General features: G+C 65.3%; 53 protein-coding genes, 1 tRNA gene and 2 riboswitches (2 of these 56 running past the window's edge). Of the genes, 39 read left to right on the top strand and 15 right to left on the bottom strand.

The features are described 5' to 3' along the window. Positions 1-80, bottom strand: the 5' end (the start) of a protein-coding gene (locus N7607_RS00575; protein ID WP_279864909.1) for an agmatine deiminase family protein. It extends 973 nt beyond the left edge of the window; the window shows 80 of its 1,053 coding nt (coding positions 1-80); it begins with the start codon at positions 78-80; its stop codon lies beyond the left edge, outside the window. A 134-nt stretch (positions 81-214) separates the two neighbouring features. Here N7607_RS00575 and N7607_RS00580 point away from each other — a divergent pair, with 134 nt between their 5' ends. Both N7607_RS00580 and N7607_RS00585 read left to right on the top strand, forming a co-directional pair. After that, a complete protein-coding gene (locus N7607_RS00580) occupies positions 215-1,084 on the top strand; it encodes a LysR substrate-binding domain-containing protein (protein WP_279864907.1) in 870 nt (289 codons plus the stop codon). Between the two features lie 63 nt (positions 1,085-1,147). After that, positions 1,148-1,552 carry a thioesterase family protein gene (locus N7607_RS00585; RefSeq protein ID WP_279864906.1) on the top strand — a complete coding sequence of 135 codons (405 nt, stop codon included), beginning with the start codon at positions 1,148-1,150 and terminating at the stop codon, positions 1,550-1,552. A 58-nt stretch (positions 1,553-1,610) separates the two neighbouring features. Here N7607_RS00585 and fadD1 read toward each other — a convergent pair whose 3' ends face one another. Continuing rightward, positions 1,611-3,302, bottom strand: a complete 1,692-nt coding sequence (gene fadD1, locus N7607_RS00590) for a long-chain-fatty-acid--CoA ligase FadD1 (protein ID WP_279864905.1) — start codon at positions 3,300-3,302, stop codon at positions 1,611-1,613. A gap of 231 nt (positions 3,303-3,533) precedes the next feature. Further along, a complete protein-coding gene (gene fadD2 / locus N7607_RS00595; RefSeq protein ID WP_279864904.1) occupies positions 3,534-5,222 on the bottom strand; it encodes a long-chain-fatty-acid--CoA ligase FadD2 in 1,689 nt (562 codons plus the stop codon). Between the two features lie 197 nt (positions 5,223-5,419). On the opposite strand from fadD2, the gene N7607_RS00600 reads away from it, so the two are divergent. The 3 genes from N7607_RS00600 to N7607_RS00610 all read left to right on the top strand — a co-directional run bounded on the left by N7607_RS00600 (position 5,420) and on the right by N7607_RS00610 (position 7,637). Beyond that, positions 5,420-6,145 (top strand): transporter substrate-binding domain-containing protein, encoded by a 726-nt coding sequence (locus tag N7607_RS00600; protein WP_279864903.1) that lies wholly within the window; start codon positions 5,420-5,422, stop codon positions 6,143-6,145. Positions 6,146-6,210: 65 nt separating this feature from the next. Further along, positions 6,211-7,170, top strand: coding sequence for an alpha/beta hydrolase (locus N7607_RS00605; protein ID WP_279864901.1), 960 nt, complete (start codon positions 6,211-6,213; stop codon positions 7,168-7,170). After that, positions 7,167-7,637, top strand: a complete 471-nt coding sequence (locus tag N7607_RS00610; protein WP_279864900.1) for a MaoC family dehydratase — start codon at positions 7,167-7,169, stop codon at positions 7,635-7,637. The genes N7607_RS00605 and N7607_RS00610 overlap by 4 nt, the downstream gene beginning before the upstream one ends. A gap of 312 nt (positions 7,638-7,949) precedes the next feature. On the opposite strand, the gene N7607_RS00615 is transcribed toward N7607_RS00610, so the two are convergent. The 3 genes from N7607_RS00615 to N7607_RS00625 are packed head-to-tail and all read right to left on the bottom strand — an operon-like array spanning position 7,950 to position 11,005. Next, a complete protein-coding gene (locus N7607_RS00615) occupies positions 7,950-8,813 on the bottom strand; it encodes an efflux RND transporter periplasmic adaptor subunit (protein WP_279864898.1) in 864 nt (287 codons plus the stop codon). Positions 8,814-8,823: 10 nt separating this feature from the next. Further along, complete coding sequence (locus N7607_RS00620; protein ID WP_279864897.1) at positions 8,824-9,030, bottom strand: DUF1656 domain-containing protein; 207 nt, start codon at positions 9,028-9,030, stop codon at positions 8,824-8,826. Next, complete coding sequence (locus N7607_RS00625) at positions 9,017-11,005, bottom strand: FUSC family protein (protein WP_279864895.1); 1,989 nt, start codon at positions 11,003-11,005, stop codon at positions 9,017-9,019. Before N7607_RS00625 ends, N7607_RS00620 begins: the two co-directional genes overlap by 14 nt. Before the next feature lie 161 nt (positions 11,006-11,166). Between N7607_RS00625 and N7607_RS00630 the strand changes: the two genes are divergently transcribed. The 5 genes from N7607_RS00630 to N7607_RS00650 all read left to right on the top strand — a co-directional run bounded on the left by N7607_RS00630 (position 11,167) and on the right by N7607_RS00650 (position 15,785). Next, positions 11,167-11,811 (top strand): TetR/AcrR family transcriptional regulator, encoded by a 645-nt coding sequence (locus N7607_RS00630; RefSeq protein WP_279864893.1) that lies wholly within the window; start codon positions 11,167-11,169, stop codon positions 11,809-11,811. Between the two features lies 1 nt (position 11,812). Continuing rightward, the gene (locus N7607_RS00635; protein ID WP_279864892.1) at positions 11,813-12,796 is read left to right on the top strand and encodes an HlyD family efflux transporter periplasmic adaptor subunit; all 984 of its coding nucleotides are present in this window, start codon (positions 11,813-11,815) and stop codon (positions 12,794-12,796) included. Next, positions 12,783-13,721 (top strand): ABC transporter ATP-binding protein, encoded by a 939-nt coding sequence (locus tag N7607_RS00640; protein ID WP_279864891.1) that lies wholly within the window; start codon positions 12,783-12,785, stop codon positions 13,719-13,721. The genes N7607_RS00635 and N7607_RS00640 overlap by 14 nt, the downstream gene beginning before the upstream one ends. Beyond that, the gene (locus tag N7607_RS00645; RefSeq protein ID WP_279864890.1) at positions 13,718-14,803 is read left to right on the top strand and encodes an ABC transporter permease; all 1,086 of its coding nucleotides are present in this window, start codon (positions 13,718-13,720) and stop codon (positions 14,801-14,803) included. The genes N7607_RS00640 and N7607_RS00645 overlap by 4 nt, the downstream gene beginning before the upstream one ends. An 88-nt stretch (positions 14,804-14,891) precedes the next feature. Further along, positions 14,892-15,785: a DUF6279 family lipoprotein gene (locus tag N7607_RS00650; RefSeq protein WP_279864889.1), complete on the top strand. Its 894-nt coding sequence runs from the start codon at positions 14,892-14,894 to the stop codon at positions 15,783-15,785. Here the strand turns inward: N7607_RS00650 and ung are convergent. Beyond that, entirely contained in the window at positions 15,745-16,443 is a 699-nt protein-coding gene (gene ung, locus N7607_RS00655) for a uracil-DNA glycosylase (RefSeq protein WP_279864888.1), read from the bottom strand. The genes N7607_RS00650 and ung overlap by 41 nt on opposite strands. A 206-nt stretch (positions 16,444-16,649) precedes the next feature. Here ung and N7607_RS00660 point away from each other — a divergent pair, with 206 nt between their 5' ends. After that, complete coding sequence (locus N7607_RS00660) at positions 16,650-17,072, top strand: PaaI family thioesterase (protein WP_279864887.1); 423 nt, start codon at positions 16,650-16,652, stop codon at positions 17,070-17,072. 71 nt (positions 17,073-17,143) lie between these two features. Here the strand turns inward: N7607_RS00660 and N7607_RS00665 are convergent, their stop codons facing one another. Then, entirely contained in the window at positions 17,144-17,710 is a 567-nt protein-coding gene (locus N7607_RS00665; RefSeq protein ID WP_279864886.1) for a MarR family winged helix-turn-helix transcriptional regulator, read from the bottom strand. 117 nt (positions 17,711-17,827) lie between these two features. Here N7607_RS00665 and N7607_RS00670 point away from each other — a divergent pair, with 117 nt between their 5' ends. The 4 genes from N7607_RS00670 to N7607_RS00685 all read left to right on the top strand — a co-directional run bounded on the left by N7607_RS00670 (position 17,828) and on the right by N7607_RS00685 (position 19,494). Continuing rightward, complete coding sequence (locus tag N7607_RS00670; RefSeq protein WP_279864884.1) at positions 17,828-18,058, top strand: glutaredoxin domain-containing protein; 231 nt, start codon at positions 17,828-17,830, stop codon at positions 18,056-18,058. Between the two features lie 10 nt (positions 18,059-18,068). Then, positions 18,069-18,806, top strand: a complete 738-nt coding sequence (locus N7607_RS00675; RefSeq protein ID WP_279864883.1) for a hypothetical protein — start codon at positions 18,069-18,071, stop codon at positions 18,804-18,806. A gap of 1 nt (position 18,807) precedes the next feature. Continuing rightward, positions 18,808-19,062 carry a DUF2024 family protein gene (locus N7607_RS00680; protein WP_279864882.1) on the top strand — a complete coding sequence of 85 codons (255 nt, stop codon included), beginning with the start codon at positions 18,808-18,810 and terminating at the stop codon, positions 19,060-19,062. A 153-nt stretch (positions 19,063-19,215) separates the two neighbouring features. Further along, the gene (locus N7607_RS00685) at positions 19,216-19,494 is read left to right on the top strand and encodes a Rho-binding antiterminator (protein WP_279864881.1); all 279 of its coding nucleotides are present in this window, start codon (positions 19,216-19,218) and stop codon (positions 19,492-19,494) included. A gap of 59 nt (positions 19,495-19,553) precedes the next feature. On the opposite strand, the gene N7607_RS00690 is transcribed toward N7607_RS00685, so the two are convergent. Next, complete coding sequence (locus tag N7607_RS00690; protein ID WP_279864880.1) at positions 19,554-19,763, bottom strand: hypothetical protein; 210 nt, start codon at positions 19,761-19,763, stop codon at positions 19,554-19,556. A 79-nt stretch (positions 19,764-19,842) separates the two neighbouring features. Beyond that, entirely contained in the window at positions 19,843-20,730 is an 888-nt protein-coding gene (locus N7607_RS00695; RefSeq protein ID WP_279864879.1) for a LysR family transcriptional regulator, read from the bottom strand. A gap of 130 nt (positions 20,731-20,860) precedes the next feature. Here N7607_RS00695 and N7607_RS00700 point away from each other — a divergent pair, with 130 nt between their 5' ends. The 5 genes from N7607_RS00700 (at position 20,861) to mmsB (ending at position 26,807) form a co-directional block, all read left to right on the top strand. Further along, positions 20,861-22,372 carry a CoA-acylating methylmalonate-semialdehyde dehydrogenase gene (locus tag N7607_RS00700; protein ID WP_279864878.1) on the top strand — a complete coding sequence of 504 codons (1,512 nt, stop codon included), beginning with the start codon at positions 20,861-20,863 and terminating at the stop codon, positions 22,370-22,372. Positions 22,373-22,432: 60 nt separating this feature from the next. Beyond that, on the top strand, positions 22,433-23,596 hold the full coding sequence (locus tag N7607_RS00705; RefSeq protein WP_279864877.1) for an acyl-CoA dehydrogenase family protein: 1,164 nt from the start codon (positions 22,433-22,435) through the stop codon (positions 23,594-23,596). Between the two features lie 132 nt (positions 23,597-23,728). Further along, entirely contained in the window at positions 23,729-24,547 is an 819-nt protein-coding gene (locus tag N7607_RS00710; RefSeq protein WP_279864876.1) for an enoyl-CoA hydratase, read from the top strand. A 92-nt stretch (positions 24,548-24,639) separates the two neighbouring features. Continuing rightward, a complete protein-coding gene (locus N7607_RS00715) occupies positions 24,640-25,743 on the top strand; it encodes an enoyl-CoA hydratase/isomerase family protein (protein WP_279864875.1) in 1,104 nt (367 codons plus the stop codon). Positions 25,744-25,922: 179 nt separating this feature from the next. Beyond that, positions 25,923-26,807 (top strand): 3-hydroxyisobutyrate dehydrogenase, encoded by an 885-nt coding sequence (mmsB, locus tag N7607_RS00720; RefSeq protein ID WP_279864874.1) that lies wholly within the window; start codon positions 25,923-25,925, stop codon positions 26,805-26,807. Positions 26,808-26,859: 52 nt separating this feature from the next. On the opposite strand, the gene N7607_RS00725 is transcribed toward mmsB, so the two are convergent. Next, positions 26,860-27,396: a hypothetical protein gene (locus N7607_RS00725; RefSeq protein ID WP_279864873.1), complete on the bottom strand. Its 537-nt coding sequence runs from the start codon at positions 27,394-27,396 to the stop codon at positions 26,860-26,862. Positions 27,397-27,697: 301 nt separating this feature from the next. After that, positions 27,698-27,798: riboswitch (guanidine-I (ykkC/yxkD leader) on the top strand. Positions 27,799-27,851: 53 nt separating this feature from the next. On the opposite strand from N7607_RS00725, the gene N7607_RS00730 reads away from it, so the two are divergent. The 14 genes from N7607_RS00730 to N7607_RS00795 all read left to right on the top strand — a co-directional run bounded on the left by N7607_RS00730 (position 27,852) and on the right by N7607_RS00795 (position 43,091). Next, positions 27,852-28,910 (top strand): putative urea ABC transporter substrate-binding protein, encoded by a 1,059-nt coding sequence (locus N7607_RS00730; protein WP_279864872.1) that lies wholly within the window; start codon positions 27,852-27,854, stop codon positions 28,908-28,910. Positions 28,911-29,079: 169 nt separating this feature from the next. After that, positions 29,080-29,183: riboswitch (guanidine-I (ykkC/yxkD leader) on the top strand. A gap of 70 nt (positions 29,184-29,253) precedes the next feature. After that, positions 29,254-30,321: a putative urea ABC transporter substrate-binding protein gene (locus N7607_RS00735; protein ID WP_279864871.1), complete on the top strand. Its 1,068-nt coding sequence runs from the start codon at positions 29,254-29,256 to the stop codon at positions 30,319-30,321. 123 nt (positions 30,322-30,444) lie between these two features. Then, entirely contained in the window at positions 30,445-31,260 is an 816-nt protein-coding gene (locus N7607_RS00740; RefSeq protein ID WP_279864870.1) for an ABC transporter permease, read from the top strand. Next, positions 31,257-32,042, top strand: coding sequence for an ABC transporter ATP-binding protein (locus tag N7607_RS00745; RefSeq protein ID WP_279864869.1), 786 nt, complete (start codon positions 31,257-31,259; stop codon positions 32,040-32,042). Before N7607_RS00740 ends, N7607_RS00745 begins: the two co-directional genes overlap by 4 nt. Positions 32,043-32,044: 2 nt before the next feature. Then, positions 32,045-32,773, top strand: coding sequence for an urea amidolyase associated protein UAAP1 (locus N7607_RS00750; protein WP_279864868.1), 729 nt, complete (start codon positions 32,045-32,047; stop codon positions 32,771-32,773). A gap of 10 nt (positions 32,774-32,783) precedes the next feature. After that, the gene (locus tag N7607_RS00755; RefSeq protein ID WP_192315737.1) at positions 32,784-33,419 is read left to right on the top strand and encodes an urea amidolyase associated protein UAAP2; all 636 of its coding nucleotides are present in this window, start codon (positions 32,784-32,786) and stop codon (positions 33,417-33,419) included. 262 nt (positions 33,420-33,681) lie between these two features. Continuing rightward, a complete protein-coding gene (uca, locus tag N7607_RS00760; RefSeq protein WP_279866644.1) occupies positions 33,682-37,371 on the top strand; it encodes an urea carboxylase in 3,690 nt (1,229 codons plus the stop codon). A 39-nt stretch (positions 37,372-37,410) separates the two neighbouring features. After that, entirely contained in the window at positions 37,411-38,475 is a 1,065-nt protein-coding gene (locus N7607_RS00765) for a DUF2157 domain-containing protein (RefSeq protein ID WP_279866645.1), read from the top strand. Then, complete coding sequence (locus tag N7607_RS00770; protein WP_279866646.1) at positions 38,472-39,293, top strand: DUF4824 family protein; 822 nt, start codon at positions 38,472-38,474, stop codon at positions 39,291-39,293. The genes N7607_RS00765 and N7607_RS00770 overlap by 4 nt, the downstream gene beginning before the upstream one ends. 31 nt (positions 39,294-39,324) lie before the next feature. After that, entirely contained in the window at positions 39,325-40,809 is a 1,485-nt protein-coding gene (locus N7607_RS00775) for a sensor domain-containing diguanylate cyclase (RefSeq protein WP_279866647.1), read from the top strand. Then, entirely contained in the window at positions 40,806-41,012 is a 207-nt protein-coding gene (locus N7607_RS00780) for a cysteine-rich CWC family protein (RefSeq protein WP_279866648.1), read from the top strand. The genes N7607_RS00775 and N7607_RS00780 overlap by 4 nt, the downstream gene beginning before the upstream one ends. A 2-nt stretch (positions 41,013-41,014) precedes the next feature. Beyond that, the gene (locus tag N7607_RS00785; protein WP_279866650.1) at positions 41,015-41,707 is read left to right on the top strand and encodes a pseudouridine synthase; all 693 of its coding nucleotides are present in this window, start codon (positions 41,015-41,017) and stop codon (positions 41,705-41,707) included. Positions 41,708-42,051: 344 nt separating this feature from the next. Further along, complete coding sequence (locus N7607_RS00790; protein WP_279866651.1) at positions 42,052-42,933, top strand: alpha/beta hydrolase; 882 nt, start codon at positions 42,052-42,054, stop codon at positions 42,931-42,933. Between the two features lie 84 nt (positions 42,934-43,017). Beyond that, positions 43,018-43,091 (top strand) — tRNA-Gly (locus N7607_RS00795). 2,304 nt (positions 43,092-45,395) lie between these two features. Here the strand turns inward: N7607_RS00795 and N7607_RS00800 are convergent. Then, positions 45,396-47,600 carry an OsmC domain/YcaO domain-containing protein gene (locus N7607_RS00800; protein ID WP_279866652.1) on the bottom strand — a complete coding sequence of 735 codons (2,205 nt, stop codon included), beginning with the start codon at positions 47,598-47,600 and terminating at the stop codon, positions 45,396-45,398. 188 nt (positions 47,601-47,788) lie between these two features. Here N7607_RS00800 and N7607_RS00805 point away from each other — a divergent pair, with 188 nt between their 5' ends. Further along, a complete protein-coding gene (locus N7607_RS00805; protein ID WP_171016370.1) occupies positions 47,789-47,950 on the top strand; it encodes a hypothetical protein in 162 nt (53 codons plus the stop codon). A 6-nt stretch (positions 47,951-47,956) separates the two neighbouring features. Here N7607_RS00805 and N7607_RS00810 read toward each other — a convergent pair whose 3' ends face one another. The 3 genes from N7607_RS00810 to N7607_RS00820 all read right to left on the bottom strand — a co-directional run bounded on the left by N7607_RS00810 (position 47,957) and on the right by N7607_RS00820 (position 49,145). Next, complete coding sequence (locus tag N7607_RS00810) at positions 47,957-48,508, bottom strand: ATP-dependent Clp protease proteolytic subunit (protein WP_279866653.1); 552 nt, start codon at positions 48,506-48,508, stop codon at positions 47,957-47,959. Positions 48,509-48,562: 54 nt separating this feature from the next. Further along, a complete protein-coding gene (locus N7607_RS00815) occupies positions 48,563-48,742 on the bottom strand; it encodes a KGG domain-containing protein (RefSeq protein WP_279866778.1) in 180 nt (59 codons plus the stop codon). A gap of 172 nt (positions 48,743-48,914) precedes the next feature. Next, positions 48,915-49,145, bottom strand: coding sequence for a hypothetical protein (locus N7607_RS00820; RefSeq protein ID WP_279866654.1), 231 nt, complete (start codon positions 49,143-49,145; stop codon positions 48,915-48,917). 181 nt (positions 49,146-49,326) lie between these two features. Between N7607_RS00820 and N7607_RS00825 the strand changes: the two genes are divergently transcribed. From N7607_RS00825 to N7607_RS00840, 4 genes are all read left to right on the top strand, one after another. Next, positions 49,327-50,967: a VRR-NUC domain-containing protein gene (locus N7607_RS00825; RefSeq protein WP_279866655.1), complete on the top strand. Its 1,641-nt coding sequence runs from the start codon at positions 49,327-49,329 to the stop codon at positions 50,965-50,967. After that, complete coding sequence (locus tag N7607_RS00830) at positions 50,964-53,258, top strand: ATP-dependent DNA helicase (RefSeq protein WP_279866656.1); 2,295 nt, start codon at positions 50,964-50,966, stop codon at positions 53,256-53,258. Before N7607_RS00825 ends, N7607_RS00830 begins: the two co-directional genes overlap by 4 nt. Positions 53,259-53,405: 147 nt before the next feature. Then, entirely contained in the window at positions 53,406-54,398 is a 993-nt protein-coding gene (locus N7607_RS00835; protein WP_279866657.1) for a TerC family protein, read from the top strand. 18 nt (positions 54,399-54,416) lie between these two features. After that, on the top strand, positions 54,417-54,678 hold the 5' portion of the coding sequence (locus N7607_RS00840; protein WP_279866658.1) for a hypothetical protein. 41 nt of this gene lie beyond the right edge of the window; 262 of the gene's 303 nt are visible here — the first part of the coding sequence; it begins with the start codon at positions 54,417-54,419; its stop codon lies beyond the right edge, outside the window.

Genomic DNA, 54,678 nt, shown 5'->3' on the forward strand with positions numbered 1-54,678 from the left:
CAGACCATCCAGGTGGCGGCGTGCGGGGCCCATTCGGCGGGCATGAACCAAGCGTTCGAAGCGACTGCGTTCTGTTGCATACAAGTGCCTTTCAGTTAAGTCTTTGTTATCACTGAAAACCGCGAATGCGGTGATGGCTTGCATGCTAGGCCTGTAAAAAAGCCGCAACAAACGATAGATTTTGCGCAATCCTGATTAGCCGGACTTATCAATAATGCTCAAGCACTGGCCTCCCCTGAACGCCCTGCGCGGCTTCGAAGCCGCCGCCCGCCTGGGCAGCTTCCACAAGGCGGCCGAGGAGCTGCATCTCACCCAGTCGGCGATCAGCCAGCAGATCCGCAGCCTGGAAAGCTTCCTCGAACAGCCGCTGTTCTTCCGCAATGGGCGCAGCGTGGCGCTGACCGATGCCGGCTTCGACCTGCTCAGCACCACCCAGGCGCTGCTGCAGCAACTGGCCGTGGGCATCCGCCGCCTGGAGCAGTACCGCAAGCCCAACCAGTTGGTGGTCAACACCACCCCGGCCTTCGCCCGTCATTGGCTGGTGCCGCAGCTGGGCGACTTCCACCGCCGCCATCCGGACGTCGACCTGTGGCTGTTCACCAGCGACGAGGTGCCGGACATGGCCACCCAGACCATCGACATCGCCGTGCGCGACGACCTCACCGCCCAGGCCGAATGCAGCTTCCGCGTGCTGCTGGAGGACCGCCTCTACCCAGCCTGCCACCCCAGTCTGCTGACCACCCCGGCGGGCGAACGCACCACCCTGCATGGCGAGCGAGAGATGGACTGGGCCCACTGGCAGGTACAGGGCGGCGCCGATATCGGCCAGCACAGCCAGGGGCTGAACTTCTCCGACCCCGGCCTGCTGCTGGACGCCGCCAGCGGCGGCCTGGGCATCGCCCTGGTCAGCGAGCTGCTAGCCGCCACCGCCTGTTCCCAGCAACTGCTGCAGCCGCTCAGCGAACAACGGGTGCGCGGCCCGCGCTGGACCTGGCTGGTGCACCGCGACAGCGAGAACGACCCGCTCACCCGCCAGTTCTGCGCCTGGCTGGAGCAGCGTCTGAACCCCGGCGCCGCCACCTGAAACCACGCGTCAGCCGTTATGATCGCGGCAGCCCTAAACGACTCAACCCGACACGGAGCCGTCATGCCCTTCATCACCACCCGCACCGTTGTGTTTGGCGACTGCGACCCGGCAGGGATCGTCTACACGCCGCGCATCGCCTACTTCGTCATCGAGGCGATCCACGAATTTCTCTCCCACCGCCTCGGCGGCGAAGGCCTGCGCAAGCTGTTCGCCATGGGCATCCTGCCGCCGGCCCGGGCACTATCGGTGGAGTTCCTCTCGCCCATGACCTGGGACGAGGTGATCAGCATCGAGGTGCGCAGCGAAGCGCCCGGCTCCACCTCGTTCAGCTTCGCCGTGGAGGGCCGCCAGGCCTCGGGCGAGCCGACCTTCCGCGCGTCTATGACCCAGGTGTGCATCGACCCCGAAAGCAAACAGCCAACCGCCCTGCCCGACGCCCTGCGCCAGGCGCTACAGCCCGAATAAGAGAGGCGCAGAAACGAAAAAGCCCCGCCGAAGCGGGGCTTTTTCATGCTGAAGAGGATCAGGCCGTGGCGGCGATCTTCTTCAGCTCCTCGTCACGCAGCTCGCGGCGCAGGATCTTGCCGACGTTGGTGGTCGGCAGGCTGTCGCGGAACTCGACGAAGCGCGGCACCTTGTAGCCGGTGAGGTTGGCACGCATGTGCTCCATCACCTGCTCCTTGGTCAGGCTCTCGCCCGGCTTGACCACCAGGAACACCTTGATCGCCTCGCCCGACTTCTCGTCCGGCACGCCGATGGCGGCGCACTGCAGCACGCCCGGCAGGGTGGCGAGCACGTCTTCCAGCTCGTTCGGGTAGACGTTGAAGCCGGACACCAGGATCATGTCCTTCTTGCGGTCGACGATGCGCAGGTAGCCGTCGTCCTGAATCACGGCGATGTCGCCGGTCTTCAGCCAGCCATCGGCCGAGAGCATCTCGTCGGTGGCTTCCTGGCGCTGCCAGTAGCCCTTCATTACCTGCGGGCCCTTGACGCACAGCTCGCCACGCTCACCCAGCGGCAGGTCGTTGCCGGCGTCGTCGATGACCTTGCACAGGGTCGACGGCACCGGGATGCCGATGGTGCCGATCTGGATGTTCTGGTACGGGTTGACGGTGGCGACCGGGCTGGTCTCGGTCATGCCGTAGCCTTCGCAGATCGGGCAGCCGGTGACTTCCTTCCAACGCTCGGCTGTAGCCAGTTGCAGTGCCATGCCGCCGGACAGGGTCAGCTTCAGGGCGGACAGATCCAGGCGACGGAAGTCTTCGTTGTTGCACAGGGCCACGAACAGGGTGTTGAGGCCGACGAAGGTGGTGAACTTCCACTTGCCCAGCTCTTTCACGGTGCCCGGCAGGTCGCGCGGATTGGTGATGAGGATGTTGTGGTTGCCGGTCAGCATCATCGCCATGCAATGGAAGGTGAAGGCGTAGATGTGGTACAGCGGCAGCGGGCAGATGACGATCTCGCAGCCTTCGCCGAGGTTGGAGCCCATCAGCGCCTTGGATTGCAGCATGTTGGCCACCAGGTTGCGGTGGGTCAGCATGGCGCCCTTGGCGACGCCGGTGGTGCCGCCGGTGTACTGCAGCACGGCGACTTCGCCGTTGTGCGGGCTGGCCTCGTTGACCGGCTTGCCGCGGCCCATGGCCAGGGCCTTGTTCAGCTTGACGGCCTGCGGCAAGTTGAACGTCGGGACCATCTTCTTCACGTGCTTGACCACGGTGTTGACCAGCAGGCGCTTGAGCGGCGGCAGCAGGTCACCCACTTCGGTAACGATGACGTGTTTGACGCCGGTCTTCGGCAGCACTTCCTCGGCCAGGTGGGCCATGTTGGCCAGGCAGACCAGGGCCTTGGCGCCGGAGTCGTTGAACTGGTGTTCCATCTCCCGCGCGGTGTACAGCGGGTTGGTGTTGACCACGATCATGCCGGCACGCATTGCGCCGAATACCACGACGGGGTATTGCAGGACGTTGGGCAACTGCACGGCGATGCGATCGCCGGCCTTGAGGTCGGTGTGGTTCTGCAGATAGGCGGCGAAGACGCCGGAGAGTTGGTACAGCTCGCCGTAGGTCAGGGTCTTGCCCATGTTGCTGAAAGCAGGCTTATCGGCAAAGCGTTGGCAGGACTCTTTCAGTACGGCCTGGATGTTGGGGTACTGGTCGGCGTCGATCTCGGCAGCGACTCCGACAGGGTATTTGTCCTTCCAGAAGTTATCGATCATGGAAGCCTACTCCTGAGCAACAGCTTGTCTACACCGCGCGCAATGGCGGTCATTTGTTGTGATGTGTTGACCTTGACGCGAGGTGGGGACTGGCGCAAAGCGTGCCGAGAGTAGCAGCTTTGCCAGGGAGCGCCTAGCACCAAAGGCAGCCCCAGCGGTCAAAAAAATGACCGATCATCACTGATCGGTCATTTCCTGATGGGGCGGGTGAAAAGCCCCAGGCACAAGGCTTCAGGCGATGTCGCGCAGCTCGCGGCGGAGGATTTTGCCGACCGGTGTCATCGGCAGGGAGTCCTTCAGCACGATGTGCTTGGGCACCTTGTAGCCGGTGAAGTTTTCCTTGCAGAAAGTCTTGATCTCGTCGATGGAGACGCCACCCTCGCGCGGCACCACGAACAGCTTGACCGCCTCGCCGGACTTCTCGTCCGGCACGCCGATCACGGCGCAGCTGGCCACCTTCGGGTGGGCCATGACCACGTCCTCGATCTCGTTCGGGTACACGTTGAAGCCGGAGACGATGATCATGTCCTTCTTGCGGTCGACCACGCGCACATGGCCGTCCGGGTCGATAACGGCGATGTCGCCGGTCTTGAACCAGCCCTCCTCGTCCAGCACTTCGGCGGTGGCCTCGGGGCGCTGCCAGTAACCCTTCATCACCTGCGGGCCCTTGATGCACAGCTCGCCGCGCTCGCCCAGCGGCTGCTCGACACCGTCGTCGTCGATCACCTTGAGCGTGGTGCCGACCACCGGGATCCCGACCGAGCCCAGGCGCGCCAGCTTGCCGTAGCAGTTGGTGGTGGCGACCGGGGACGTCTCGGTCAGGCCGTAGCCTTCGACGACGCTGCAACCGGTCATCTGCTGCCAACGCTCGGCGGTGGCCTTGACCAGCGCGGTGCCGCCGGAGTTGGTGACCTTCAGGCGGGAGAAGTCGAGGTTCTTGAAGTCCGGGTGGTCCATCAGCGCGACGAACAGGGTGTTGAGGCCGAGCAGCGCGGAGAACTTCCACTTGCCCAGCTCCTTGACGAAGCCGGGGATGTCACGCGGGTTGGTGATCAGCACGTTGTGGTTGCCGCTGACCATCATGCACATGCAGTTCGCGGTGAAGGCATAGATATGGTAGAGCGGCAGCGGCGCGATCATGATCTCGCCGCCCTCCTTCATCAGCGGCATGCCATCGTCGCCGAGCTGCTGCAGGCAGTTGTAGACCTGCTGCATGTTGGCCACCAGGTTGCCGTGGGTGAGCATGGCGCCCTTGGCCACGCCGGTAGTGCCGCCGGTGTACTGCAGCACGGCCACGTCGTCCAGGCTCAGCTTGGCCGGCTGGAAGGAGTGGCCCTTGCCGGCACGCAGCACGTCCTTGAAGGCCAGGGCCTGGGGCAGCTGGTAGTCCGGCACCATCTTCTTCAGGTGCTTGACCGCGGCATTGACCAGCATGCCCTTGAGCGGCGGCAGCATATCGCCCAGACGGGCCTCGATCAGGTACTCGATCTGGGTGTCGGGCAGCACTTCCTGCACCGACTTGCCGAAGGTGTTGAGGTACACCAGGGCGCGCACACCGGCGTCGTTGAACTGGTGGCGCATCTCGCGCACGGTGTACAGCGGGTTGGTGTTGACCACGATCAGCCCGGCGCGCATGGCACCGAACACGGCGATCGGGTACTGCAGGATATTGGGCATCTGCACGGCGATGCGGTCACCGGGCTTGAGGTCGGTGTTCTTCTGCAGCCAGGAGGCGAAGGCCGCGGAGTAGCGCTCCAGCTCGGCGTAGGTCAGCGTCACGCCGAGGTTGCTGAAGGCCGGGCGGTCGGCGAACTTCTTGCAGGAGCGCTCGAAGACTTCGACCACCGAGCGGTAGAGATTGAAGTCGAGCTGGTTGGCGACGCCGGCCGGGCGCTTGTCGTCCCAGAAGTCAGGTTGCATTGTTGTTATTCCCCTAGACCTGAATGTGCAAACCGGGCGCCTGAGATGCGACCGGACTGGTCCGGAACTTAGCAGCTCGGGGACGGCAGGCAAATAGTCGAGGGTCACCATTGACCCTGTGAATCTTTACCATGCTTTTCGGCGATTCATCCGCGGCTGGGCTATAGCTACTAATCAGCTCCCGAATGCCGCCAGCCATGCCGCGCAATCTCTTCCTCGTCGTACTCGCCCTGCTCTGCCTGCCGCTGGCGGCCCAGCCGCGCCTGGTCACCCTGGAATACCCGCCCTACAGCAGCCAGGTACTGGCGGACGGTGGCAGCATCGTCGAGCTGACCCGACGGGCATTCGCCACCCAGGGCTACACCCCGCAGATCGACTTCCTGCCCTGGGCACGAGCGCGTGCCGAACTGCGCCAGGGCAGCTACCAGGGCGCCCTCGCCCTGTGGCCGCAGGAGATCAAGGAAGAGCAGCTCACCGCCTCGCGCCCGCTGTTCTACAGCCAGCTCGGCCTGTTCGTGCGCCAACGCGATCCGCAGCCGTTCGGCTCATTGGCCGATCTGGACGGACGCAGGGTCGGCATCGTGCGCGGCTATGGCTATCCGCCGCGTCTGCTCGCCTCCGGTCTGGTCGCCGAGGAGGCGGTGGATGACATCAGCAACCTGCGCAAGCTGGCGGCCAAGCGCTTCGACCTGGTGCTGCTGGAGCGCATCGTCGGCGAGTACCTGGTGGCCGGCGATGCCGAGCTGCGCGGCCGCCTGGTGTGGCAGGAACCGGCGCTGGAACGCATCCCGCTGGTGGTCGGCTTCGCGGCCCAGCGCGCCGGCCAGCCGGACTGGGCCACCATCTTCGAACGCGGCCTGCGCGAACTGCACGCCAGCGGCGAGTACATGCGCATCCTCAAACGCCACAACAGCTGGCGCTAACGGCCCTTTGCCTGGCTGAACAAGCCATGCACAATGCCGCGACTCCCCTGGGCACAAGGACCGCCATGCACCAGCAAGCATTCTGGATAGGCGCCAGCGACGGCACCCCTCTGCACGTACTCCACTGGCACGCCGACACCCCGCCCAAGGCGGTGCTGATGATCGCCCACGGCATGGCCGAACACGCCGCCCGCTATGCGCGCCTGGCCGCGCGCCTGGTGGCCGACGGCTATGAGGTGTACGCCCTCGACCAGCGCGGCCATGGCGTGACTGCAGAGAAGGGCGTGCTCGGCCTGTACGCCGAGCAGGACGGCTGGAGCAAGGTGGTCGGCGACCTCGCCAGCCTCAATCACCACATCCGCCAGCAGCATCCGCAAGCACCGATCCTGCTGCTCGGCCACAGCATGGGCAGCTACATCGGCATGGCCTACCTGATGCAGCACAGCTGCAGCCTGCAGGGCGCCATCCTCTCCGGCTCCAATTACCAGCCGCTGCCGCTGTACCAGGCCGCCAGCCTGATCACCCGCTTCGAGCGCTGGCGCCTCGGCCCTCTGGGCCGCAGCAAGCTGATCGACTTCCTCTCCTTCGGCTCCTTCAACAAGGCCTTCAAGCCCAACCGCACCGGCTTCGACTGGCTCAGCCGCGACCCGGCGGAAGTCGACAAGTACGTGACCGACCCGCTGTGCGGCTTCGTCTGTACCACCCAGCTGTGGTGCGACCTGATGGACGGTTTCCAGCAGATCACCCCGGTACGCAACCTGGCGCAGATCGACAGCGATCTGCCGCTGCTGGTGATCGGCGGCGACCGCGACCCGGTCAGCGAAGGCAAGCGCCTCGGCCACCTGGCCGGTGCCCTGCGCACCGCCGGCATCGCCAATGTGGAACTGAAGATCTACCCCGAGGCCCGCCACGAGCTGCTCAACGAGAGCAACCGCGACGAGGTCACCGACTACCTGCGCGACTGGCTGGAGCGGACCTTGGCCCGCAGCCGCCAGTGCCCCACTCCCAGCAAGGAACCCGTATGACTAAGGTCACCAATATCCCCTACGACGCCCTCGAGGTCGGCCAGCAGGCCAGCCTGGTGAAGAACGTGGAAGAGCGCGACGTGCAGCTGTTCGCCGCCGTCTCCGGCGACAACAACCCGGTGCACCTGGACGCCGCTTTCGCCGCCGAAACCATGTTCAAGGAGCGCATCGCCCACGGCATGTTCAGCGGCGCGCTGATCAGCGCCGCCATCGCCTGCCAGCTGCCCGGCCCGGGCACCATCTACCTCGGCCAGCAGCTCAAGTTCACCCGCCCGGTGAAACTCGGCGACACCCTGACCGTGCAGCTGGAAGTGCTGGAAAAACTGCCCAAGGGCCGCGTACGCCTGGCCACCCGCGTGTTCAACCAGAACCAAGAGCAAGTGGTGGACGGCGAAGCCGAAGTGCTGGCCCCGCGCGCCGAGCAGACCCTGACTATGCCGGAGATGCCGAAAGTCACGGTGGGTTGATGTAGCCCTCGCCCCGGATTGCATCCGGGCTACGACTGCACATGCAAAGGCCGCTCGATGAGCGGCCTTTTTACTCCCTCTCCCTTTGGAGCGGGGCGCGCAGCCAGGGTTGGGGGGAGGAAAGAAAAAGTAGCGCCCTATTCTGGTTTCAACGCCACTTCATGCTTGCCATCATCCGCACGTTCCAAAGTAGCCCGGATGCAATCCGGGGCGGAGCTGCCTGCTTCCCAGATTGCATCCGGGCTACTACTGAGAGCTGCCGACGGCACCCTCACCCCCGGCCCCTCTCCCGGAAGGAGAGGGGCTAGCGCCCTACTCTTGCGCCTCCATGATCCGCACGCTAGCCGTCATTCCCGCACTGAGCGGCAACTCCTGCGGCACCTCCTCCAGCTCGATACGCACAGGGATGCGCTGGGCCAGGCGCACCCAGTTGAAGGTCGGTTCGACATTGGCCAGCAGCTGCGCATCCGGTGCGGCGTTGCGGTCGGTGATGCCGCGGCTGATGCTCTGCACCTTGCCCCGCAGCGGTTCGCTGCCGCTCATCAGGATCACCTCTGCCGGTGCGCCAACGCGGATGCCGGGCAGCTTGGTCTCCTCGAAGTAGGCCTGCACGTAGAAGGAATCGTCCGCCACCAGCGCCATCACCGCCTGACCACTCTGCACAAAGTTGCCCTGGGCCAGGTGCAGGTTGGTGACCTGACCGGAGCGCGGCGCGCGCACCTCGCTGCGGCTCAGGTTGAGTTCGGCCAGCTTGACCTCCGCCTCGGCCTGCTGCAGTTCGGCGCGGGCGATCGCGGCGTTGATCTGGGCGTTCTCGCGCAGCTCGGCGCTGATTGCCTGCGGGCCGAGGTGGGCGCGGCGCGAGGCCTCGTGCTGGCGCAGGTTGAGTTGCTGGCGACGGGTCTCGGCCAGGGCGCGGGCCTTGTCCAGCGCCGCCTGGTAGCGCTCGCGGTCGATGCTCATCAGCAGGTCGCCGACCTTCACCTGCTGGTTGTCACGCACCTTCAGCTCCACCACCCAGCCGGACACGTCCGGCGCGATGGTGACCACGTCGGCACGCACCCGCGCATCGCGGGTCCAGGGCGAGATCATGTAGAAGTGCCACAGCCACCAGCCGGCCAACAGGGCCAGCAGGACCACCACCAGGGTCACCGCCACGCGCGGAAGTGCATTCATTACCAACTCCTTACCAGGTGGCGAACAGGGCTAGCAGCCCCGCCAGCACGCAAACATAGAGGGCGCAGTCGAACAGCGCCTCGTGCCAGATCCAGCGCGCCAGGCCGGCGCGCTGCAGGCCCAGGCGCAAGGCGCCGGTCAGCAGCAGCGCCAGCAGCGCGTACAGCAGCATGGGGCTGAGCAGCACGCCGCCCAGGGTCAACTCACGCAACGCCATGGGGTTCTCCTTGCCTGTCGCACCAGTGGCGCCAGCTGTGAGTCAGTTGCAGCAACGCGGCCTCGGCCAGGCGCAACTCGATGGCCGGCGGCTGGTCGTGCAGGGCTCGCGCCAGGGCATCCGCCGGCGCCTGCAGGTCGTCGCCGCGCGCCTGTGCCGGACCACGCCGCAGCAATGCCTGCACCTCGTCGAAGAAGCGCCGCTCGGCCTGGCGCGGCGCAGCGGGTGCCGCCGCCAGGCAGGCGCGCAGGTGCAGCAGCTCGTCGCCCAGGTCGAGACTGTCGATGCCATCGTCCCAGCGACTGCGGCCACCCTCCGGCAGCTGCGGATAGAAACGCGCCAGCTGCAGCAGGCGGTCGGCCATGCGCCCACCGAACCAGTTCTCGGCGCCTTCCAGGCGGCGTGAGCAGAGCCGCGCCAGATCATCCAGCGTCGCCTTGAGCAGGCGACGGCCATGCCACACCGGGTTGCGCAGCACGATCAGGCGCAGCGCCAGCACGGCGCAGCCAACGCCGATCAGCATGGCCAGCGCCTCGTTGAGGAACAAGGCGACGTTGTAGGCCATGTCGTTGCGCGGCGCGCAGAGCACGATGAAGTGCAGACAGAAGGATGTCGCGGCGCCGGCCAGTGCCGGGCGCGACATGGCCAGCAGGCCGAAGAACAGCGGTACGCCGAGGGCCATGCATAGCAGTGGAAAGCCGTTCCACTGTGGCAACAGAATCTGGCCGACGAAGAAGGCCACCGGCAGCGCGTAGAAGATGCCGCGCAGGAAGGCCATGCCGATCACGTCGGCGTTCTCGCGGCTGGCGAACAGGCTGCACACCACCGCGGCCAGCAGCAGCGCACCGCTGGCGGCCGGCCAGCCGGTGGCCAGCCAGAAGGCCGATAGCACCAGTAGCGTTAGGCAACTGCGCAGGCCGTAAACGGCAGCAGTCTGCAGATCGCGGTGCCAGGACAAGGGCGGCGGTGCGCCCTGCGGAGCCTCGCCACGCACCACCGCATCGAGCGTCGCCTGGGCCCGCGACAGCTGCCGCACCAGCACGGCCATGCGGCCCAGGCAGTACTGCCACGCCAGGGGCATGGATGCGTCGTGGGACTGTTCCAGCAGGCGCTGGTAGAGGACTTCCTGGCCGGCCAGGTCCGGCTCGGCGAGCAGCGCCTGGACTTCGTTCAACGCCGGCGTCAGCGCATGGACGTCGGCCTCGTCCAACTGCTGCCACTGCCGCGCCACGCCACGGGCCAGGCGCAACAGGCCGAGCAGCTCGCGGGTCAGTGCGCGCAGGCCACGAGCACGCTGGCGGCCGAGACGCCCCTCGAACCAGGCATGTTCGCGCTGGGCATCCACCGCGACGATGCGCCCGAGCGTTTCCAGCAGGCCCTGGCGCCCCGCCGCATGCCCCTGCAGCGCGGCGGCCGCCGCCTGCGCCCCGCCCTGCCAGGCCGCACGCGCCTGCTGCACCACCACGCGCTCCACGCGCTGCGGCCAGAGCACGGCGCTGACCGCCATGGAGCAGAGAATGCCCAGGCAGATCTCGGTACAGCGCGCCACCGCCTCGTCGAAAACCAGCAACGGCTTGCCAGTCAGCGGCAGGCAGATGATCGCCACCGTGTAACCAGCCAACACGAAGGCATAGGCCCAGGCGCTGCGCAGCAGGGTCGAGGCCGCCGTGCACAGGCCCAGCCACAGGGCCATCACCAGCAGGAACAACCAGGGCGCCTGGGCGAACAAACCCATGAAGAACACCGAGAGCGCCGTGCCGATAAGGGTGCCGAGCAACCTTGCCAGGCCCTTCTGCACCACCATGCCGGCCAGCGGCTGGGCGACGATGAACGCGGTCATCAGCGCCCATTGCGGCTGGTCGAGGTCGAAGCGCATGGCGCACCACAACGCCAGGCCGCCACTGAGCAGCGTCTTGCAGGCGAACTGCAGGGCGGCGAGATCGGGAGCAAGCAAGGCCGAGAGGAAATCGCGCACGAGGACTACCAGGAAGGCTCTAGAAAGAAGGTAGATGGCCCTGACGAAGCTGACCAAACAACCAAATATAATTATTAGCCGGCTAATCATATTCGTCCACACTGGCGGGATGGACGAACGGCGGTTGCAATTAATTAACCGTGTATTTAATTATTGACCCCATGAGCAAACAGACCAAAAAACCACGCGCCCCCGGGCGCCCCGCCGCCGATGCCACAGTGCAGCGCGAGCTGCTGCTGAACGTCGCTACCGACCTGTTCGCCCACCAGGGCATCCAGGCCACCAGCCTGCGCGCCATCGCCGAGCGTGCAGGAGTGACCCCGGCCCTGCTCAACTACTACTTCGGCAACAAGGACAAGCTGGTCGACGCCATGGTCGAGGAGCGCTTCCTGCCGCTGGTGATGACCGCCGCCCAGGGCCTGCAGCAAGCAGGCGACGACCCGCTCGCCCTGGTCGAAGCCTTCCTCCGCGACATGAGCCGCAACGTTGCCCAGCACCCGTGGATTTCCCAGCTGTGGGTGCGCGAGATCCTCTGCGAAGGCGGCGTACTGCGCGCACGCCTGATGGACCGCGTCGCCCCGCTGGTGCCCCTGCTGCTGGCGCAGAAATTTGCCGCCGCCCAGGCCCGTGGCGCGCTCAACCCCGATCTGGACCCGCGCCTGCTGGTGGTCTCGCTGATCGGTCTCACCCTTCTCCCCTACGCGGCCGCGCCGATCTGGCGCGGCGTGTTCGCCAACCCGCAGATCGGCGACGACGCGCTGATCGCCCACACGCTCGCCCTGCTCAAGGGCGGCATGGAGCCCTGAGATGTACCGTCTGCCGTTCTCTCGCCCACTGCTGGCCGGCCTGCTCATCGCCAGCCTGTTCGGTTGCGACTCCTCCGGCGAACAATTGCTGGGCACCCTGGAGTGGGACCGCGTGGGCGTGCCCGCCGAGGCCTCGGAAACCATCCTCGCCTGGAAAGTCGCCGAGGGTGATCGGGTCGAGGCCGGCCAACTCCTGTTGGAACTGGACCCACGGCGCCAGGACGCGCGCATCGCCCAGGCCCGCGGCGAAGTGGACCAAGCCGCCGCGCGCCTGGCCGAACTGAGCAACGGCGCCCGCAGCGAGACCATCGACGCGGCCCGCGCCACCCTGGCGCGCAACCGCGCCGAGCTGACCGATGCCGAGCGCAACTTCCAGCGCATCGCCGCGCTGTACCAGCGCAAGCAGGTGGCCATCGCCGAGCTGGATCGCTCGCGCGCCGCCCGCGACCAGGCCAGCGCCGCCACCCGCAGCGCCGAGGCGCAGCTGCGCGAGCTGACCAACGGCACCCGACCGGAACAGCTGGAGCAGGCCGCCGCCGCGCTCGACGCGGCCCGCGGCAACCTGGCCCAGCTGGAAGTCGGCCGCGAGCACCTGAGCCTGCGCGCGCCCCGCGCCGGCCTGGTCGACGCTCTGCCGTTCAAGGTCGGCGACCAGCCGCCGGCCGGTGCCGAACTGGTCAGCCTGCTGGTCGGCGAGGCTCCCTACGCCCGCGTGTTCATCCCCGCCAGCATCCGCGCCGAGGTGCAGGTCGGCGACGCCATGCGCATCCATGTCGAAGGCATCGAGCAACCTTTCACGGCCAAGGTGCGCAGCATCCGCAGCGAGGCCAGCTTCACCCCCTACTACGCCCTCACCGGCGACGACGCCAGCCGCCTGATGTATCGCGCCGAGGTGGTTCTGGAGAGCGAGGCCGCGCGCCAGCTGCCGGCCGGCCTGCCCCTGCAGGCGCAACGCCTTGCGGATGAACGCGATGAGCGACCGTGACCTGGTGATCCGCGCCCGCGGCCTGAGCAAACGCTTCGGCAAGCTCACCGCGGTCGACCACCTCGACCTCTCCGTGCCGCGCGCCGAAGTGTTCGGCTTCCTCGGCCCGAACGGCTGCGGCAAGTCCACCACAATCCGCATGCTCTGCGGCCTGCTGCAACCCAGCGAGGGTGAGGTGGAGGTACTCGGCTGCCAGATCCCCCGCGATGCCGAGGAACTGAAGCGGCGCATCGGCTACATGACCCAGAAGTTCTCGCTCTACGAGGACCTGACGGTGCTGGAGAACCTGGAATTCCTCGCCGCCGTGCAGGGCATCGGCCGCCGCGAAACCCGCCAGCGCATCGACGAGGTGCTGGAGCGCTACTGGCTCACCGACCGCCGCAAGCAGATGGCCGGCACCATGAGCGGCGGGCAGAAGCAGCGCCTGGCCCTGGCCGGCGCCGTGCTGCACAAGCCCGACCTGCTGCTGCTCGACGAACCGACCAGCGCCGTCGACCCGCAGTCGCGCCGCGAGTTCTGGGACTCGCTGTTCGAGCTGGCCGAGGAAGGCACCACCCTGCTGGTGTCCACCCACTACATGGACGAAGCGGAGCGCTGCACCCGCCTGGGGATTCTCGACGCCGGCCGCCTGGTCGCCGACGGCAGCCCGCGCGAGCTGATGGACGCCCTGCCCGGCCACCCGCTGCTGATCGAATGTGCCCAACCGCGCGCGGCCCAGCGCGCCCTGCACGATCACCCGGAAGTGCTGGCCAGCGCGCAGATCGGCGCCACCCTGCGCGTGCTCTGCGCCAGCGAAAACGCTCGCGACGACATCGCCGCCGCCCTGCGCTGCGCCGGGGTCGATGCCGAGCTGCGCGACGGCGAAGCCAATCTGGAAGACGTGTTCGTCGCCGTCACCCGCAAGCCGCTGGAGGCCACGCCATGAACCTGCGTCGCATGGGCGCCGTCGTCCTCAAGGAGCTGCGCCAGCTGCGCCGCGACAAGCTGACCTTCGTCATGATCGCCGGCGTGCCGCTGCTGCAGCTGGTGCTGTTCGGCTACGCCATCAACATGGACGTGCGCGGCATCGAGGCCGCCGTGCTGGACCAGGCCAACACCGCGCAGTCGCGCGAGGCGGTGGCGGAGATCGCCTCCAGCCAGGTGATCGAGGTGAAGTACCGGCTGGACAACCCACAACAGATCGACCAACTGATGCGCCAGGGCCGGATCAGCGCCGCCCTGGTGGTACCGCACGACTTCGACACGCGCCTGCAGCGCCACGACCCCAGTCGTCCTCCCCTGCAGTTGGTGGTGGACGGCTCCGACCAGAGCGTCCAGGCCTCGGCCCGGCAACTGGCAGCGTTTCCCCTCGCCGGCTGGAGCAGCGTACCGGGGGTCGAGGTGGTCAACTTCTACAACCCGGAGCGTCTGGCACCGCTGAACACGGTACCCGGCCTGCTCGGGGTGATCCTGACCATGACCATGGTGATGTTCACCGCCGTCGCCCTGGTGCGCGAGCGCGAGCACGGCAACCTGGAGCTGCTGATCGCCACACCGGTGTCGCCCTGGGAGCTGACCATCGGCAAGGTCCTGCCCTTCGTCGGCATCGGCCTGATCCAGGTGTCGGTGATCCTGGTGGTCAGCCACTGGATGTTCGCCGTGCCGGTGCGCGGCTCGCTGCTCGACCTGTATGGCGCCTCGCTACTGTTCATCATCGCCAGCCTGGCGCTGGGCGTGTGGCTGTCCACCCTGGCCAGCACCCAGTTCCAGGCCATGCAGCTGGCCTTCTTCACCTTCCTGCCGCAGATATTGCTGTCCGGCTTCATGTTCCCCTTCGCCGGCATGCCCAAGGTGGCGCAGTGGATCGCCGAGCTGATGCCGCTGACCCACTACCTGCGTCTGTCGCGCGGCATCATGCTGCGCGAGGCCGGTTTGCTTGAACTGTGGCTGGAGATGCTGATCCTAATAGTGTTCTGCGCGGCTCTGCTGGGCCTGGCGGTATCGCGCATCCACAAACGCCTGGATTGAGGCCCAAGTTTTAGCGGATATGTCGTTGTCACCTCTCGGCCATCCGCACGCACTATGCTCGGCCCAGGCTAACGAGACGAGGCCTGTCATGCGACGAAGACTCTCTGCCCTGCCCCTGCTCGTGCTGCTGGCCGGCATCACCTTGCTGACCGCTTGCAGCCGCCTCGACCTGGCCTACCGCAACCTCGACTGGTTGCTGACCTGGCGCATCGACAGCTACCTCGACCTCAACGCCGAACAGAAGGCCTGGCTTAAGCCGCGCCTGGACCAGCACCTGGCCTGGCACTGCAGCACCCAGCTGCCGCAACTGGCCAGCTGGCTGGACCAGGACCGCGCCGACCTGGCCGCCGGCAAGCTGGACGCCGCCCACCTGCTGGCCCGCTTCGGCGACCTGCGGGATTCCCTCGGCACGGTGTCCAGCGAGGTCAGCCCGACCGCCGCCGGCCTGCTGCAACAGCTCAGCCCGCAGCAGGTGCAGCAGCTGCGCCAGTCGATGGCCAAGGAGAACGAGAAACTGCGCCACGAATTCGTCGAGCCGCCATTGGCCAAGCAGATCGCCAAGCGCCGCGAGACCACCGAGGAACGCCTGGAGCCCTGGTTCGGCGAGCTGGACCAGCAGCAACAGGCCCTGGTGCAAAGCTGGGCTGCACGACGCGGCGAACAGAATCGCCTGTGGCTGGACAGCCGCGAGCGCTGGCAGGCGGCACTGTTGCAGGAGCTGGAAGGCCGCCGCAGCGCCGATTTTCCGCGGCGTATCGAGGCGCTGTTGCGCGACCGCCAGAGCTACTGGAGCGAGGAGTACCGCCGCTCGTTCGCCGACGGCGAGCGCAGCCTGGCACAGTTGCTCGACCAGCTGATCGCCAGCGCCAGCCCTGCCCAGCGCCAGCAACTCGGCGAGAGCCTGGGCGCCCTGCGCGAGGATATCGCCGGGATGGAATGCGCTACGCCTGCAGGGGAGGCAGTCGCCAGTCGATCGGAGTGAGGCCGCACTGCTCCAGGTACTTGTTGGTGCGGCTGAAGTGCCCGTTGCCGAGGAAGCCGCGATAGGCCGACAGCGGTGACGGATGCGCCGACTTCAGCACCAGATGGCGCGTGCCGTCGATCAGCTTCTGCTTGCTCTGCGCGTGCGAGCCCCAGAGCAGGAACACCAGGTTGCCGGGCCGCGCATTGACCACCTCGATCACCTTGTCGGTGAACGGCTGCCAGCCCTTGTCGGCGTGGGAGCCGGCGCTGGCCTGCTGCACGGTCAGCGAGGTGTTGAGCAGCAGCACGCCCTGTTCGGCCCAGCTCTGCAGGTAGCCGTGCTCGGGGATGTCGATATTCAGATCGCGCTTGAGTTCCTTGAAGATGTTCACCAGCGACGGCGGCGCCGGCACGCCCGGCTGCACCGAGAAGCACAGGCCGTGGGCCTGGCCCGGGCCGTGGTATGGGTCCTGGCCGATGATCACCACCTTGACCTGCTCCAGCGGCGTGGAATTCAGCGCATTGAAGATCAGTGGCCCCGGCGGGTAGATCACCTTGCCGGCGGCCTTCTCGGCGCGCAGGAACTCGCTCAGCTCGCGCATGTAAGGCTTGTCGAACTCCTCGCGCAAGGCTTCCTTCCAGCCCGGTTCGAGTTTGATGCGGTCGTCGGCGCTCATGCGGCTGTCCTGCTGAAAATACGAAAACGGCACGCTAGGCAAGGCACCGGGGCAAGTCAAGACGTGGGGCGGGTGAAACCTGCGCGATACCCGCTGCGGGTTTCACCCGCCCTACTGATGCCCATCCATCACGCCTGTGGATGCACATGGCCCGGGAATGAAAGTCGGCCAAGACTGCAAGCTCCCACACCCGCGGAGCACAGATCATGAGCACCACCGAGACTGGAGCCGGCATCAGCCGCGAGCGCCTGGAGCAGGCGCTGCAGCACTCCACCTTCGCCCAGCTGCTGGGCGCCGAACTGCTCGATTTCGCGCCGGGCAAGGTCAGCCTGCAGGTGTATAGCCGGCCGGACCTGTGCCAGCACCACGGCTACATGCACGGTGCGGTGGTCGGCTTCATGGTCGACAGCGGTTGTGCCTGGGCCGCGGCGTCGATGGTCGGCGACGTGGTCACCAGCGAGTACAAGCTCAACCTGCTGGCGCCGGCCCTGGGCGAACGCCTGGTGTGCCGCAGCGAGGTGCTCAAGGCCGGCCAGCGCCAGGCGGTGTGCCGGGCCGACGTGTTCGCGGTGAAGGATGGCGCGGAGAAGCTGATCGCCACCGGCCTGGCGACCATCGCCCGGGTGTAACCCTGTAGGAGCGAGCTCTGCTCGCGAAGCTTTCACGCGCTCCGATTCGCGAGCAGAGCTCGCTCCTACTGTCAGGCCGCTGCCGGCGGTTGGTGTTCGCGGCAGATCAGCCCGACTTCCTCGCGCATCAGCGGCTCCTCGGTCAGGCCGCAGAACGGGGCGCCGTCGCGCTGCTGGTGGAAACGGCAAGTGCTGCACAGCCCAAAGCCCGGCACGTCCTGGTTGCGCTGGATCTGCCGCAGCAGGTTGCCGAACAGCGCCTCCAGTTCCACCGCCCGTTCACCCATCTGCGCCAGCGCCGTCACCAGGAAATCCGGCGGCGTGATGGCCTCTACCAACGCCAGCGCCGGCGCGGTCAGGCGCAGATGCACGCTGCGCCGGTCGCGCGGGTCCTGGCTCTTCTCGATCAGGCCCTTGGCCTCCAGCGCCTTGAGCGACTGCGACACCGTGCCCTTGGTCAGCCCCAGGTACTCGGTCACCGCCAGCGGCGTGTTCGAGTAGCGGTTGCAGCGCGCCAGATAGACCAACGCACTGACCTGAATGGGCTGCAGCTCCGCCAGCAGCGGGTGCTGGCGATTCCACACACGCATCAGGCTGGTCAGCCGCTCGAGCAGATCGAAGAGAGTTGTGCCGGTCATATATCACTCCTGTCGAAACATAGTATCGACTAAAAACCATATTGACAAAGAGCGGAACGGGAGTAGCCTTCACGCCAGTATCGAATCGATACCAAATCAATCTGAAGGAGACTCGAAATGACCAACGCACGCTTCTACCACGCCGGCTGCCCCGTTTGCGTCTCGGCCGAACAGACGCTGCTCAACCTGCTGGACCCGGCCATCAAGGTCGAGGTCGTCCATCTCGGCGATCAGAAACAGCGCGTGGCCGAGGCCGAACAGGCCGGCGTCAAATCGGTGCCCGCGCTGGTGGTCGATGGCCAGGTGCTGCACCTGAACTTCGGCGCTTCCATCGACGACCTCAAATAAGGAGCCGACCATGAAAGCCCCCTTCGCTTTCGCGCTCACCGCGCTCCTCGCCAGCCAGGCCTGGGCCCATGGCCCGGGCGGCATCCACAGCGAGAAGACCGCCAAGATCGACGCCGCCTTCGACCTGGTACACACCCGCGTCTTCAAGGACGGCAGCGACCTGGTCTTCGAACAGTTGGTCGACGGCAAAGCCGGTAGCCGCGTGCCGGCCGCCAAGGGCAGCTTCGCCGCCGCCGAGGTGTATAGCTACGTCTGGCCAACCAGCCTGGACGCCGGCAGCGTCGGCTTCGAGCAGGGCTCGGGCATCCTCGCCCTGGCGCTGACCTCGCACCCGGACTTCGATGACACCCCGCAGCTGGATGAAAACCGTGATGGCAAGAAGGACAACGACGGCGGTCTCTGGCACTCGCACTGGGTGGTGCTGACCAAGGACGCCAGCTGCGGTCCTTCCGGCCTCAAGGTGCGCGACATCCCCGAGGGGGCCAAACCCAAGCTGCCTGCCACCTGGCCCGGTGCGCCGATCTACATCGACTCGCCCGGCTATGACCTCAGCGTGAATAACGACGCCGCACGCATCCGTGTACCACTGGCCGCGGTCGGCTTCCCGCAAAGCTTCAACTACGACGGCGTGACCGCCGCCCTGCAGGTCAACGCCGACCTGCACGACCCGCTGCTGTGCGTCTCCAGCGTATGGGACGTGGCCTCCGGCGACCTGTCGCTGCCGGCCACCTGGAAAGAGGAGAAATGACATGAACGTGAAAGTGTTCGACACCCACGTGCGCACGGTCGACGGTGGTTACCTACACTTCGACGTGCTCATCGAAGGCAACGACCAGGACCTGGCCATCCGCTACGCCCGCGAATGGCTCGCCAGCCGCGGCATGGAGGATGCGGACGTATCGCAGAGCCGCTGCCAGTTCTGCCACAGCGAACCGGCCCACCCCGAAGTGGCCGCAGCCATCACCCAGCAGGGCTACTTCATCATCCCGCTACAGGGTTGCTGAGGGTCAGCACGAAAAGTCGCCGAGCGAAGGTCAGGCAAGGCAAAAACAGGCGAAGAAGCGCAGTTTACGACCTGTAAATGAGCATTCTGAGCCTGTTTTAACGCAGCATCACCGAGCGCAGGCACTTTTCGTGCTGAGCCGAGGAGGAACGCCATGAACACGTATCAACCCCTGAACTGCGATCTGCACGACTTCCTGGAGATCGCTTGCATGCACGGCTACCGCCTGCAGGTCGAGCTGGTCGAGGGTCCGAGCTTCGTGGGCAGGGCGCTGGATACGCGCACGGCGCCGAGCAAGGAGGAATTCCTCGTGCTGCAGACCGACGAAGGCAAACAGGAGGTGCGTCTCGACCACCTGCTGGCCATCACCCCGCTCGACCCCGGCGCCAGTTTCGGCCGGGTGGAGCTGGCCGGGATGGTCTGCCCGATCTAATAGACGCGAACTGCAGGCCCACAGGCTTGCAGTTCCTCCCACGAGAAAAGCAGGCAGCTCTATCTATAGGGGTTGAGCTCCGGGTACTGGTGGATAACTGGGAACTCAACTTCGGTAATGGTGAGTCCTATTACCTCTGTTATCTGCCTCCGCAGGGCTTGATGAGCGGCAGTTGGTTCCAAGTTCAGCAGGTAGTTGGCAGCTTGCTCGAGCGCTGACTGGGCGGCCTTCACGTGATGCAAAAACTCAATAGCCTCTTCCTTGTTCACCTTAAGCCTCCAATGAAAGTCAACTTGCACAAGTCCCCAAGATAGCCAGCGACCGACGCACACAGGCGCAGAAAGCTCTCTAACCCATCATCACCGCCGTATTCGTCTGCGCCATCTCGCGCAGGAAGTTCCAGGTGGCCTGCATCCGTGCGATGCCCTTGAGTTCGGTCGGCATCAGCATCCAGAAGGTACGAATGAACTTCACCTCCTCCCCCAGCACCCGCTGCAGGCGTGGATCGGCGTCGGCGGCGAAGGACGGCAGGATGGCGATGCCGGCACCAGCGGCAGCGGCCTGCTGCTGGATAAGGATGCTGGTGCTGCGCAGCGGCACATGGTTGGGCTTGCCGAGTTCGTCCAGGTAGAGCAGCTCCTTGCTGTACAGGAGATCGTCGATGTAGCTGACGAAGCCGTGCTCGCGCAGGTCTTCGCGGCTGTGGATCGGCGCGTGCCGGGCCAGGTAGTCCGGCGAGGCGTACAGGCGCAGGCAGTAGTCGGTCAGCTTGGTGATGATGAACGGGCCGCGCTCGGGCCGGTCCAGGGTGATGACGATGTCCGCCTCGCGGCGCGACAGCTGCAGCATGCGCGGCGCCGCCAGCAGGTCGATACCCAGGTTGGGATGGCGATGGATCAGCTCGGCCAGCTGCGGCGCCAGCATCATCGCGCCATAGCCCTCGGTGACGCCGATGCGCACCAGGCCGGACAGGCCTTCCTTGGGCGTTTGCCGCGCCCGCTCGATGCCGCTGAAGGCGCTTTCCATGGTTTCCGCCTGGGGCAGCAGGTTGCGCCCGGCCTCGGTCAGGCTGTAGCCGGCAGCGCTGCGCAGGAACAGCTGGGTTTCCAGGCTCTTCTCCAGTGCCTGGATGCGCCGCGCCACCGTGGTGTGGTCGACGCCCAGGCGGCGGGCGGCCACGGTCAGCTTGCCGCCGCGGGACAGTTCGAGGAAATAGCGCAGGTTGTCCCAGTCCAAGACAAGGCCCTCTTGTGCAAAAACGCAGAATACACTTGCAAATTACCCCGTTGCCACTGGCAAAAATGCACTGCTAGCATCGACTGCAACAGGCTCGCCGAGCCCTTTCCGCACTTGGCAGGAACGCACGATGACAACCCCAGCAAGCGCAGTCCCCACGATCAAACTGCTGATCGGCGGCGAATTCGTCGAATCCAAGACCAGCCAGTGGCGCGACGTGGTCAACCCGGCCACCCAGCAAGTGTTGGTCCGCGTGCCCTTCGCCACGCCCGAGGAGATGAACGCAGCCATCGCCGCCGCCAAGGGCGCCTTCAAGACCTGGCGCAAGACGCCGATCGGCGCCCGCGCGCGGATCTTCCTCAAGTACCAGCAGCTGATCCGCGACAACATCAAGGAGCTGGCCGCCATCCTCACCGCCGAGCAGGGCAAGACCCTGGCCGACGCCGAGGGCGACGTGTTCCGCGGTCTGGAAGTGGTGGAGCACGCCGCCAACATCGGCAACCTGCAGATGGGCGAGCTGGCCAACAACGTGGCCGCCGGCGTCGACACCTACACCCTGCAGCAGCCGCTGGGCGTGTGCGCCGGCATCACCCCGTTCAACTTCCCGGCGATGATCCCGCTGTGGATGTTCCCCATGGCCATCGCCTGCGGCAACACCTTCGTCCTCAAGCCGTCCGAGCAGGACCCGATGGTGACCATGCGCCTGGTCGAGCTGGCCATCGAGGCCGGCATCCCGGCTGGCGTGCTCAATGTGATCCACGGCGGCGCCGATGCGGTGAACCTGCTCTGTGATCACCCGGATATCAAGGCCGTGTCCTTCGTCGGCTCGACCAAGGTCGGCACCCACGTCTACAACCGCGCCACCGCCAACGGCAAGCGCGCGCAGTGCATGATGGGCGCGAAGAACCATGCCATCGTCATGCCCGACGCACCGCGCCAGCAGACCCTCAACAACCTGGTCGGCGCTGCCTTCGGCGCCGCCGGCCAGCGCTGCATGGCCCTGTCGGTGGTGATCCTGGTCGGCGAGGCGCAGCAGTGGCTGCCCGAGCTGGTGGAAAAGGCCAAGACCCTGAAGATCGGCGCCGGTGCCGAGCCGGGTACCGACGTCGGTCCGGTGGTCTCCTGCGCCGCCCTCGACCGCGTCGGCGGGCTGATCGCCAAGGGGGTCGGCGAAGGCGCCAAGCTCGAACTGGACGGGCGCAACCCGCAGGTGCCGGGCTATGAGAACGGCAACTTCGTCGGCCCGACCATCTTCTCCGGCGTCACCGCGGCGATGAGCGTGTACCAGGAAGAAATCTTCGGCCCGGCGCTGTGCGTGATGCACGCCGCGACCCTGGACGAGGCCATCGAGATCATCAACGCCAACCCGAACGGCAACGGCACCGCGATCTTCACCCGCTCGGGCGCCGCCGCCCGGCACTTCCAGGAAGAGATCGACGTTGGCCAGGTCGGCATCAACGTGCCGATTCCGGTGCCGGTGCCGCTGTTCTCCTTCAGCGGCTCGCGCGGCTCCAAGCTCGGCGACCTGGGCCCCTACGGCAAGCAGGTGGTGCTGTTCTACACCCAGACCAAGACCGTCACCCAGCGCTGGCTGGACGAGGACGAAGTCGGCCAGGTCAACACCACCATCACCCTGAAGTGATGGCGCGGGCGGGGAGCAACAGCTGCCCCGCACCGCTCCGCAACCGCGCGAGGAGCCGCAATGGATTTCGAACTCGACGACGAACAACGCCTGCTGGTCGACAGCGCCCGCGCCTTCGCCGCACGGGAACTGGCACCGCATGCCGCCGACTGGGACCGCGAGCACCACTTCCCAGTAGAAGTGATCCGCCCCGCCGCCGAGCAGGGCTACCTGGCCCTGTATCTGAAGGAAGAAGACGGTGGCCTCGGCCTGTCGCGCCTGAGCAGCTCGCTGATCTTCGAACAGCTGGCCGCCGGCTGCGTGGCCACCACCGCCTACATGACCATCCACAACATGGCCACCTGGATGCTGGCGAGCTTCGCCGATGAGGCCCTCAAGGCGCAGTACCTGCCGGGACTGACCAGTGGCGAGCTGCTGGCCTCCTACTGCCTGACCGAACCGGACGCCGGCTCGGACGCCGCCCATCTACGCAGCCGCGCCCGCCGCGATGGCGACGACTACTTGTTGGACGGCAGCAAGTGCTTTATCTCCGGCGCCGGCAGCACCGATGTACTGATCGTCATGGCGCGCACCGGCGAGGACGGCGCCAAGGGCATCTCCTGCTTCCTGGTACCGGCCAATGCCGAAGGCGTGAAGTACGGCCGCAACGAGGACAAGATGGGCTGGAAGGCCCAGCCGACCCGCACCATCACCTTCGAGGGCGTGCGCATCCCGGCCGGCAACCGCATCGGTCCCGAGGGCCAAGGCTTCGTCTACGCCATGAAGGGCCTGGACGGTGGCCGCCTGAACATCGCTAGTTGCTCGCTCGGCGCGGCCCAGGCGGCGCTGGAGCAGAGCCTGCGCTACGTGGAGGAACGCAAGCAGTTCGGCAAGGCCCTGGCCGAGTTCCAGGCCCTGCAGTTCAAGCTGGCCGATATGCTCACCGACCTGACCGCCAGCCGGCAGATGGTGCGCCTGGCCGCCCACAAGCTCGACCACGGCCACGCCGAAGCCGCGCTGTACTGCGCCATGGCCAAGCGCTTCGCCACCGACCACTGCTTCGCCCTGTGCAACGATGCGCTGCAACTACATGGTGGCTACGGTTATCTCAACGACTATCCGCTGGAGCGCTGGGTGCGCGACAGCCGCGTACACCAGATACTGGAAGGCACCAACGAGATCATGCGGGTGATCGTCGCCCGCCGCCTGCTGGACCAGGGCGGCATGCTCGATCGCCTGCTGTAGCTTTTAGTCCCCTCTCCCCCCCGGGAGAGGGTTAGGGTGAGGGGCTGGCGGGTGACTCGGAGTCGCCTTGTACACCCTCACCCCCCCGCCCCTCTCCCATGGGGAGAGGGGAGCAATCTGACGAGGACCGTTATGACCACCGCCATCGAACCCTACAACCCCGGCATGTTCGACCTGACCCACAAGCTGACGGTGGAGAAGCACGGCCACACCGCGCTGATCACCATCAACCACCCGCCGGCCAATACCTGGGACCGCGACTCGCTGATCGGCCTCAAGCAGGTGGTCGAGCACCTCAATCGCGACGACGATATCTACGCCCTGGTGGTGACCGGCCAGGGCAGCAAGTTCTTCAGCGCCGGCGCCGACCTCAACCTGTTCGCCGACGGCGACAAGGCCCGCGCCCGCGAGATGGCGCGGCGCTTCGGCGAGGCCTTCGAGACCCTGCGCGACTTCCGTGGCGTGTCCATCGCCGCGATCAACGGCTACGCCATGGGTGGCGGCCTGGAATGCGCCCTGGCCTGCGATATCCGTATCGCCGAGCGCCAGTCGCAACTGGCCCTGCCGGAGGCCACCGTCGGCCTGCTGCCCTGCGCCGGCGGCACGCAGAACCTGCCCTGGCTGGTGGGCGAAGGCTGGGCCAAGCGGATGATCCTCTGCGGCGAGCGTATCGACGCCGAAACCGCCCTGCGCATCGGCCTCATCGAGCAGGTGGTGGACAGCGGCGAAGCCCGCGGCACTGCCCTGCTGCTGGCAGCCAAGGTGGCGCGGCAAAGCCCGGTGGCCGTGCGCACCATCAAGCCGCTGATCCAGGGCGCCCGCGAGCGCGGCCCGAATGGCTGGCTGAGCGAGGAGCGCGAGCGCTTCGTCGACCTGTTCGATGCCGACGACACCCGCGAGGGCGTCAACGCCTTCCTGGAAAAACGCGACGCCCACTGGCGCAACAAGTAGAACCGTAGGAGCGAGCTCTGCTCGCGAACAGTACGTGGCGCCTGATTCGCGAGCAGAGCTCGCTCCTACAAAAACAGCAGGTCTATAGCTCAATGAACATGCACTTCGAAGAACGCCCCGCCCTGCACGGCTTCCGCATCGCTATCGCCAGCCTGGACGCGGAGAAGAGCCTCAACGCCCTGACCCTGCCGATGATCGAGGCGCTGGACGCCAAGCTGCAGCAGTGGGCCGAGGATGACGGCATCGCCTGCGTGCTGCTGCGCGGCAACGGCCCCAAAGCCTTCTGCGCCGGTGGCGACGTGGTGCAGCTGGTGCAGCAGTGCCGCGAGCACCCCGGCGAAATTCCTCCGCTGGCGCGGCACTTCTTCGCCGACGAATACCGTCTCGACCACCGCATCCACACCTACCCGAAACCGCTGATCTGCTGGGCCCACGGCCATGTGCTGGGCGGCGGCATGGGCCTGATGCAGGGCGCGGCCATCCGTATCGTCACCCCGAGCAGCCGCCTGGGCATGCCGGAGATCAATATCGGCCTGTATCCCGACGTGGGCGGCAGCTGGTTCCTCGCCCGCCTGCCGGGCAAGCTCGGCCTGTTCCTCGGCCTCACCGCGGCCAGCATCAATGCCCGCGACGCCCTGGACCTGGACCTGGCCGACCGCTTCCTGCGCGACGACCAGCAGGACGTGCTGATCGAGGGCCTGGTGCAGATGAACTGGCGCGAGCAGGCTCCCGAACAGCTCAACAGCCTGCTGCGCGCCCTGGAGCAGGAGTCACGCGCGGACCTGCCAGAGCCCCAGTGGCTGCCACGCCGCGCACGCATCGACGCCCTGCTCGACCTGGCCGACCTGCCCGCCGCCTGGCACGCCATCACCGCCCTGCATGGCGACGACGACCTGCCCCTGGCCCGCGCCGCCAAGACCCTGGCCGCCGGCTGCCCGCTGACCGCGCACCTGGTCTGGGAGCAGATCCGCCGCGCCCGCCACCTGTCGCTGGCCGAGGTGTTCCGCATGGAATACGCCATGAGCCTGAACTGCTGCCGCCACCCGGAATTCCCGGAAGGTGTGCGCGCCCGCCTGATCGACAAGGACCAGGCACCGAAGTGGCACTGGCCCGACCCGGCCACCATCCCGCAGGCGGTGGTCGCCGCGCACTTCGAACCGGTCTGGGAAGGGGCTCACCCGCTGGCGGATCTGTAACGCCTGACACTCCCCTCTCCCGTTCACGGGAGAGGGGCCGGGGGAGAGGGTTCCTGTAGGCGACGCCGAGTCGTTCACCAGCCCCTCTCCCTGACCCTCTCCCCCAGGGGAGAGGGAAGGACATCCAAGGCCCGCGCGGCCGCACTTTCACCCGGGAAAGAACAAGGAGAACAACAAGAATGACCCAGATCGCCTTTATCGGCCTCGGCCATATGGGCCTGCCCATGGCCCGCAACCTGCTGAAGAACGGCTTCGCCGTGTGCGCCTTCGACCTGGTGCAGGAGTCGGTCGCCACCCTGGTGCAGGAAGGCGCGCAACCGGCGGCCAGCGCCGCCGATGCGGTGAAGGGTGCCGCCGTGGTGGTCAGCATGCTGCCCGCCAGTCGCCATGTCGAAGGCCTGTACCTGGGCGCCGAGGGCCTGCTGGAAAAGATTGCCCACGGCGCCCTGGTGCTGGAGTGCTCGACCATCGCCCCGGATTCGGCACGCAAGGTGCACAAGGCCGCCGCGGCCAAGGGCATCGCCCTGCTCGATGCGCCGGTGTCCGGCGGCACCGCCGGCGCCGCGGCCGGCACCCTGACCTTCATGGTCGGTGGCGAGGCCGAGCACCTGGAAAAGGCCCGACCGATCCTCGCCGCCATGGGCAAGAACATCTTCCACGCCGGCCCGGACGGCGCCGGCCAGGTGGCCAAGGTATGCAACAACCAGCTGCTCGCCGTGCACATGATCGGCACCGCCGAGGCCATGGCCATGGGCGTGGCCAGCGGCTTGGACCCGGCCGTGCTGGCCGAGATCATGCGGCAGAGCTCGGGCGGCAACTGGAGCCTGGAGAAGTACAACCCCTGGCCAGGCGTGATGGAGAATGTGCCGGCCTCCAAGGGCTACAGCGGCGGCTTTATGGCCGAGCTGATGGCCAAGGATCTGGGCCTGGCCCAGGAGGCGGCGCAGGCCACCGGCAGCAGCACGCCGATGGGCTCGCTGGCGCTGCAGCTGTACCGCCTGCTGCTCAAGCAGGGCGACGGCAAGCTGGACTTCTCGGCGGTGCAGAAGCTCTTCGTCGAGTAGAGCCTGATCGCGTCATAGAAGCGGCCGCGGGCCCTGAGGCCCGCCGCGGTTTTCAGTTGGAGAGGCGCCAGCCACTCGTGCCTTCACCACGCTGGGAGTGGCGATTGCGGTTGCGATCACGGTCATGCTCACGCCCCCGGTCACGCTCGTGGCGACGGTCACGGTCCCTGTCTCGATCACGCGGGTAACCGTCATAGCGCTGCCCACCATGGCGCTGCCAGGATGACTGGTCGCGGCGGTCATGATCGCGGTAGCGCTGGTCCCAGCCATTGCGCGGCGGCTGGTAGCCATGTACCCGCTGGCGATCCCGGTCGCGATGGCCGTCATGCCGGTCGTTGCGGCGCCGGTCGTCGTGCCACTGGTAACGGCCGTCATACCCCGGCGCGTAGTGCGAATGGCGGCGGTCCTGATAGCGGTCGCGATGCCAGCGGTAGTTGTTGCGGTCGTCGTCGTAGTAATAGACGCGGCGGGATGGGTAGCTTTCGTAGTACTGCACGTTGTAGCCGGGACGGTAGTGATCGTCGCCGTATACGGCACAACCGCTAAGGCTCAGAGCGAGAACTGCAAGGACATGGAAGAGACGGGACATGGCGGCCTCCTTCGACCGCTGGGAAGGAGCCGGCGATTGCCGGCGTCCGGGACTGCTCCCACTGGCTTTGATCGCGGCGCCTGAACGAAGTGCAGCGGTGGCCGTTCCCGAAAGTTGTATCTGCGCATTTCGCACCGCCTGGAAACACGGCGCACCAGCATGGCGCACCCAGCGATGATCCTGCTCTGCCGGCCTGCGACTCTCATCACGAAACGCTCTAAATAGAGCGATCTGGCACGCCATTCGCTATTAACCTGCGCGCAGGATGTACCGGTCCGCTAGGGCCTGCAGTTGGACAAGCAAAATGGTCGACTAGGGTTCCGGCTCGCCGCAGGCGGGTGACTGGTCCGAGAGTGGGCAACCTCGTTCGAGGTCACACGGAGGGACAAAAGCCCGGGAGAAATGCGCGACGCGGCCTCTGCCATCCTGTCTTCGTCCATTGTCCCGAGGTTGTCATGCTGACTCGCCTGCTGTCCTGTTCGCTGCTCGTTCTGCTGCTCCTGCAGCCCGCCCACGCCGCTCCCGAGAAACGCCCGTTCAAGGTCTGCTGGTCGATCTACGCCGGCTGGATGCTGTGGGGCTACATGGCCGAGCAAGGCATCATCGACAAGTGGGCGGACAAGTACGGCATCGAGATCCAGGTCCAGCAGGTGCCGGACTACGTCGCCTCCATCGAGCAGTACACCGCCAACCAGTTCGACGCCTGCGCCATGACCAACATGGACGCCCTGACCATTCCCGCCGCCGCCGGGCTGGACAGCACCGCACTGATCGTCGGCGACTTCTCCGCCGGTGCCGACGGCATTCTGCTGCGCGGCGGCAGCAAGGACCTGAAGGACCTCAAGGGCAAGACCATCCTGCTGGTGGAGAACTCGGTCTCCCATTACCTGCTCAGCCGCGCCCTGGAATGGGCGCACCTGCAGCCCTCCGACGTGACCATCGAGAACGTCTCGGACACCGAGCTGGCCCAGGCATGGCGCAGCGGCCGGGGCGACGCGGTGGTGACCTGGAATCCGATTCTCTCCGACCTGCGCCAGGACGGCGACAGCGTGCAGGTATTCAGCTCGCGCCACGTACCCGGCGAGATCCTCGACCTGCTGGTGATCAACAGCCAGACCCTGAACCAACATCCCGAACTGGGCCGCGCCCTGACCGGCGCCTGGTTCGAGGGCATGCGCCTGATGGGCCTGCCGACCGCTGCCGGTGCGGCGGCACGCGCGCAGATGGCCAGCGCGGCAGACGCTACGCCGGCGGACTTCGACGAGCAGTTGAAGACCATCCGCTCCTTCTACGCACCGCGCTCGGCCGCCGCCTTCGCTCGCGGCGAGAAGATGCCCGACATGATGCAGCGCGTGGCCAACTTCGCCGACGCCCAGCAACTGCTCGGCGAGGGCAAGGGCCTGCAACGCCTGGGTATCTCCTTCGGCGACGACCGCGTGCTGGGCAACAAGGCGCAGATCATGCTGCGCTTCAACCCGACCTACATGCAGCTGGCGGCCGACAACCAGCTGTAGAAGCACCAACAGCGAACATCGCGCACCGCTTTCGTGCGCGAGGTTCGCCGTTATCACACCGTACTCCAACCCGCACCCCAGCAAATCCGCGGCACGGCGCAACTGGCACGATGTTCGCTTGAGCCCAGGCATGCAGAAGCACTCCGCAAGGGGCGCGGCACTACAACTTGCAATGGCCGACTAGGGTTCCGGCCCGTCCACCACGACGGGCGGCTGGTCCGAGAGTTGGCGACCTCGACAGGGGTTACACGGCGGGACAAAAGCCCGGGAGAACGCGCCACCTGATCCGTCAGGCCAGTGCCGCGCCGCTCCTGCCCGCATCCCTAGAACTGGAGGTCTACCCATGCGCAAGTCCCTGCTGTCCTCGCTGATCGCCGCCGGCCTCGCTGCCGCCCTGAGCATCCCCGCTCACGCCGAGAAGAAAGACCAATTCAACGTCTGCTGGACCATCTACGCAGGCTGGATGCCATGGGAATACGGCGCTGCCCAGGGCATCGTCGACAAGTGGGCGAAGAAGTACGACATCGCCATCGAAGTGACCCAACTCAACGACTACGTCGAGTCGATCAACCAGTACACCGCCGGCCAGTTCGACGGCTGCACCATGACCAATATGGACGCCCTCACTATTCCGGCAGCCGGTGGCGTGGACAGCACCGCGCTGGTGATCGGCGACTTCTCCAACGGCAACGACGGCATCGTGCTCAAAGGCGAGAAGAAGACCCTGGGCGACCTCAAGGGCCTGGACGTCAACCTGGTCGAACTCTCCGTCTCCCACTACCTACTCGCCCGCGGCCTGGAAAAGGCCGACCTGAGCGAGAAGGACCTGAAGGTCGTCAACACCTCCGACGCCGACATGGTCGCCGCCTTCGCCACCGACGACGTCAAGGCCGTGGCCACCTGGAACCCGCTGCTAGCCGAGATCGAAGCCACCCCGGCGGTCACCAAGGTGTTCGACTCCAGCCAGATCCCCGGCGAGATCATCGACCTGATGGTGGTCAACAGCGAGACGCTGAAGGACAACCCGGCCCTGGGCAAAGCCCTGACCGGCGCCTGGTACGAAATCATGGCGACCATGAGCGCCGATTCGGCCGCAGGCAAAGCTGCCCGCGAACATATGGCCAAGGCTTCCGGCACCGATCTAGCCGGCTACGAAGCACAACTGGCGGCGACCAAGATGTTCTACAGCGCCAAGGATGCCGTGGCCTTCGCCAACAGCCCGAAACTGCCGGCAACCATGAGCAAGGTGGCCGAGTTCTCCTTCAGCCACGGCCTGCTCGGCGAGGGTGCGCAAAGCGCCGACGCCATCGGCATGAGCTTCGCCCGCGACGTGGTCACCGGCGACAAGGGCAACGTCAAGCTGCGCTTCGACCCGTCGTTCATGCAGATGGCGGCTGACGGCAAGCTGTGATGCCTGGCCCCCTCTCCCCTTGGGAGAGGGCTGGGGTGAGGGAAAGCCCGCGCGGTGCCTAGCACCCTCACCCCTGGCCCCTCTCCCAAAGGGAGAGGGGAATGTGAACGTCCGAGGAACACCATGCGCCTGATCAACCGACATCCGGACCGCGGCGGCCGCCTGCTGCTGATCCTGCTGCCGTTCGCCCTGCTGCTGTTCGCCTATCTCACGGGCTCGGCGGCGCGGCTGACGGAGAACCCCAACGACAAGCTGTTGCCCAGCGCCGGCCAGATGGTCAGCGCGATCGACCGCCTGGCCTTCACCGAGGACAAGCGCAGCGGCAACTACCTGTTCTGGCAGGACAGCGCGTCGAGCCTCAAGCGTCTCGGCATGGGCATCGGCATCGCCGCGCTGGCCGGCCTGTGCCTGGGTATCATGGCAGGCATCCTGCCGCTGTTCCGCGCACCGCTGTCGCCGCTGCTGACCGTGCTGTCGATGGTGCCGCCGCTGTCGATCCTGCCGATCCTGTTTATCGTCTTCGGGCTCGGCGAGCTGTCCAAGGTGATGCTGATCGTTATCGGCATTACCCCCGTGTTAGCGCGTGATCTGGAGCAGCGTGCCCGCGAGATTCCTACAGAAATCCTGATCAAGGCGCAGACCCTCGGCGCCAGCACCTGGACCCTGATCCTGCGCGTGGTGCTGCCACAACTGCTGCCGCGCCTGCTGATCGCCCTGCGCCTGGTGCTGGGTTCGGCCTGGCTGTTCCTCATCGCCGCCGAGGCCATCGCATCCACCGACGGCCTCGGCTACCGCATCTTCCTCGTGCGTCGCTATATGGCGATGGATGTGATCCTGCCGTACGTGGTGTGGATCACCCTGCTCGCCTGGTTGATGGACCTGGGCCTGCGCCAGCTCACCCGCCTGTGCTTCCCCTGGTATGAGGGAGCGAAGGCATGAGCGCCTTTATCGAAGTCAAGAACGTGTGGCAGGAGTACGGCGACCAGGTCGTGCTGGAACGCCTGAACCTGAGCATCAACGAAGGCGAGTTCTGCACGCTGGTCGGCGCCTCCGGCTGCGGCAAGTCGACCTTTCTGCGCCTGCTGCTGGGGCAGGAGCGCGCCAGCCGTGGCGAGATCCTGCTCGGTGGTCAGCCACTGGCCGGCGAGCCGGATAGCAGCCGTGGCGTGGTGTTCCAGCGCTACTCGGTGTTCCCGCACCTCTCCGTGCTGGACAACGTCGCCATCGGCCTGGAGCTGCCACGCTCGCCGCTGCTCGGCCGCCTGTTCGGCGCCGCCAAGCGCGACGCCCGTGCCCAGGCCGAAGTGATCCTCAAGAAAGTCGGCCTCGGCCATGCCCTGGACAAGTACCCCAGCCAGCTCTCCGGCGGCATGCAGCAACGCCTGGCCATCGCCCAGGCGCTGATCATGAAGCCGCGCGTGCTGCTGCTCGACGAGCCTTTCGGCGCCCTCGACCCGGGCATCCGCAAGGACATGCACGCCCTGCTGCTGGAGCTGTGGCACGAGACCAGGCTGACCGTGTTCATGGTCACTCACGACCTGAGCGAGGGCTTCAGCCTCGGCACCCGCCTGCTGGTGTTCGACAAGACCCGCATCGACCCGCACGCGCCGAACGCCTTCGGCGCGCGCATCACCTACGACATTCCGCTGAACAGCGAACGCCGCGCGACTCTGCCGGCGCATCTCGCCGTGAGCCTGCAACCTGCTATCCAAGGAGCCTGAGCATGACTGCCTCTCTCGCCCTGCGCCCGACCCTGTACGAAGAGTTCGTACCCGGCGGCGGCCACACTTCCTTCGTCCTCAAGCGCGGCCAGGTGCTGCGCATCACCGATCTCGAAGGCGACGCCAATGTCAGCCTGCTGCTGCTCTCTGCCGCCGAGAAAAGCGAGCGCCTGAACCTGCCCGATACCCTCAAGTGCCAGCACACCGCCAAGCTCACCGCCGGCCATTGCCTGTACTCGGACATGGGCCGCGTGCTCGCCGCCATCACCGCCGACACCTGTGGCTGGCACGACAGCTTCGGCGGCGTGCTGAACGCCGAGGAAGTCAGCGAGAAGTACGGCGCCGGGCGCTACCAGGAACTGCGCAACGGCTACTTCCGCAACGGCGTGGACAACCTGCTGGTGGAAATGGGCAAGTGGAACCTCAACCTGCAGGACCTGCTGATGGCGCTCAACCTGTTCAGCAAGGTGACGGTCGATGGCGACGGCCGCTTCCACTTCCAGCCGCGCAACTCCAAGGCCGGCGACTACATCGAGCTGTACGCGCCGATGGACTGCCTCGTGGTGCTCACCGCCCTGCAGCACCCGCTGGACCCCAACCCGCAGTACGCGCCCAAGCCGGTGCAACTGAGCTGGAGCCGCGTCGAGAGCGACGGCATCAGCGTGCTCTGCCGCACCTCGCGCCCGGAAAACGGCCGCGGCTTCCACAACACCGAACGCCTGTATATCTGAGGACTCCGCCATGAGCCTTACCGCCAGCGACAAGCACGCCGCCACCGCCGTCTACCGCCACGAGATCCCGGCCGGCGAACCGTTCCTTTGCGAAGTCAAAGCCGGGCAGACCGTGCGCCTGCTCGACCTCGAAGGCAACCAGGCGGTCGACACGCTGTTCTTCAGCGCAAAGAACCCGCGCGAGCGCTACGACCCGCAGCGCACCCTGCGCAAACAGAACAGCGTGTACCTGACCACCGGCACCGTCCTCTACTCCAACCTGGGCAACCCGCTGCTGACCATCAGCGCCGACACCTGCGGCCGCCACGACACCCTCGGCGGCGCCTGCGCCCAGGAGAGCAACACGGTCAGGTACGCCCTGGACAAGCGCTATATGCACAGCTGCCGCGACAACTTCCTGCGCGCCAGCCTGCACGACGGCCGCCTGGAGAAGCGCGACATCGGCGCCAACATCAACTTCTTTATGAACGTGCCCGTCACTCCAGAGGGCGGCCTGACCTTCGAGGACGGCATCTCCGCACCGGGCAAGTACGTCGAGCTGGTCGCACATATGGACGTCATCGTGTTGATCTCCAACTGCCCGCAGCTGAACAACCCCTGCAATGGCTGGAACCCGACCCCTGCCGAGGTACTGGTATGGGACTGAAGCAGCTGCGCGAATGGCTGTTCCGCCTGTGCCAGAGCCGCTCGGGGCAATGCCTTAGTGCTTCCTCCCCTCTCCCTCCGGGAGAGGGGCCGGGGGTGAGGGATGCCCGAGCCAACACTGAAGCGCCCTCACCCTAACCCTCTCCCAAAGGGAGAGGGGATTAAGAGCAGTGCGGACCTCAACTCCGCAAATCACCCCGGACGACCGTGGTGCAGACCGAATAGCGGCGGGACGGCCCGTCATCCCTTTCGAGGGTTCTGCAATGTTCGACAAACTCCTGATCGCCAACCGCGGCGCCATTGCCTGCCGCATCCTGCGCACCCTGCGTCAGCTCGATGTACAGGGCGTGGCCGTGTACTCCGAGGCCGATGCCGCCAGCCTGCATATCCAGCAGGCCGATGAAGCCTTCAGCCTCGGCGAAGGCCCGGCCGCCCAGACCTATCTGGTGGTCGACAAGATTCTGGAAGTCGCCAAGCAGAGCGGTGCGAAAGCCATCCACCCCGGCTACGGCTTCCTCTCCGAGAATGCGGCGTTTGCCGAAGCCTGCGAAGCCGCCGGCATCGCCTTCGTCGGCCCGACGCCCGAGCAGCTGCGCGTGTTTGGTCTCAAGCACACAGCCCGTGCGCTGGCCAAGCAGCACGGCGTACCGATGCTCGAAGGCACCGAGCTGCTGGAAAACCTCGACGCCGCGCTGAAGGCTGGCGAGGAAGTCGGCTACCCTGTGATGCTGAAAAGCACCGCTGGCGGTGGCGGCATCGGCATGCGCGTGTGCAACAGCGCGGCCGAGCTGAGCGACGCCTTCGAGGCGGTCAAGCGCCTGGGGCAGAACAACTTCAGCGACAGCGGCGTCTTCATCGAGAAGTACATCCAGCGCGCCCGCCACCTGGAAGTGCAGGTATTCGGCGACGGCCGCGGCGAAGTGCTCGCCCTCGGTGTGCGCGACTGCTCGGTGCAGCGGCGCAACCAGAAAGTGCTGGAAGAAACCCCGGCGCCCAACCTGCCAGCCGGCATGGCCGAGGAACTGTGTGCGGCGGCGATCAAGCTGGCCAAGGCGGTCGGCTACCGCAGCGCCGGCACCGTGGAATTCGTCTACGACAGCGCCGCCGAGCGCTTCTACTTCCTCGAAGTGAATACCCGCCTGCAGGTCGAGCATGGCGTTACCGAACAGGTGTGGGGCGTCGACCTGGTGCGCTGGATGATCGAACTGGCGGCCGGCGACCTGGCGCCGCTAAGCGAGCTGGCGAAAGGCCTGCAACCCAGCGGCCACGCCATCCAGGCGCGCCTGTACGCCGAAGACCCGGGCCGCGATTTCCAGCCGAGCCCCGGCCTGCTGACCGCCGTGGACTTCCCCAAGGCCGATGGCAAAGCCCTGCGCATCGACACTTGGGTCGAAGCCGGCTGCGAGATTCCGCCCTACTTCGACCCGATGATCGCCAAAGTCATCACCTGGCAGCCGACCCGCGAGGCGGCCAGCGCCGCACTCGGCCAGGCCCTGGCCGATACCCTGCTGTACGGCGTGGAAACCAACAGCCAGTACCTGCGGCAGATTCTGGTCGACGCCCCGTTCGCCAGCGGCGAGCCCTGGACCCGTTGCCTGGAAGGCCTGAGCTACCAGGCCAACACCTTCGAGGTGCTGTCCGCCGGCACCCAGACCACCGTGCAGGACTTCCCCGGCCGCCTCGGCTACTGGGCCGTCGGCGTGCCGCCGTCCGGGCCGATGGACGATCGCGCGCTGCGCCTGGGCAACCGCCTGCTGGGCAACGAGGAAGGCGCCGCCGGCCTGGAAATCACCATGAGCGGCCCGCTGCTGCGCTTCAACACCGATGCGGTGGTGGCGGTTACCGGCGCGGCGATTCCGCTGAGCGTGGATGGCGCCGAACAGCCGATGAACACCGCCCTGCTGATCAAGGCCGGCAGCACCCTCAGCCTCGGCACCATCGCCAGTAGCGGCGCACGGTCCTATCTGACTCTGCGCGGTGGCCTGCAGGTGCCCGAATATCTGGGCAGCAAAAGCACCTTCACCCTCGGCCAGTTCGGCGGCCACGGCGGCCGCGCCCTGCGCGCCGGCGACGTGCTGCACCTTCTACCTCTCGCGCAAAATGACAGCGGCGCGCAACTGCCGGCCGAGCTGTGCACCGCACTGCCCAATGTGCGCGAGATCCGCGTGATCTACGGCCCCCACGGCGCGCCGGAATACTTCACCCCGGCCTATATCGACACCTTCCTCGCCACCGACTGGGAAGTGCATTTCAACTCCAGCCGCACCGGCGTGCGCCTGATCGGCCCGAAACCCGAGTGGGTGCGCGACAGCGGCGGCGAAGCCGGCCTGCACCCGTCGAACATCCATGACAACCCCTACGCCATCGGTGCGGTGGACTTCACCGGCGACATGCCGGTGATCCTCGGCCCGGACGGCCCGAGCCTGGGCGGCTTCGTCTGCCCGGTGACCATCATCGAGGCCGACCTGTGGCAGCTCGGCCAGCTCAAGGCCGGTGACAAGATACGTTTTACCCCAGTGGATATTGCCACCGCGCGACAACTGGCCACGACGCAGAATCACGCCTACGCAGAGCTCTCCCCTCTCCCCCTGGGAGAGGGGCCGGGGGTGAGGGTCTTGGGGCAGGCACAATCTCCCTCACCCTACGCCGGGCGCCCCCAACCCTCTCCCGAAGGGAGAGGGAGCTGGTCCGAGAGCGACCTCATCTCGCCCATCGTTCTCGACATCGGCGAAGCCGACAAGCGCCTGGTCGCCCGCCTCTCCGGCGACACCCACCTGCTGCTGGAAATCGGCCAACCGGAGCTGGACCTGGTGCTGCGTTTCCGCGGCCATGCACTGATGCAGGCGCTGAAAGCGAAGAACCTCAACGGCGTGATCGACCTGACCCCGGGCATCCGCTCGCTGCAGGTGCACTACCAGCCGGAAACCCTGTCGCTGGCCAACCTGCTGGCGGTGGTGATCGGCGAATGGGATGCGGTGTGCAACGCCCAAGACCTCAAGGTGCCGTCGCGCATCGTCCATCTGCCGCTGTCCTGGGATGACCCGGCCTGCCAGCTGGCCATCGACAAGTACATGACCACCGTGCGCAAGGACGCGCCCTGGTGCCCGAGCAACCTGGAATTTATCCGCCGGATAAATGATCTGGAAAATCTCGACGAGGTGTACCGCACCGTGTTCGACGCCAGCTACCTGGTGATGGGCCTGGGCGACGTCTACCTCGGCGCGCCGGTGGCCACGCCGCTGGACCCGCGTCATCGCCTGGTCACCACCAAGTACAACCCGGCGCGCACCTGGACCGCCGAGAACTCGGTGGGCATTGGCGGCGCCTACATGTGCGTGTACGGCATGGAAGGCCCCGGCGGCTACCAGTTCGTCGGCCGCACCCTGCAGATGTGGAACCGCTACCGCGAAGTCGCCGCCTTCCACGGCAAGCCCTGGCTGCTGCGCTTCTTCGACCAGATCCGCTTCTACCCGGTGAGCGCCGAGGAACTGCTGCAGATCCGCCGCGACTTCCCGCTTGGCCGCTATGAGCTGCGCATCGAAGACAGCGAACTGGCCCTGGCCGACTACCAGGACTTCCTCGCCGAGGAAGCCGAAGGCATCGACGCCTTCCGCACCCAGCAACGTGCCGCCTTCGACGCCGAGCGCCAACGCTGGATCGCCTCCGGTCAGGCCCACTACGAGAGCGAGGAAGTGGTTGCCGAACTGGGCGATGACGCTCCGCTTGCAGCCGGCCAGCACAGCATCGACAGCCATATCGCCGGCAACCTCTGGCAGGTGCAGGTCGAGGCCGGCAGCGCGGTGAAGGCCGGCGATGTACTGGTGATCCTCGAGTCGATGAAGATGGAAATCCCCCTCACCGCCCCGCGCGACGGCGTGGTACGCGAAGTGCGCGTGCAACCCGGCTCGCCGGTGCGTGCCGGCCAGCGGGTAGTGGTGCTGGAGGAGGCTTAAGGGATACAGTCGCGGGCAGCGCATCCACAGGGAAGAACCATGCCGCTGACCCGCGACCAGGCCCAGCAACGGGCCGACGATATTCAGGCGTTCCGCCGCGAGGCCCAGCGCCTGCGCGCCGAGGACGCCCTTGCCCTGGGCGACGAACCGCTCGCCCGCATCGCCAGCCACCACGATCAGTTGCTGGCCCAGTACCGCAGCCACTTCGACATCGATCATGACCAGCAAACCAAGCGCCTGTCGCTGAGCATGCGCGTGGTCTCGCTGCTCGGTGCGGTGGCCCTGGCGGCCAGCCTCTTGTTCTTCTTCTATCAGTTCTGGGGCCTGTTCGGCGAAGCGCTGCAGGTCGGCGTCCTGATCGGCTTCTCGCTCGGCAGCCTGCTGCTGACCCTCGCCCTGCGCCAGCGCGATGCCTTCGGCTACTTCGCCAAGCTGGCCGGTGTGCTGGCGCTGGCCTGCTTCGTCCTCAACCTCCACATGCTCGGGCAGATCTTCAACATCACGCCCTCGGACAACGCCCTGCTGTGCTGGGGCGCCTACGCCTTGCTGCTGGCCTATGCCTGCAACGCACGCCTGCTGCTGGCCATCGGCCTCCTCTGCCTGCTGGCCTACAGCGGCACGCGCATCAGCGAGTGGTGCGACTGGTGGTGGCTGGACGCCGCCGAGCGCCCGGAACACTTCCTGCCCGGCGGCCTGCTGCTGTTCATGTTGCCGGCGCTGCGGTCCCAGGCGCGCTTCAGCGGCTTTGCCGCCACCTATCGTGGCGTCGGTGTGCTGGCCATGCTGCTACCGATGCTGGTCCTGGCCAACTGGGGAGGCGGCAGCTACCTGCCATTCGGCCACGACAGCATCGAGAAGGGCTACCAGCTGCTCGGCTTCTTCGTCTCGGCCCTGTTCATCTGGCTCGGCATTCGCCGCGACTGGGCCGAGGTCACTCTGCTCGGCCAGCTGGCGTTCCTGCTGTTCCTGTTCATCAAGATGGTCGACTGGTGGTGGGACGTGCTGCCCAAGTACCTGTTCTTCCTCATTCTCGGCCTCACGGCCATCATGGCATTGCTGGTGCTCGGCCGCCTGCGCCGTGGGCACAAGGGAGGTGCGGTATGAGCGCCCGTTTAGTGCTGTCCGCAGGCCTTGGCCTGATCCTGCTGAGCAATGCCGTGGCCTTGGCCGGCGTTTGGTACAACCGCCAGGGCGAGCCCGAGAGCCAACTGCTGCTGACCGAGCGCGAGCTGCAGCGGAACTGGGATGGGCCGCGCCGGGAAAACAGCGGCCTGAGCATGCGCTTGAACTGGCGGATGCAGCGTTTGCCCTCCTCCAACGGCCAGCACTGCTACGCCGAGCAAGGTCTCGAGGCCGCACAACTGCATGGGCTGGGCTTCACCCAGGAGGAAACCGGTCAACGCCAAGGATGGGTGGTACTGGAGCTGGCCGGCGACGCCTACCGGCTGGCCATGCAGCAGGCCGAGCAGCGTCTGCGCAGCGCCAGCGAAAATCTGGCGGGCAATCCTCAGGCCGAGGACCTGCAGCACCAGGAGCGGGCGGCACGGGAACATCTGCAGAACGAACGTACCCGCGAAAGCCGCCTGTTCGTGGTGGATGTCGGCAGCGACGTCGAAGCCCTGCGCCAACGCTATCCGGAGCGCAGCCGCTACGCCCTGCTACGGGGCACGGTGCGCGCCTGGAGCGATTGCCAGCAGACAACGCTGCGCGGCTCGGTGAGCGACCTGTCCGCCGACGAGATCAACGTGCCGCACGTCTGGCGCCGCCAGCTCGGCGAATATCTACCCCACCCTTACGACATCAGCGAGCGCCCGTTCCAGATGCAGATCAGCTTCGGCCAGCGTCTGGAACCCTGGATCAGCGCCGTAGAGATCGCCGATAAAACCAGCAAGCGCGATGACGAAAACGGCGCACCGCGCTAGCATTGCCGCCATTCCTTCAAGGCTCAGCCCCATGCCGCTCAGCACGTCCCGCAAGGCCCAGTTTTCTCTGCTGCTGCTCCTGACCATTCTGCTGCTGGGCGGCTTCCTCGCCACCAGCCTGGTCAGCTACTACAGCTCGCGCGACAGCATCCGCCACAACATCGTCAACACCGAGCTGCCGCTGACCTCCGACAACATCTATTCGGAGATCCAGAAAGACCTGATCCGCCCCACCCAGATCGCCTCGATGATGTCGCGCGACACCTTCCTGCGCGACTGGGTGATCGCCGGCGAGCGCGATACCCAGCCGATGACCCGCTACCTGCGTGAAGTGCAGGAGCACTACGGCACCTTCACCAGTTTCTTCATCTCCGAGCAGACCCGCGTCTACTACCAGGCCAAGGGCGTGCTGAAGAAGATCGACCAGAACGAGCCGCGCGACGCCTGGTACTTCCGCGTACGCAACATGGCCGAACCCTACGAGATCAGCGTCGACCCGGACATGGCCAACAGCGACCGGCTGACCTTCTTCATCAACTTCAAGGTGTTCGACTACCAGAACAACTTCATCGGCGTGGCCGGTGTGGGCCTGACGGTGGATGCCGTGGTCAAGCTGGTGGACGACTACCAGCAGCGCTACGACCGCAGCATCTACTTCACCGACCGCAACGGCCACCTGGTGCTCACCGGCGCCGAGGGCGGTCCCCTGGGCGCCCAGCGCGGCCAGAATCTGAGCCAGGTGCCCGGCATGGAGCCGCTGCTGGCCAAGCTGCCGCAGCCCAAGAGCGGCAACTACACCTACCAAGAACAGGGCCGCGGCCACTTCCTCAACGTGCGCTACATCCCCGAGCTGGACTGGTACCTGTTCGTCGACAAGCACGAGGAAGGCGCTCTCGCCGGCGTGCGCCACACGCTCTACCTGAACCTGCTGATCTGCGCGCTGATCAGCGCCGTGGTGCTGTGCCTGGTCTACGTGGCCACCCGCCGCTACCAGCAGCGCATCGCCGCCCTGGCCACCACCGACGTGCTCACCGCCCTGCCCAACCGCCGCGGCTTCGACCTGCTGGCCGCCCAGGCGCTGCAGGAGGCGATTCGCGACAAGAGTCCGCTGAGCGCCCTGCTGCTCGACCTGGATCACTTCAAACAGCTCAACGACACCCACGGCCACCTGGCCGGCGACCAGGTGCTGCGCGGCTTCGCCCAGCGCCTGCAGAGCAACCTGCGGCAGTCCGACATCATCTGCCGCTGGGGTGGCGAGGAGTTCATCCTGCTGCTCAAGGACACCGGCAGCAGCACGGCGCGCCAGCTGGCCGAGAAGATCCGCCAGCAGACCGAGGAACAGGTATTCCCCTTCAATGGCGTCAATCTGCACGTCACCACCAGCATCGGCATCACCGAACTGCACGGCGACGACAGCCTGGACCGCCTGATCGCCCGCGCCGACCGCGCCCTGTACCGGGCCAAGCAGTCCGGACGCAACCGCGTGTGCGAAGACGTCAGCGGCCTGCAGCAGTGAACGACGCCGAGCGCTGCCCGCGCTGCGGCCAACCCAATCGTTGCGCCCAGGCCGGGCAGACGCAGGCGGTAGAGGATTGCTGGTGTTTCCATACGCCGATCGCTCCCGGCGTGCTCGACGAGCTGCCCCCCGAACACCGCGACAAGACCTGCCTCTGCCCCAACTGCGCCCGCGCCCTGAGCGGCGAACCTAGCGCCGAATAGCCATGCGCCTGGACCGTTTCCTCAGCAATCTGCCGCGCTTCAACCGCGCCGACGCCCGCCTGCTGCTGGCCGCCGGGCGCCTGCGCGTGGATGGAGCGGTCGTGCGCGACGCTCGCTTCGAGGTCCGCGAGTTCAGCCGCATCGAGCTGGACGACGAACTGCTGCAGGCCGGCAAGCCGGCGCGCTACTTCATGCTCAACAAGCCCGCCGGCGTGGTCAGCGCCACCGAGCATGCCGAGCATCGCACCGTGCTCGACCTGCTCGATGAGCCGGACAAGCACGAGCTGCACATCGGCGGGCGCCTGGACCTGACCACTACCGGCCTGCTGATCGTCACCAACGACGGCCTCTGGTCGCGCCGCCTCACCGAACCACGCAGCCGCCTGGGCAAGGTCTACCGGGTGAGCACCGAACAGCCGATCACAGCCGACTACATCGAGGTGTTCGCCCGCGGCCTGTACTTCGCCTACGAGAACCTCACCACCCTGCCCGCCGAGCTGCAGATTCTCGACTCACACACAGCCCTGCTGACCCTGCACGAAGGCCGCTACCACCAGGTCAAGCGCATGTTCGGCCACTTCCAGAACAAGGTCATCGGCCTGCACCGCGAACGTATGGGGCCGCTGCAACTGGACCCGCAACTGGCGCCAGGACAGTATCGCGCGCTGAGCGCGGCCGAGATCGCCCAAGTGTGAATGACCGTCGGGCAGAAGCTGCGGCGCAGGTCACTCAAGTGACTTGCACCTGCAACACAAGCCTGCTTGAATCAGAACCGTGGTCCGAACGTGACCATTCAGTCGCAACAACACTCTAAGAAAATTCTTCCGGTCGAGTGCCTCAGGCACCACCAACGGGTCTGCCCTCGTCGCGCCGCAAGGCCGATGCCCGTTCCGGAAAGTACCCGCCACTAACAACAATCGTCGGCCAGCCTTTCGAGCCGACCAGGCCCCGTTCCCAGGCACATGCCTACCTGTCCTGAAGCTCGCGCAGCTGTGGTTTTCGCTGCGCGTCCGTATCGCCATGCGTCAGGGGCATGACCATGAAAGCAGAAACCGCTGTGCTGGACATCCAGGGGCAATACCGGGTTTACACGGAGTTCTACCGCGCCGACGGCGCCGAGCAGACCATCATCCTGGTCAACGGCTCGCTGTCGACCACCGCCTCCTTCGCGCAGACGGTCCGCTATCTCCACCCCCATTTCAACGTCGTGCTGTTCGACCTGCCCTATGCCGGGCACTCACGTGAATACAATCCGCATGATCGTTTCCTCACGCGCGAGGATGAAGCCGACATCCTGCTTGAGCTGATCGACTACTTCGCCTGCAACATCGTGCTGTCCTTCTCCTGGGGCGGCATCGCCACCCTGCAGGCCCTGGCCCGCCGGCCGCCGCGGATCGAACGCGCGGTGATCAACTCCTTCTCCCCGGTGGTCAACGGCGCCATGCTCGGCTACCTGCGCGCCGGCCTAACGGTGATGCGCGACTGCGACCGCGAGAGCATCGGCATGGTGCTCAACGGCACCATCGGCAAACACCTGCCCTCGCTGTTCAAGCGCTACAACCATCGCCACGTCACCAGCCTGGAGCGCTACGAATACGAGCAGATGAGCTTCCACGTGGAAACCGTGCTGAACAACGGCGGCCGCTCCTGCGTCAGCTTCGCCGGCCAGATCGAGATACCGCTGCTGTTCGTCAACGGCGAGTGGGACGAATACACCACACCGGAAGACGCGCGCCTGTTCACCCAGTTCGTGCGCCACGGCGAATTCCGCACCATCCCCCAGGCCGGGCATTTCCTCGACATGGAACACAAGGCCGCCTGGATGCAGACCCGCGACGCGCTGCTGGCCTTCCTGCTACCGCCAACCACCTTCAGCCGCACCCGCAGCCAGACGTCGGAGAAGCACGCCCTGGCCGTTTGAGCGCGATTGCGAGCAAAACGGGCGCCGCCCCTGCGCCCAAGCTTCACCTTGGCAGGCGATTCTGGTACAAAGTCAGCCGCCCGAGCGGGCGTCGTATAATGGCATTACCTGAGCTTCCCAAGCTCATGACGAGGGTTCGATTCCCTTCGCCCGCTCCAGAATCAAAAAGAAAAAGCCCTGTTTTTTACAGGGCTTTTTCTTTTCTGGAACTTAGTGGTGTCGAAATCACAGACCAAGGAATGTAGAACCTAGCCAGATCTACCGAAACGGAAGACGCAGATTCACCAACCTTGATCAAGGCCATCAATCAACAAGCTGGTTCAATTCCTCTAGCGCTATAACAGCTTCAGGACCTTTCCCACGCCTACCACTGTTCCACCCTCAAGCATCAGGAACTGAGCGCCCACTCGAAGATCTTGATAGTTCATCCGAGGGGCATACTGAAATAGCACTTTAGCCTCAACCGGGCGGCCAACAGGAACAGCCTCGCTAGGCCCGTCGACAAAAGACACACCTAGGTGCTCGCCATCACCCACACGAAAGTGGGGGCGGTACGGGGTTGTGACAAAGCAAGAGCCACGGCGACCACCTACCTCAGCTGACACGAATTCAACGAGAACAATTGCTCCGGACATTTTCTAATCCGACTGAGTGGGTCTATATCTACTTATAAAGTTGGAAAATCCACAAATACAACGCAAAGAAAGGGAAAGCCAACAGACCCAACATATAGAAGGTGCAAAAAATACTGCCGTACCATCTGGCAAACTTACTCTCACCCCTATCGCCAGAAGAGAATATAGCCTCTATCACCTTTTGAATTGATGACTTTCTGTTATTCCCGACCGGGCCAAAGGCGTTGCTAACAAATACTAAGATACCACTCCACAGCAATATATACGTAGACAATCCGACCGCACCGATAATCCAGATATCATCCCGACTCTTAGAGATCCACCACCAGCCTAGCCCAGTTATCAAGGCGCTCATTGCCAGCACTAAATATAGATTAGATTTCGCGGAGGATAGCTTTATCGCAAGCTTTTCCATTAGCTGTGGCGTGGGCATGCATGTGCCTTATGCTTAAGACTGAAGTGAATAATCTGAGTCCATCGTTAGGACTCGTGTATTTTTGCGTTAACTCTTAATTATGTCGCGTCGAAATGACTTTGGCTTGAGTGAATTTTCTAAGGGCCACTCCGGACCTTGGAGAGCAGTTTATCCCTACGCACCTCCAGCTGATCAGCGTGGCGCGCGTACAAGCTTGGCCCCCAAGTATATGCAACCACAGTTGCCGCCTCTTGATCCGAGAGTGCGTTGAGTGGTTTTGCGTACATGCGATTGGATAGGGCGTTTAGGCCATACCCCTGTCCATTAAATATGAGAGTGGAGTACAGCCCAAAGATCTCATCCGGAGAAAAATGTAGCGAAACAAGTCGTTCCCAGAGAACGCTGCGTATGTGCCAGTTGAGAGTTCCTTTACGTGGGAGGAAGCGATAGTGTAGTTGCTGAGCCACTAAGGCGGAAGGAGATGCGCCTCCTTGCTGTTGCGCAATTATGTACATTCGAATTTTGAGCGGGGGCATGCGGTTTAGAGGATCCGAACTATCCAAGATAGCTTGAATATCATCTCTATGCGACCAGAACACCATGGCTTCATAAGCTAGGACGACTAAAGCTGGCACGAGCGTGAGCGTAACGAGAAGGGTAAATGTGACCTTTGCGAGACGCTTCATATGGGCCCTAACGCCGATCTAAAGAGGTACGTAAAATTCGAAGCATGCGCCGGCTCGGGACGTCCAGCACCATTTATTGCACGTTCTTGAACGACTTACGATAAGCAAATTTATTTTCTTGCCTCAAGCGGGATAAAGCATGCTACTGAAAAGAAGATAAGCAGCGTTGCAACTCCAAAAGCATATATCCTTTCAAATGGAACTAAATAACAAGAAACAGTGCAAATACGCCTGTTGCCGCCATGATTGCCGTTGATGACTTGAGCCTTACCGCATGAACCACATTCCATAGGTTTTAATGCAAGGATCTTGGAGACTCTTTGCATCGCAATACCGTCACACACAGGACACATGCTCATGATATCTATCATAACTATCAATAGGCGACATTGCTGCCGCATACCATCCGAGAAAATTCCGTACGTTGCTTGTCACAAGCCAATTTATTTCCCTGCAGCTCATAGAAGTAAATGCGACTTGGAGCAGGATGGGAAGTGACAGGCTGTGATGCCAAGCGGCACCGTCTTAGAGAAAAGCTACGAAGTAGAGGGGCGAATGTCTAGGATGGCTGTCGGAAAGATGTCGAAATCACATGCCATCAATGGCTAGCAAAGCACAGGGTACCGAGTTGCAAGGGCTTGGCTTCTCGAATTTACCTGCGGTTCGGATAACGCCAAACCGATAGCCGCTAAAGAAAAAAGCACCCGAAGGTGCTTTCTTTCCCAGTCAGCTGGCTAATCCCGCTGCCCTGGCCCGCGCCGCATGCAGCTTCTTGTAGCTCTCGACCAGCCGCAGGTGCTTGTCGAGGCCTTCCAGTTGCATGCTGGTCGGCGTCAGGCCGAAGAAGCGCACGCTGCCGTCCACCGAGCCCAGCGCCGCATCCATGCGCTCGTTGCCGAACATGCGGCGGAAGTTGGCCTCGTAGTCGGCCATGTCCAGATCGTCGTCCAGCTGCACTTCCAGCACCACGTTGAGCGCCTGGTAGAACAGGCCGCGTTCGACGGTGTTGTCGTTGTACTGCAGGAAGGCCTCGACCAGCCCCTTGGCCTGCTCGAACTTCTTCAGCGCCACGTAGATCAGCAGCTTCAGCTCGAGAATGGTCAGCTGGCCCCAAACGGTGTTGTCGTCGAACTCGATGCCGATCAGCGTGGTGATGTCGGTGTAGTCGTCGACCTCGCAGTTCTCCAGGCTCTTGAGCAGGGATTTGAGGCGCAGGTCACTGAGGCTGTGCAGGTTGAGGATGTCGGAGCGGAAGATCAGCGCCTTGTTGGTGTTGTCCCAGATCAGGTCCTCCACCGGGTAGATTTCCGAGTAGCCCGGCACCAGGATGCGGCAGGCGTTGGCGCCGAGGTCGTTATACACGGCCATGTACACCTCCTTGCCCATGTCCTCGAGGATGCCGAACAGGGTCGCAGCTTCCTGGGCATTCGAGTCCTCACCCTGGCCGGAGAAGTCCCACTCGACGAATTCGTAGTCGGCCTTGGCGCTGAAGAAGCGCCAGGACACCACGCCGCTGGAGTCGATGAAGTGCTCGACGAAGTTGTTGGGCTCAGTCAGCGCGTTGCTCTCGAAGGTCGGCTGCGGCAGGTCGTTGAGACCCTCAAAGCTGCGGCCCTGGAGCAGCTCGGTGAGGCTGCGCTCCAGCGCCACCTCGAAGCTCGGGTGCGCGCCGAACGAGGCGAACACGCCGCCGGTGCGCGGGTTCATCAGGGTCACGCACATCACCGGGAATTCGCCGCCCAGGGAGGCGTCCTTCACCAGCACCGGGAAGCCCTGCTCTTCCAGGCCCTTGATGCCGGCGACGATGCCGGGGTACTTGGCCAGCACCTCCTGCGGCACGTCCGGCAGGGCCAGTTCGTTTTCGAGGATTTCGCGCTTGACCGCGCGTTCGAAAATCTCCGACAGACACTGCACCTGCGCCTCGGCCAGGGTATTGCCGGCGCTCATGCCGTTGGAGAGATACAGGTTCTCGATCAGGTTGGACGGGAAGTACACCACCTCGCCGTCCGACTGGCGCACGAACGGCAGCGAGCAGATGCCGCGCGCCTTGTTGCCCGAGTTGGTGTCGTACAGGTGCGAGCCGCGCAGCTCGCCGTCGGGGTTGTAGATCTCCAGGCAGTACTCGTCGAGGATCTCGTCCGGCAGCGCGTCCTTCGGCCCCGGCTTGAACCACTGTTCGTTCGGGTAATGCACGAAGTCGGCGTTGGCGATCTCCTCGCCCCAGAACTGGTCGTTGTAGAAGAAGTTGCAGTTCAGTCGCTCGATGAACTCGCCTAGCGCCGAGGCCAGCGCGCTCTCCTTGGTCGCGCCCTTGCCGTTGGTGAAGCACAGCGGCGACTGGGCGTCGCGGATATGCAGCGACCAGACGTTGGGCACGATGTTGCGCCAGGAGGCGATCTCGATCTTCATGCCCAGGCCGGCGAGGATGGCCGACATGTTGGCGATGGTCTGCTCCAGCGGCAGGTCCTTGCCGAGGATGCGCGTGCCCTCGCCCTCGGTCAGCGCCGGGATCAGCAGGGCCTGGGCGTCGGCGTCGAGGTTGTCCACTTCCTCGATGATGAAGTCGGGGCCGGTCTGCACCACCTTCTTCACCGTGCAACGGTCGATGGAGCGCAGGATGCCCACGCGGTCCTTCTCGGAGATATCCGCCGGCAGCTCGACCTGAATCTTGAAGATCTGCTTGTAGCGATCCTCAGGGTCGACGATGTTGTTCTGCGACAGGCGGATGTTTTCCGTGGGGATGTTGCGCGTCTGGCAGTACAGCTTGACGAAGTAGGCCGCGCACAGCGCCGAGGACGCCAGGAAATAGTCGAACGGCCCCGGCGCCGAGCCATCGCCCTTGTAGCGGATGGGCTGGTCGGCAATCACCGTGAAGTCATCGAACTTGGCTTCGAGACGGAGGTTGTCGAGAAAGTTGACCTTGATTTCCATGGGGGATTACCAGACTAGCGAGCCAAACGATGTGTGGCGGGCATTATCCGTTATTCCGCCCTCTCAGGGTGCGCAGGCATTAAGCCATCACGAAATGTGATGAGCAGCACAATTTATCCCATCTTGAAATGTCGACAACGTCACAAAGCTTGGTAGGCTCTCGGCGAACCCCACACAGGAGTTTTCCGATGAAGGAACAACGGAAGTACCTCGCGTTACGTGCTCATATCGAAAGCCTGCTCCAGGACGGAGCGCAGATCGTCAGCCGCGTACCTTTCACCCTGCGCATCAGCGGACACCTGTTCCGCGTGCAGCACGGCATGTTGATCGGGAACTCGGCAGCAGCCTGACGCCTGTCAGGCATGCACGCACCAGCTCACCGACTCGGGCGGCATGCCCAGGCAATCCACCGCGTGGATCAGGCCTGATTCCAGTGCATCTTGTGCGTTGAGGATGCGCGGAGCGGCCGTCAGGCAGTCGAGCACGTCCAGCGGCACCTTGGCCCCGCGCGTACGTTCGTCGACGATGCTGGCGTACAGCTGCAGGTCATAGTCCAGGCTCATCGCATATTCCGACATGCGCGCGTGGTCGACCGCGCCATTCAGCGTCCAGTGAAAGGGATGAAAGAGGAACTTGCTGTGGTGGCAGGCCGTGCGCTGCTCGCCAGCCAGGAAGATGATATTGCCCATGGACTCGACCGTGCCGAGGTTGTGGGTCTTCACCGGCACCGGCAGGGAAATCAGGAAGTTGTAGAGGGAGAAGCCGTAGCTGCACTCGCCGCCCATGGTCGCGATCTTGATGACCAACTCGTCGGCGCCTTGCTGGATGGCCTGGGAGCATTTGTCGATCAGCTGGCCGCAGGTGGTCGAGTTGATCGGCGCGGTGAAGTGGATCACATGGCTGCGCATGCCCGTTCTCCGTGACAAACGATGAGCGGAAGCCGAAGCTTCCGCTCGCTTGCATCAGCGGTCGCGACCGCCTCCACTGCTGTTTTGACCACCTTTGCGGCCGGCTTCGGACGCTTTCTGGCGATCATTGGCGAAGTTGCCTCCACCGCTCTGACCGCCTTGGCGGCCGCTTTCCTGGCGGGACTGATCACTGCGCTGGCCTTGCTCGCGCTTGCCCGATTCGCCAGTGCCCATCTTGTTCTTGTCACCAGTCATGGTGAACCTCCATCTCTTCAGTCATTGGATGTGAGACACACATTCTTCAATACGGCTTCGATGGCGCCTCAGAGTGACTGAGTAGGTGGGCCCCCGTGCGGTTTCATGTTTTTCCGCCGTTACGGACGAATGGCCACCTACCCGTTGCGCTTCAACTGCCGGCGATGCCGGTGATGGTGATGCCGTAGTGACGCAACAGCAGCACCGCCGGTTCGCTGCTGCGCTTGTCCTGGCCATCGCCGAACTCGCCCTTCTCCAGGTTTTGCCTGGCCCAGTCCAGCAGGTGCTCCACCGCCTCCTCCATTTCCGGCTTGTGATCGGCCTGCATGTCCAGCGTGTTGGTGTTGTTGTCCTTGCTGTAAGTGATGGTCCATTGCGCCATGGTGACCTCCTGCGGGGTACATGCCTGACCAGCGGGCCAGACGCGTTCGTACAGATTTCGAGTCGCTGACCGGGGCAACGGTTCAGGTAATAAGCGAGGCGGCACTACAGGCGGTCGGGCCAGGGTTGCATGAGCCGGCCGCGTCACGCACTCTACCTGTATATAAAGCCAGTACAGCATCATGTTCGCGCCGCTCGACTTTCCCCTCTACTACCTCAGCAACTTCCGCACGGCGCTGGCCTGGATCGAGCAGCGCTATGCCGACCTGCTGGACGCGGACGAGCAGGCCTTCCTGGCGCATTTCCACGCGCTGCCGGAAGCCTCCCAAGCGCTGCTGGTGCGCCTGGTCATGCGCAAGGGCCCGCATTTTCGCGCGGGCAAGCTGGCCTATGCAGAGATCGGCGATATCGCTAGCGCAGCTGCCCCGCTATTGAGCCTGGGCTGGCTGATCGAGGATGCCGAGCTGGAGCTGGACACCCTGTTCGCCCTGCTGCGCAAGGACGAGTTGCTGGTCACCTTCGCCGAGGCCAGGGCGCTGCGCAGCCTGAAGAAGAGCGAGCTGCTGCAGACGCTGCGTGAACTACACCCGACGGCGCGTACCTTCGCCCAGTGGAGCGCGGGGCTGGACCTGCTCTACAGCCTGACCGTCGGCCCGCTGTGCGATCGCCTGCGCCTGCTGTTCTTCGGCAACCTGGCGCAGGACTGGTCCGAGTTCGTGCTGGCCGAGCTGGGCGTCTATCGCTACGAGAGCGTGGCCATCGGCAACGACTCGCGCGGGTTCCGCAACCGACTCGATGTCGACCACTATTTGCACCTGCAGCATTGCCGCGAGCTGTTCGAGGCGGGCCTGCCGATTGCCGAGGTGCTGCTCGAACTGGGCGAGTTCGCCAGTGACAACCCGCACCTGGCGCGACGCCACGCCAAGCTGCTGTTCCACCTCGGCCAGCAGCTGGAGCGCGAGGGCGAACTGGCCGAGGCCGCCACCTTGTACGCCATGAGCCGCCATGGCGAGGCACGCCAGCGTCGGGTGCGCGTACTGGAAAAGCTCGGTGAGTTCCAGCTGGCCCACGACCTGGCCACCACCGCCCTGCTCGCCCCGCACAACGATGCCGAGGCCCAGGCCCTGGAGCGCGCACTGCCGCGCCTACAGCGCCAGCTCGGCCTGCCCAAGCAGCCGCGCCGCCCGCCGGCCGAGGCGGGGCTGATCGAACTGGAACTGCCGCAGCCACTGGAATTCAGCGTGGAATGGGCGGTGCAACAGCACCTGCACGACGAGCAGGCGCCGGCCTTCTACGTGGAAAACACGCTGGTCTGCGGGCTGTTCGGCCTGCTGTGCTGGGAGGCGATCTTCGCCCCGCTGCCCGGTGCCTTCTTCCACCCCTTCCATGCCGGCCCGGTGGACCTGCACGACGGCGACTTCCGCAGTCGTCGCCAGGCGCTGTTCGAACGCTGCCTGGCCATGCTGGATGACGGCAGCCACGCCGAGGCGATCCGCGCCACCTACACGGCCAAGTACGGCATCGTCTCGCCTTTCGTGCACTGGACGGTGCTGACGCCCGAGCTGCTGGAAACCGCCCTGCACTGCCTGCCGCCGGCGCACCTACGCGCCTGGTTCGAGCGCCTGCTCGGCGATATCCGCGCCAACCGCGCCGGCATGCCGGACCTGATCCAGTTCTGGCCGGCCGAGCGGCGCTACCGGATGATCGAGGTGAAGGGCCCCGGCGACCGCCTGCAGGACAATCAGAAGCGCTGGATCGAGTTCTGCGCCCGCCACGGCATGCCGGTGGACGTCTGCTACGTGCGCTGGAGCGCGTCCGCGTGAGTTACGCCGTGGCCGTGCGCGCGCTGTGCGAGTTCACCGCCAAGCAGGGCGACCTCGACCTGCGCTTCACCCCCGCGCCCACCGCCGCCGAGGGCATGGCCGGGCACAGCACGGTGGTCGGTCGGCGCGGCGCCGGCTATCTCGCCGAGCTGCCGCTGGCCGGCGAGTATCCTGGGCTGCTGGTCAGGGGCCGCGCCGATGGCTACGACCCGGCGCAGAACCTGCTGGAAGAGATCAAGACCCACCGCGGCGACGTGGCGCGCATCCCGGACAACCACCGCGTGCTGCACTGGGCCCAGGTCAAGGTCTATGGCTGGCTGCTGTGCGACAGCCTGGGCCTGGAGGAGATCGACCTGGCGGTGGTGTACTTCAACGTGCTGTCGCAGAAGGAAACGGTGTTTCGCGAGCGCTTCGACGCGGCCGAACTTAAGGGTTTCTTCGAGCTGCAGTGCGCGCTTTTCGTCGCCTGGGCCGAGCAGGAAACCGCCCATCGCGCAGCGCGCGATACCAGCCTGGAAACGCTGCGCTTCCCCTACCCCAGCTTCCGCCGCGGCCAGCGCCAGCTCGCCGAATCCGTGTATCGCGCAGCCCGCGATGGCGACTTCCTGGTCGCCCAGGCCACCACCGGCATCGGCAAGACCCTGGCCACCCTGTTCCCGCAGCTCAAGGCCTTTCCCGGCCAGGGCCTGGACCGCCTGTTCTTCCTCACCGCCAAGACGCCGGGCCGGCGCCTGGCGCTGGACGCCCTGGCCAGCCTGCGCGCGCAGGAGGAAAACATGCTGCTGCGGGTGCTGGAGCACGTGGCTCGCGACAAGGCCTGCGAGCACCCGGACAAGGCCTGCCATGGCGACTCCTGCCCGCTGGCCAAAGGCTTCTACGACCGTCTGCCGGCTGCCCGTTCCGCTGCCCTCGAACACCGCTGGCTGACCCAGGAGGCCGTGCGCGAGGTCGCCCTGGCACACCAGGTCTGCCCCTACTATTTGTCCCAGGAGCTGTGCCGCTGGAGCGACGTGGTGGTCGGCGACTACAACTACTATTTCGACATGACCGCCCTCTTGCATGGCCTGACCGTGCTCAACGGCTGGAAGGTCACCCTGCTGGTGGACGAGGCGCACAACCTGATCGACCGCGCCCGCGGCATGTACAGTGCCGAGCTGGACCAGGCCGAGTTCAATGCCCTGCGCAAGGTCGCCCCGGCCGGCCTCAAGGGCGTGCTGGAGCGTGTCGGCCGCCACTGGAACCAGCTGCACCGCGACCAGGAAGTGCCGTACCAGATCTACCCGGCCATCGCCGACCTGTTTATCGTCGCCCTGCAGAAGGCGGTGAGCGCCATCACCGACCACCTCACCGACCAACCCGAGGGCAACCAGGCCGCGCTGCTGCGTTTCTACCTCGACGCCATGCTGTTCTGCCGCCTGGCCGAGGCCTTCGGCCCGCACTCGCTGTTCGACATCACCCGTCATGACACGCGCAGCAGCCGCAGCCTGTCGACCCTGTGCCTGCGCAACATAGTGCCGGCACGCTTCCTCGCCGAGCGCTTCGCCAACGCCCACAGCGCCACGCTGTTCTCCGCCACGCTCAGCCCCGGCCACTACCACGCCGACCTGCTCGGTCTGCCGCGCGACTGGCAGTGGCTGGAGGTGCAGTCGCCGTTCAGTGCCGAGCAGCTCAGGGTCCAGGCGCTGACCAACCTGTCGACCCGCTACCAGCATCGCGAGACCAGCCTGGCGCCCATCACCGACCTGCTGGCCCGCCAGTTCCGCGCGCAGCCGGGCAACTACCTGGCCTTCTTCAGCAGCTACGCCTACCTGGAACAGGCCCTGGACAACTTCCGCCGCGGGCACCCGGACATCCCGGTGTGGACGCAGTCACGCAGCATGAACGAGGCCGAGCGCCAGGCCTTTCTCGAACGCTTCGCCGAGCATACCCAGGGCATCGGCTTCGCCGTGCTCGGCGGCGCCTTCGGCGAGGGCATCGACCTGCCCGGCAAACGCCTGATCGGCGCCTTTATCGCCACCCTCGGCCTGCCGCAGGTCAACCCGGTCAACGAGGAGGTGAAGGCACGCATGCAGCAGATGTTCGGCAACGGCTACGACTACGCCTACCTGTACCCGGGCCTGCAGAAGGTGGTGCAGGCCGCCGGTCGGGTGATTCGCACCACCGAGGACCAGGGCGTGGTCTACCTGCTGGACGACCGCTTCACCCGTGGCGAAGTGCGCCAGCTGTTGCCCAGCTGGTGGCAGGTCGAACGCAGTCGCTACCAGCCGAGCCTGGAGCCTGTTGATTCCTAATGGCCATACACACTTTGCAAACACCCGGTGCTTGAGGCGCGGCGGAATTTCCTTATCCTCCGCAGCGTGACACCGGGCCCCTCTGACGGCTAACCGCCGCCATGTCGGAGTCATAGTTGGTACAACTACGACTGCAAGGAGGGGCTCATGACTGCCCTAGAAACGTTCCTCTTCGCCGACCTGCTCGGCACCGCCACCTGGCTGTGGCTCACCTTCTTCGCCCTGGTAGTTGCCTTGCTGGCCTTCGACCTCGGCATCCTGCACCGCGACAACCACGAGATCGGCGTCAAGGAGAGCCTGCTGCTGTCGGCCGGCTATATCTCCATGGGCCTGCTGTTCGCCGTCTGGGTGTTCTTCCAGAAAGGCGGCGACGCCAGCATGGACTACCTCACCGGCTTCCTCATCGAGAAGTCGCTGTCGATGGACAACGTGTTCGTCATGGCGCTGATCTTCAGCTTCCTGGCCATCCCGCGGCAGTACCAGCACAAGGTGCTGTTCTGGGGGATCATGGGTGTGATCGTGCTGCGCGCCATCATGATCGGCCTGGGCGCCGCGCTGATCAGCCAGTTCGACTGGATCCTCTACGTGTTCGGCGCCTTCCTGCTGCTGACCGGCGTGAAGATGCTGTTCTCCAAGGTCGACGACGAGCCGGACCTGGCCAACAACCGCTTCGTCAACTGGCTGCGCAACCACCTGCCGGTGACCGATCGCCTGCACGAGCAAAAATTCTTCGTGCGCCAGCCCGATGCCAGCGGCAAGCTCAAGTTGTGGATCACTCCGCTGTTCCTGGCCCTGATCCTGGTCGAACTGGCCGACCTGGTGTTCGCCGTGGACAGCGTGCCGGCGATCTTCGCCATCACCCAGGACCCGTTCATCGTCTACACCTCGAACATCTTCGCCATTCTCGGCCTGCGCGCCCTGTACTTCGCCCTGGCCGCGATGATCCATCGCTTCGCCTACCTGAAGTACGCCCTGGCCCTGGTGCTGGTGTTCATCGGCGGCAAGATCTTCCTGCACGGCATCATCGGCAAGGTGCCGCCGGTGATCTCGCTCAGCGTGACCGTGGGCCTGCTGGCCGGCGGCGTGCTGCTGTCGCTGTGGAAGACCCGCAACCAGCCCGCCCACAAGCTCGAATCCTGATTGCAGAGGAGTTTCAACATGTTCCCCTTCAAACCGCTGCTGCTCGGCCTGGGCCTGCTCGCCCTGGCCGGCTGCGACACCGCCGAACAGGCCGCCACGAGCTTCGCCAAGAAGGTCGAGGAAGCCGCCCTGGAAACGGCCCGCGAGAGCCTTGGCGAGACCATCAAGGAGTTCGACAAACAGGTCGATCAGCTCAACGAGCAGGTCGACCAGGCCCAGGAAAATACCCGCCAGTGGATGAACCAGGCCCAGCCGAAGTCCGAGCAGGCACAGCCGCCGC

It is taken from the genome of Pseudomonas sp. GD04019, assembly GCF_029837695.1.
Lineage (GTDB): Bacteria > Pseudomonadota > Gammaproteobacteria > Pseudomonadales > Pseudomonadaceae > Aquipseudomonas.

Bases quoted from the DNA above. Each gene is read 5' to 3' on its own strand.
- N7607_RS00580 (WP_279864907.1), top strand. From the start codon at position 215: ATGCTCAAGCACTGGCCTCCCCTGAACGCCCTGCGCGGCTTCGAAGCC.
- N7607_RS00585 (WP_279864906.1), top strand. From the start codon at position 1,148: ATGCCCTTCATCACCACCCGCACCGTTGTGTTTGGCGACTGCGACCCG.
- fadD1 (WP_279864905.1), bottom strand. From the start codon at position 3,302: ATGATCGATAACTTCTGGAAGGACAAATACCCTGTCGGAGTCGCTGCC.
- fadD2 (WP_279864904.1), bottom strand. From the start codon at position 5,222: ATGCAACCTGACTTCTGGGACGACAAGCGCCCGGCCGGCGTCGCCAAC.
- N7607_RS00600 (WP_279864903.1), top strand. From the start codon at position 5,420: ATGCCGCGCAATCTCTTCCTCGTCGTACTCGCCCTGCTCTGCCTGCCG.
- N7607_RS00605 (WP_279864901.1), top strand. From the start codon at position 6,211: ATGCACCAGCAAGCATTCTGGATAGGCGCCAGCGACGGCACCCCTCTG.
- N7607_RS00610 (WP_279864900.1), top strand. From the start codon at position 7,167: ATGACTAAGGTCACCAATATCCCCTACGACGCCCTCGAGGTCGGCCAG.
- N7607_RS00615 (WP_279864898.1), bottom strand. From the start codon at position 8,813: ATGAATGCACTTCCGCGCGTGGCGGTGACCCTGGTGGTGGTCCTGCTG.
- N7607_RS00620 (WP_279864897.1), bottom strand. From the start codon at position 9,030: ATGGCGTTGCGTGAGTTGACCCTGGGCGGCGTGCTGCTCAGCCCCATG.
- N7607_RS00630 (WP_279864893.1), top strand. From the start codon at position 11,167: ATGAGCAAACAGACCAAAAAACCACGCGCCCCCGGGCGCCCCGCCGCC.
- N7607_RS00635 (WP_279864892.1), top strand. From the start codon at position 11,813: ATGTACCGTCTGCCGTTCTCTCGCCCACTGCTGGCCGGCCTGCTCATC.
- N7607_RS00640 (WP_279864891.1), top strand. From the start codon at position 12,783: ATGAGCGACCGTGACCTGGTGATCCGCGCCCGCGGCCTGAGCAAACGC.
- N7607_RS00645 (WP_279864890.1), top strand. From the start codon at position 13,718: ATGAACCTGCGTCGCATGGGCGCCGTCGTCCTCAAGGAGCTGCGCCAG.
- N7607_RS00650 (WP_279864889.1), top strand. From the start codon at position 14,892: ATGCGACGAAGACTCTCTGCCCTGCCCCTGCTCGTGCTGCTGGCCGGC.
- ung (WP_279864888.1), bottom strand. From the start codon at position 16,443: ATGAGCGCCGACGACCGCATCAAACTCGAACCGGGCTGGAAGGAAGCC.
- N7607_RS00660 (WP_279864887.1), top strand. From the start codon at position 16,650: ATGAGCACCACCGAGACTGGAGCCGGCATCAGCCGCGAGCGCCTGGAG.
- N7607_RS00665 (WP_279864886.1), bottom strand. From the start codon at position 17,710: ATGACCGGCACAACTCTCTTCGATCTGCTCGAGCGGCTGACCAGCCTG.
- N7607_RS00670 (WP_279864884.1), top strand. From the start codon at position 17,828: ATGACCAACGCACGCTTCTACCACGCCGGCTGCCCCGTTTGCGTCTCG.
- N7607_RS00675 (WP_279864883.1), top strand. From the start codon at position 18,069: ATGAAAGCCCCCTTCGCTTTCGCGCTCACCGCGCTCCTCGCCAGCCAG.
- N7607_RS00680 (WP_279864882.1), top strand. From the start codon at position 18,808: ATGAACGTGAAAGTGTTCGACACCCACGTGCGCACGGTCGACGGTGGT.
- N7607_RS00685 (WP_279864881.1), top strand. From the start codon at position 19,216: ATGAACACGTATCAACCCCTGAACTGCGATCTGCACGACTTCCTGGAG.
- N7607_RS00700 (WP_279864878.1), top strand. From the start codon at position 20,861: ATGACAACCCCAGCAAGCGCAGTCCCCACGATCAAACTGCTGATCGGC.
- N7607_RS00705 (WP_279864877.1), top strand. From the start codon at position 22,433: ATGGATTTCGAACTCGACGACGAACAACGCCTGCTGGTCGACAGCGCC.
- N7607_RS00710 (WP_279864876.1), top strand. From the start codon at position 23,729: ATGACCACCGCCATCGAACCCTACAACCCCGGCATGTTCGACCTGACC.
- N7607_RS00715 (WP_279864875.1), top strand. From the start codon at position 24,640: ATGAACATGCACTTCGAAGAACGCCCCGCCCTGCACGGCTTCCGCATC.
- mmsB (WP_279864874.1), top strand. From the start codon at position 25,923: ATGACCCAGATCGCCTTTATCGGCCTCGGCCATATGGGCCTGCCCATG.
- N7607_RS00725 (WP_279864873.1), bottom strand. From the start codon at position 27,396: ATGTCCCGTCTCTTCCATGTCCTTGCAGTTCTCGCTCTGAGCCTTAGC.
- N7607_RS00730 (WP_279864872.1), top strand. From the start codon at position 27,852: ATGCTGACTCGCCTGCTGTCCTGTTCGCTGCTCGTTCTGCTGCTCCTG.
- N7607_RS00735 (WP_279864871.1), top strand. From the start codon at position 29,254: ATGCGCAAGTCCCTGCTGTCCTCGCTGATCGCCGCCGGCCTCGCTGCC.
- N7607_RS00740 (WP_279864870.1), top strand. From the start codon at position 30,445: ATGCGCCTGATCAACCGACATCCGGACCGCGGCGGCCGCCTGCTGCTG.
- N7607_RS00745 (WP_279864869.1), top strand. From the start codon at position 31,257: ATGAGCGCCTTTATCGAAGTCAAGAACGTGTGGCAGGAGTACGGCGAC.
- N7607_RS00750 (WP_279864868.1), top strand. From the start codon at position 32,045: ATGACTGCCTCTCTCGCCCTGCGCCCGACCCTGTACGAAGAGTTCGTA.
- N7607_RS00755 (WP_192315737.1), top strand. From the start codon at position 32,784: ATGAGCCTTACCGCCAGCGACAAGCACGCCGCCACCGCCGTCTACCGC.
- uca (WP_279866644.1), top strand. From the start codon at position 33,682: ATGTTCGACAAACTCCTGATCGCCAACCGCGGCGCCATTGCCTGCCGC.
- N7607_RS00765 (WP_279866645.1), top strand. From the start codon at position 37,411: ATGCCGCTGACCCGCGACCAGGCCCAGCAACGGGCCGACGATATTCAG.
- N7607_RS00770 (WP_279866646.1), top strand. From the start codon at position 38,472: ATGAGCGCCCGTTTAGTGCTGTCCGCAGGCCTTGGCCTGATCCTGCTG.
- N7607_RS00775 (WP_279866647.1), top strand. From the start codon at position 39,325: ATGCCGCTCAGCACGTCCCGCAAGGCCCAGTTTTCTCTGCTGCTGCTC.
- N7607_RS00785 (WP_279866650.1), top strand. From the start codon at position 41,015: ATGCGCCTGGACCGTTTCCTCAGCAATCTGCCGCGCTTCAACCGCGCC.
- N7607_RS00790 (WP_279866651.1), top strand. From the start codon at position 42,052: ATGAAAGCAGAAACCGCTGTGCTGGACATCCAGGGGCAATACCGGGTT.
- N7607_RS00800 (WP_279866652.1), bottom strand. From the start codon at position 47,600: ATGGAAATCAAGGTCAACTTTCTCGACAACCTCCGTCTCGAAGCCAAG.
- N7607_RS00805 (WP_171016370.1), top strand. From the start codon at position 47,789: ATGAAGGAACAACGGAAGTACCTCGCGTTACGTGCTCATATCGAAAGC.
- N7607_RS00810 (WP_279866653.1), bottom strand. From the start codon at position 48,508: ATGCGCAGCCATGTGATCCACTTCACCGCGCCGATCAACTCGACCACC.
- N7607_RS00815 (WP_279866778.1), bottom strand. From the start codon at position 48,742: ATGGGCACTGGCGAATCGGGCAAGCGCGAGCAAGGCCAGCGCAGTGAT.
- N7607_RS00820 (WP_279866654.1), bottom strand. From the start codon at position 49,145: ATGGCGCAATGGACCATCACTTACAGCAAGGACAACAACACCAACACG.
- N7607_RS00825 (WP_279866655.1), top strand. From the start codon at position 49,327: ATGTTCGCGCCGCTCGACTTTCCCCTCTACTACCTCAGCAACTTCCGC.
- N7607_RS00835 (WP_279866657.1), top strand. From the start codon at position 53,406: ATGACTGCCCTAGAAACGTTCCTCTTCGCCGACCTGCTCGGCACCGCC.